The sequence below is a fragment of the Inhella sp. genome (assembly GCF_041912635.1).
Lineage (GTDB): Bacteria > Pseudomonadota > Gammaproteobacteria > Burkholderiales > Burkholderiaceae_C > Inhella.
The window spans coordinates 1-54,980 of sequence record NZ_JAYRMO010000007.1 but is presented as its reverse complement, the minus strand read 5'-3'; the positions used below and the strand labels follow the sequence as shown (position 1 = coordinate 54,980).

Genomic DNA, 54,980 nt, shown 5'->3' with positions numbered 1-54,980 from the left:
GGCGGCCGCAACCGCGTGTGCGGCCGCGACCTCGAAGCATGAGCGACCTCCAGGAATCCACGCTACGCCTGGCCACCTACAACATCCACAAGGGCGTGCGCGGCCTCGGGCCCGCGCGCCGGCTGGAGATCCACTCGCTGCGCGAGGGGGTGCGCGAACTGGCTGCCGATCTGGTGGCCCTGCAGGAGGTGCGGGCCTTCAACCACCACGAGGCGCGCCGCTTCGCCCACCAGGGCTGGCCCGAGGAAGGCCAGGCCCAGTACCTCGCGCCCGAGGGCTTCCACACCGTCTACCGCAGCAATGCCGTCACCAATGGGGGCGAGCACGGCAATGCGCTGCTGTCGCGCTGGCCCATCCTGCATGTGGGCCACCACGATGTCTCCGACCACCGGCTGGAGCAGCGCGGCCTGCTGCATGTGCAGGTGGACTGGCCGGGCTGCCCGCTGCATGTGGTGGTGCTGCACCTGGGCCTGTTTGCCGGCAGCCGGCTGCGCCAGGTGCACCGACTGGGCGCCTATCTGGAGCGCGAGGTGCCGCCGGATGCCGCGCTGCTCGTTACCGGCGACTTCAACGACTGGCGCGAGCGCCTGGACCCGGCCCTGGCCGACCTGCAACTGCACCGCGCCGAGGTGGACGGCCACCGGCCCCAGACCTTCCCCTCGCGGGCACCGATCTTTGCGCTCGATCGCGTCTACCTGCGCGGCCTGCGCTGCCGCCGCATCGAAGTGCCGCGCGGCCTGCCCTGGGCGCGCGTGAGTGACCACCTGCCGCTGGTGGCGGAGCTGGAGCCCGCGCGGTGATGCGCGCGCGCGCCGCCCCCTGCGGCGGCCACGAGATCCGCCTGCTCGAAGGCGGCGACCAGCTCTTCCCGGCGCTGTGCGAGGCCATCCGTGGCGCCCACCACGAGGTCTGGTTCGCCAGCTACATCGTGCACACCGATGCCCCCTCCGAGGCTGTGCTGCAGGCCCTGCGCGGCGCCGCCCGGCGCGGCGTGCGCGTGCGCATCGTGGTGGACGGTTTCGGCGCCCGCCATGCCTTGCCCTGGTGGCAGGAGCGGCTGGAGGGCAGCGGCGTGGCGCTGGCGGTGTTCCGCCCCATCGACCGCTGGTGGCACTGGCTGCAGCCGGGCCAGCTGCGCCGCCTGCACCAGAAGCTCTGCGTGGTGGATGGCGAGCATGCCTTCGTGGGCGGCATCAACCTCATTGACGACCGCCGCGACCTGAACCACGGCGAGCTGGAGGCGCCGCGCCTCGATTACGCCGTGCACCTGCGTGGCGCGCTGGCGCACGACGTGGCGCGTGCCGCCCGCAAGGTCTGGACGCGTGCCTGGTTGGGCCGCGACTTCGGCGAAGAGCTGCGCGACTGGCTGCTCGCCCCCGAGCTGGTGGACCGCTCGCGCGAGCTGCTGGGCCGCTGGTGGCAGCGCACGCGCGGCCTGCTGGGCGTGCGCAAGGCCTTGCGCGCCCAGCAGCGCGCCGCCCAGTCCGACCGCCGTCCGGTGCGTGCCGCCTTCGTGTTGCGCGACAACCTGCGCCACCGCCACGACATCGAGCGCGAGTACCTGCACGCGCTGCGCAGCGCGCAGACCCGCTTCGACCTCATCTGCCCCTACTTCTACCCCAGCGCCCGCCTGCTACGCGCGCTGCTGGGCGCGGCCCGGCGTGGCGTGCAGGTGCGCCTGCTGCTGCAGGGTCGCTTCGACTACCGCCTCGCCGCCCTGGCCGCCCGGGCGCTCTACGCCGAGCTGCTGGCGCGCGGCGTGCGCATCTATGAATACCGCGCCGCCTTCCTGCACGCCAAGGTGGCGCTGGCCGATGCCGAATGGGCCACCGTGGGCAGCAGCAACCTCGACCCGACCTCGCTGCTGCTGAACCTGGAAGCCAATGTGGTCGTCTACGACGCCGGCTTCAACCAGGAAATTGGCCAGGCCTTCGAGCGCGCGCTCGAAGGTGCCGAGGCCATCCACCCGGCCGGCGCACCGCAAGGCCTGGGCGCCTGGCTGAAGCGCCTGCTGGTGGCGTGGATTGCGCAGACCTATCTGCGTGTGGCGGGGGGGCCGGAGCGGTACTGAGCCTGGCCGCAGGCCAGGCGCTAGTTCGGCGCGGCCCCCTGCAAGGGCAGCTCCGGCAACGCGGCATCGAAGCGCGCCACCCAGGCGGGCTCCACCTTGAGGCTGCACAGCAAGTGCCGGCTGGGCGGCTCCGGCATGCCGGGCGGCTGCAGGGCGGTGAACTCGCCCGGTCCATAGCCCTGACGCTGCAACATCAAGGCCAGCTCGCTGCGGGTGCTGATCATGAAGTCGGCCCGGCCGCGCGCCAGCATCGGCAGCGCGCGGGCCGTGCCGGCGCTGACCAGCTGGGCCGGGCGGGCACGGCCCGCAATCCAGCGGTCCAGCTCGGGGCCGTAGGACACGCCCTCGAAGCTGAGCAGTTCAAAGCGCGAGTCCTGCAGCGCGGCCTGCGCGTCGGGCCGCTCCGCCAGCTGCGCCATCACGGCGGGCGGGCCGATCAGCACCTGCTGCTCCTCTCGTACCAGGGCCTTGGAGTAGCGGCCGAAGCCGGCCCGCTCGGGGGTGTAGAACGCGCCGAGCAGGCAGAAGGCCGTGCGGTTGGCCTGTAGCTCATGCAGGCTGCGGCGCAGCGGCATGAACTCCAGGCGCACGCTCAGGCCGGCGGCGTCAAAGGCCTGCCGGGCGCGCTGCAGCAGCAGCGGCCCGTTGAGCACGGCCCCTTGGCCATCCGGGGCACGCATCGACTCCAGCACATGCACGGGCACGGGCGCTTCGGCCCAGGCGGGCGCCCGCATCGCAAGCAGCAGGGCGAGCAGCGCGCCGAGGCGCGGCAGGGGGGTGTGCATGGCGGACCTAGGGCGGTGGCTGTGGCTGCCAGGGCACCGCCGGCAGCGCCGCATCAAAGCGCGCCACCCAGGCGGGGTCGACCTTGCGGCTGCACAGCAGATGCCGGGTGGGTGGTGCCGGCATGCCGGGCAGCAGCACGGCCTCAAAGCGGCCCATCGGGTAGCCCTCGCGGCGGCGCATGGCTTCGAGCTCGCTGCGCGCGCCGATCATCAGATCGGCATGGCCGCGCTCCAGCATGGGCAGGGCACGGGCGGTGCCGGAGCTGGCGCGCACAGGCGCCTGCGGGCGCAGGGCGATCCAGCGGTCCAGCTCCACGCCATAGGAAACGCCTTCGTACACGAGCAGCTGCAAGCGGGAGTCATGCAGCGCCAGCTGGGCCGTAGCGAGCTGGCGCAGCTGCGCGGCCACCCGCGCCGGGGCGATCAGCACCTGCTGCTCTTCCAGCGCCACGGGGCGCGAGTAGCGGCCGAAGGCCTCGCGCTCCGGTGTGCGGAACACGCCCAGCACGCAGAGGGCTTCGTCATTGCGGCTCAGGGCCTGCAAGCTGCGGCGCAAGGGCACGGGCTCGAAGCGCACGGCGAGCCCAGCGGCGTCAAAGACCTTCTGCATGCGCTCCTGAAGCCCGGTGACCGGATGCGTCTGCGGCTGACCGTCCGCACCGCGCGGAGCTTCCAGCACGTGCACGGGCATGGGCTCCGCGGCGGAAGCGGTGGCGGGGCCGACCAGGATGAGAAGGCTGAACAGGGTGCTGCGCATGGGGGCGAGGCGCAAGGCGCCACGGCCGATTGTGCGGGCGCCTCGATTCAGCCAAACGACGCTGCACCGTCGCTCCCGCCCGAGTGGGGGACGGACGCCTCAGAGCCAGACGGCATCGGGAGATGCCGCCAGGCCCGCGAGCTTGGTCAGCGCGTATTCCAGCCGTTCACGCGAGCCGTCCATCAAGGCCAGGCGCACATGGCGCCGGCCCTCGCCATCGCGGTTCATGGAAAAGCTGTCGCCCGCCGCCACGATCAGCTGGTGGCCGCGCGCGAGCGCCGCGAACTGGTCGCCGCTGCTCCAGGCCTGGGGCAGCTCCAGCCACAGATGGAAGGCCGTGGGGTGGGCCCGCAGGTTCAGGCCACCCAGGTAGGCGCGCGCCAGGGTCTGGCGGGCTTGCGCCTCCTCGCGTTGGCGATGCGCCATATCACGCGCCTTGCCGCTGCGGATCAGCTGCGTGGCCAGCTCGGCCAGCAGCGGCGACACCATCCAGACACTGCTGCGCACGGCGGCGGCCAGCGCCGTCAGCCACTGCGGCGGGGCGTGCACGTAGCCCAGGCGCACGGTGGAGGCCACCGACTTGGACAGGCTGGTGAGGTAGAGCGTGCGCTCCGGCGCGAAGCTGGCCAGCGGGGGCAGGGGCTCGCTGGCGAGAAAGCCGTACAGGTCGTCATCCACCAGCTTGAAGTCGAACTCGCGGGCCAGGGCGGCGATCTGGCGCCGGCGCTCCAGGGGCAGGGTGGTGCCGGTGGGGTTTTGCAGATTGGGAATGCAGATCAGCAGCGCTGGTCGCTCCTGTTCGCACAGCGCACGCAAGGCCTCGGGCTGCAGGCCTTGCGCGTCCATGGGCACGCCGCGCAGGCGGCGACCCAGGAGCTGCACCACCGAGGCCACCCCGGGGTAGCAGAGCGATTCGCACAGCACCAGATCGCCCGGCCGTGTGAGCGCAGCCACCGCCAGCCACAAGCCGTGCTGACCGCCACAGGTCAGCAGCACCTGCTCGGGTTGCGCGGCCAGGCCGGCTTCCTGCAGCCACTGCGCGCCGGCCTGCAGATGCTGGCTGTTGGCGCCGTCGGGGGTGTAGTCCAGCATGTCGGGCAGGCGTGCGGACTGCGCCAGCTCGGCCAGCGCCGCGCGCACGAAGGACTCCTGCAGGGCGGCATTGGGTTTGACGATCGACATGTCCAGCCCCAGCACCGCAGGCGCCGCGGGCGCACCCGGCGGCGGCAAGGCGCGTTCGCACACGAAGGTGCCGCGCCCGACCTCGCCGCTGACCAGGCCCTCGCGGTGCACCGCTTGGTAGGCGCGCCCGACGGTGCCCGGCGTGATGCCCAGCGCGGCGGCCAGTTCCTTCAGGGTCGGCAGGCGTTCCCCGGCCTCCAGCACCCCTTGCTGGATGTCGCGCCGCAGCGTGTCGGCCAGGCGCAGGTAGATCGGGCCATCACCCTCGACCAGTTGGGGAATCCACATGGTGTATTTGGCGCATTGAGTTGATTCAACTGACGCAATTCTCCATCGCAATCAGGCAATCGACCCTGCGTCGGTTGGAAATCCCAAGAGCTGGGGGGTGCTTTCCTGCTCAAAGTCGCTACATTGAGGCGATGCAATGTTGCTTAATGAATGGATGTAAGTGACTTAATATGTACAAACACGTAACCGACCCCCTGGCGGACGCCGATCCCGACATCTGGGCCGTCGTGCAGGACGAGGCTCGGCGGCAGGAGGATCACATTGAGCTGATCGCTTCCGAGAACTACACCTCGCCGGGCGTGCTGCAGGCCCTGGGTTCGCAGCTGACCAACAAGTACGCCGAGGGCTATCCGGGCCGGCGCTACTACGGCGGCTGCGAGGTCGTGGACCGGGCGGAAACCTTGGCCATCCAGCGCGCCTGCGCCCTGTTCGGCGCCGAGGCGGCCAATGTCCAGCCGCATTCCGGCTCCCAGGCCAACCAGGCGGTGTTCTTCGCCTTGCTGCAGCCGGGTGACCGCATCCTGGGCATGGACCTGACGCAGGGCGGCCATCTGACCCATGGCATGCCGCTGAACATCAGCGGCAAATGGTTCCAGGTCAGCAGCTACGGGCTTGATGCGCGCTGCGAGATTGACTACGAGGCCATGGAGCGCCTGGCGCATGAGGTGCGGCCGCGGCTCATCATTGCCGGCGCCTCGGCGTACTCGCTGCGCATCGACTTCGAGCGCTTTGCGCGCGTGGCTCGCGCGGTGGGCGCCTATCTGATGGTGGACATGGCCCATTACGCCGGCTTGGTGGCGGCCGAGCAGTACCCGAGCCCGATCCCGCATGCCGACGTGGTGACCACCACCACGCACAAGGGCCTGCGCGGCCCGCGCGGCGGCCTGATCCTGATGAAGGAGCAGCATGCGCGGGCCATCAATGCGGCCATCTTCCCTGGCCTGCAGGGCGGCCCGCTGATGAACGTGATCGCCGCCAAGGCGGTGGCGCTGCACGAGGCAGCCACGCCCGCTTTCGTCCAGCACCAGCGCCAGGTCCTGCGCAATGCCCAGGTGATGGCCGAGACCCTGCAGGCGCGTGGCCTGTCCATCGTTAGCGGGCGCACCGAGAGCCATCTGATGCTGGTGGACCTGCGGGATTCGCGCCTGACCGGGCTGGACGCGCAGCAACTGCTCGAAGGTCTGGGCCTGACCTGCAACAAGAACGCGGTGCCGGGCGATCCGCGCAAGGCGGCCTTGACCAGCGGCATTCGCCTGGGCAGCCCTGCCATGACGACGCGCGGCTTCGGCGCCGACGAAGCGCGTCAGGTCGCCGTCTGGGTGGCCGATGCCCTGCAAGCCCCCGACGACGAGGCGCTGCTGGCCCAGATCCGCCACCAGGTGCGCGCGCTGTGTGCGCGCTTCCCCGTCTACCGCTGAAGGATTCCGCATGCGCATCACCTGGCAAGAATTCCGTGCCGACCAATCCCTGTCCGCCTGGGTCGCCGGCCTGCTGGCGGTGCTGATCTCTTATGCGGGGCCGCTGGTCATCGTGTTCGAGGCTGCGCGCCAGGCCCAGCTTTCGACGGCCATGACCTCGTCGTGGATCTGGGCCATCTCGATCGGCAGCGGCCTGACCGGCCTGATCCTCAGCTGGCGGCTGAAGACGCCCATCATCACCGCCTGGTCCACGCCCGGTGCCGCGCTGCTGGTGGCCACGCTGCCGAGCTTGAGTCTGCCGCAGGCGGTCGGCGCCTATCTGGTGGCCTCGGCGGCCATCACCCTGATCGGCGTCTCGGGCCTGTTCGACCGCCTCATCGCCCAGATCCCGAAGGGCCTGGCCGCCGCCATGCTGGCCGGCATCCTGCTGCGCTTCGGCACCGGCGTGTTCGCCTCGGTCTCGGCCAGCCCGCTGCTGGTGCTGCTGATGATCGCGACCTTTATGGTGTTCAAGCGCCTGCAGCCGCGTTACGCCATTGCGGCCGTGATGGCGGTGGGCATCGCCACGGCCATGGCCCTGGGCCAGACCCGCTTCGCAGGTGTCGAGTTCGAGCTGGTGCGCCCCACGCTTGTGATGCCCGAATGGTCCACGCATGCCGTGCTCAGCCTGGGCCTGCCGCTGGCGCTGGTCACCTTGACCGGCCAGTACGTGCCCGGCATGGCGGTGCTGCGCAGCTCGGGCTACTCGGTGCCGGCGGCCGGCATCGTCGGCCTCACCGGCCTGGTGTCCCTGCTGCTGGCGCCGTTCGGCTCGCATGGGGTCAATCTGGCGGCCATCACCGCGGCCATCTGCACCGGCAAGGAGGCGCACGAGCAGCCTGGCAAGCGCTATGTGGCCGGCATCGCCTGCGGGCTGATCTATCTGCTCATCGGTGCCTTTGGCGGCGCGCTGGCCCTGGTGTTCGCTTCGCTGCCGCCCGAGCTGATCGGAGCCCTGGCTGGACTCGCCCTGCTCGGTGCCATCGCGACCGGGCTGATCGGCGTGGTGCAGGACGAGGCCCATCGCGATGCCAGCCTGATCACGCTGCTGGCCACGGCTTCCGGCATGAGCTGGCTCGGTCTGGGCTCGGCCTTCTGGGGCTTGCTGCTGGGGGGAATTGCCTACTTGGTGATGCACCGGCCCTGGACGCGCGTCGATGTTGCCCGGCCTGGCGCCAGAACGACTTGAGGCCCCGGGCCTGTGCGGCGTCCCTGTGGTTTTGCTGAAGCGGCAGTCAGCGTGCCGCCACCAGGCGAGTTGCGTAGCTCATTCTGTGTGGGCGTGTCGCAGCCAGCTGCGCGCCAGCATGTCGGCCAGGGCATCAGTCGGTGAGCTGCCGCGGCCATAGCCCAGGTAGACCTGCAGCCCGCGAAGACCGCTCAGGTCGGCGTCGCGCACCAGGTCGAACTCCTGTGCACTCAGGCGCCCGCATTGCCAGGCACGCGCTTGGCTGGGCCGATGCAATTGCCAGCCGTCTGCGCTCAGGGTGTAGAGCGAACCATCGGCCAGCTGGGCGGCGGCAAACATGCAACCCGGTTGCCCAGCGTCCGCTTGATTGGGTGCCACGCTGGCCACCAGGGTGCGCTTTGTCGGAGCGCCCCAGGCCAGCACTTCAGCGTCCAGGCCGGTGGGCGAGTAGACGTTGAAGCCGATCGGGGTGGGCGTCGGCACATGCTCGGTGCCGCCATTGCCCAGCATGCCCCGCACATTTCCGCCCCAGGCCCAGACGGCGCCATCGAACTTGATTGCGAAGCCGTTGTTGTTGCCGCCGCCGACAGTGGTCTTCCAGAAGCCTTCGCCGACTTTCACCGGGCGGTGCACGTTGTTAGCTGTGCCATCGGGTTTGGTGTTGACGCCATCGCCCACGGCGTACCAGGCGCCCATGCCCCAGCCCCAGAGGCTGCCGTCATCGCGAATGGCATGGCCATGGAAGCTGCCGTTGGTGACGGCCACGAAAAGGGCCGCGGTCGATCAGCCGGGGCTGCAGCACCGAGTCGCAGGCGCTGGCCGGGTCGGCGCCGGCAAAGCTGGTGCAGGGGCCGAGGCCCAGAGACGAGTAGCCATTGAAGCCCCAGCCCCACAGGCTGCCATCGGTCTTGAGCGCGAGCGAGAAATCCTCCCCCGCGCTGATGACCTTGAAGCCCTCGCCGATGCGTGTCGGGGTGGTCGTTGGCGTGTCACCCACCGCACCGCCTTCGGCAAAGCCGCCCCAGGCCCAGAGCGAGCCATCCGGCTTCAGGGCCAGGTGGTGAGTCATGCTGGTGTGCACCTGGGCGTAGCCGGCACCGACCGCGGTGGGTTGCAGAACTCTCGACGGGCTGAGCGATCCCAGCCCCAGGCTGCCCCAGGAGAATTGGCACCCCAAGTCCACAACCGGCCGTCGCGTGTCAGGCCCGCCGCGCTATGCCAATTGCCAACCACCTGCTGGAAGTTCTGACCAATGAGCACGGGCAGATGGCGGTCGGTCTGTGTGCCATCACCCAGCTGGCCCGAGGCATTGCCACCCCAGGCCCAGAGCGAGCCGTCCGCCTTCAGCGCCAGGGTGTGGCCATCGGAACTGGCGATCTGTGGCATGGCGGCCTGGCCGGCGAGCGGCAGCAGGGCCAGGGCAAATAGGGCAAGGGCGTGGCGCATGGATTGATCGCGTCTCGCGACGGCGCATCTTCCACCGCGATCCCGGAACCAGGGTCTCCTGCTCCGGGATGAGAGCGGAGACCCAGGCCTGCGCCGGGCTGCCGCTCTCGGCGTCCGTCAGCCGAAGACGCGTAGCGCGCCCTGCTGCCCTGCGATGCCGGCCAGCGCGCCCGCCTGGACCATCGCAAACGCCGCCTCGATATCCGGCGCCAGGTAGTGGTCCGTATTCATTGCCGGTGCCTTGCTGCGCAGCAGCTCGTACGCACCTTCCAGCGCCGCCGAACTCTTCAACGGGCGCAGGAACTCGAAGCCCTGGCAAGCGGCCAGCCACTCGATGGCGACGATGTGGCCGCTGTTGTCCAGCATCGGGCCAAGCCGGCGGGCGCCGAAGGTGGCCATCGAGACATGGTCTTCCTGGTTGGCGCTGGTCGGCAGGCTGTCCACGCTGGCCGGATGGGCCAGGCTCTTGTTCTCGCTGGCCAGGGCGGCCGCGGTCACGTGGGCGATCATGAAGCCGCTGTTCAGGCCGGCGTTCTCGGTCAGGAAGGCGGGCAGGCGCGACACACCGGTGTCGATCAGCATGGCGATGCGGCGCTCGGCGATGGCGCCGACTTCGGCAATCGCCACCGCCAGCGCGTCGGCGGCCAGGGCCACCGGCTCGGCGTGGAAGTTGCCGCCGCTGATCATCGTGGCGCTGCCGTCCTTCTCGGCGAAGACGAGCGGGTTGTCCGTCACCGCATTGGCCTCGCGCAGCAGCACGTCGCGCACATAGCGGGCCTGGTCCAGGCAGGCGCCCATCACCTGGGGCTGGCAGCGCAGGCAGTAGGGATCCTGCACGCGGTCGTCGTTTTCGGCGTGGCTGGCGCGGATGGCGCTGCCCTTGAGCAGCTCGCGGTACACGCCGGCCACCTCGATCTGGCCCGGCTGGCCGCGCACGGCGTGGATGCGGGCGTCAAACGGGCCGTCGCTGCCGCGTGCGGCGTCCAGGCTCAGTGCGCCGCTGACCACAGCGCTGGCGTACAGCACCTCGAAGCGCATCAGCGCGTCCAGTGCCAGCGCGGTGCTGGTCTGGGTGCCGTTGATCAGGGCCAGGCCTTCTTTGGCCGCGAGCTTCAGCGGCTTCAGGCCCGCCGCTTCCAGTACCTGGCCGGCGGGGCGGCGCTGGCCGTCCACCAACATCTCGCCTTCGCCCATCAGCGCCAGCGTCATGTGCGAGAGCGGCGCCAGATCACCCGAGGCGCCCACCGAGCCCTGGCAGGGCACGTAGGGCGTCAGGCCGGCGTTGAACACGTCGAGCAGGGCCTGCACCACTTCGGGCCGCACGCCCGAGATGCCGCGCGCCAGGCTGGCGAGCTTGGTGGCCAGCATCAGGCGCAGCACGCGCTCGTTCATGGGCGCGCCCACCCCCACGCAATGCGAGCGGATCAGGTTGCGCTGCAGGGTATCCAGCTCGTCCTTGGCAATGCGCTTGCTGGCCAGCTTGCCGAAGCCGGTGTTGACGCCGTAGACGGCGGCGTCGCCCGCCGCCGCCTTCTGCACCACGGCGGCACCGCGGTTGATGTCTTCCCAAGCCTCGGGCACGAGTTCCAGACGCACGCCGCCTTGCTGGATGGCGCGCAGTTGGTCAAGGGTCAGTGCGCCGGGGGTGAGTTTCAGAGTGGTCGTCATGTTCAGAGGCTCGGCAGGTTCAGACCGCGTTCGCGGGCGCAGGTTTGGGCAATCTCGTAGCCCGCATCGGCATGGCGCATCACGCCGGTGCCGGGGTCGTTCCAGAGCACGCGCTTGAGGCGCTCGGCGGCCTCGGGCGTGCCGTCGGCCACGATCACCACGCCGCTGTGCTGGCTGTAGCCCATGCCCACGCCGCCGCCATGGTGCAGGCTGACCCAGGTGGCGCCGCCGGCGGTGTTCAGCATGGCGTTCAGCAGCGGCCAGTCGCTGACGGCATCGCTGCCGTCCATCATGCTTTCGGTCTCGCGGTTCGGGCTGGCCACCGAACCGCAGTCCAGGTGGTCGCGGCCGATCACGATCGGGGCCTTCAGCTCGCCCTTGGCGACCATCTCGTTGAAGGCCAGACCGGCCAGATGGCGCTGACCCAGGCCCAGCCAGCAGATGCGCGCCGGCAGGCCCTGGAAGGCGATGCGCTCGCGCGCCATGTCCAGCCAGCGGTGCACGCGGGTCTCTTCGGGGAAGAGCTCCTTGATCTTGGCGTCGGTCTTGTAGATGTCCTCGGGGTCGCCGCTCAGTGCCACCCAGCGGAACGGGCCGCGGCCTTCGCAGAACTGGGGCCGCACATAGGCGGGCACGAAGCCGGGGAAGTCGAAGGCGTTCTTGACGCCCTGGTCCAGCGCGACCTGGCGGATGTTGTTGCCGTAGTCCACGGTGGGGATGCCCATGGCCTGGAAGTCCAGCATGGCCTGCACGTGCACGGCGCAGCCGCGGGCAGCGGCGGCCTTGAGGTCGGCATGCTGGGCCGGGTCGGCCGCAGCGGCCTGCCATTGCTCCACCGTCCAGCCGATCGGCAGGTAGCCGTTGATCAGGTCGTGCGCCGAGGTCTGGTCGGTCACGATGTCCGGCTTGATGGCGGTGCCGGCCTTGGCGCGCTTCACCAGTTCAGGAAGGATTTCGGCCGCGTTGCCGAGCAGGGCGATCGAGACCGCCTTCTTCTCGGCCGTGTACTTGGCGATGCGCGCCAGCGCGTCGTCCAGGTCCTTGGCCTGCTCGTCGACATAACGGGTCTTGAGGCGGAAATCGATGCGGCTTTGCTGGCACTCGATGTTCAGCGAGCAGGCGCCGGCAAAGGTGGCGGCCAAGGGCTGGGCGCCGCCCATGCCGCCCAGGCCCGCGGTCAGCACCCAGCGCCCGGCCAGGCTGCCACCGTAATGCTGGCGGCCGGCCTCGGCGAAGGTTTCATACGTGCCCTGCACGATGCCTTGCGTGCCGATGTAGATCCAGCTGCCGGCCGTCATCTGGCCGTACATCATCAAGCCCTTGCGGTCCAGCTCATTGAAGTGCTCCCAGGTGGCCCAGGCCGGCACCAGATTGCTGTTGGCCAGCAGCACGCGCGGGGCGTTCGGGTGGGTGGGGAACACACCGACCGGCTTGCCGCTCTGGATCAGCAGGGTCTGGTCGTTTTCAAGAGTCTTCAAGCTCGCGAGGATGCGATCAAAGGCCTCCCAGTTGCGCGCGGCCTTGCCGATGCCGCCGTAGACCACCAGGTCCTCGGGGCGCTCGGCCACTTCGGGGTCCAGGTTGTTCTGGATCATGCGGAAGGCGGCTTCAGTGAGCCAGTTCTTGCACGACAGCTCGGTGCCACGGGGGGCGCGGACGACGCGGGGATAGGACATGGAGGGGCTCCAGCGGGACGGGATGGGGTCATCCTAAGTTGTCTAGACAAGTGAAGTCAAGAGGCTGCACAATCAAGCCATGGCAGACATCGAACCCCGGTATCAGCTGGTGCAGAGCCATCTGCGCGACGGCATCAAGAGCGGCCAATGGACGGTCGGCGACCGCCTGCCCAGCGAGGCCGAGCTGGTGGCGCAATTCGGCGTCAGCCGCATGACGGTGAACCGCGCCTTGCGCGAGCTGGAGCAGGAAGGCCTGATCCGCCGCCAGCAGGGCGCGGGCAGCTTTGTGGCGCCGCTGGAGCGCGTGGCCGGCACGCTGGTGATCCGCGACATCCACGACGAGATCGCTGCGCGCGGCCACCGCCACGAGGCCGAGATCCTGCAGATGGGCGAACGCCGCGCACGCCGCGGCGAGGCCCAGCTGCTGGGCCTGGAAACCGGCGCGCGCCTGTTCCACAGCCGCATCCTGCACCGCGAGAACGGCCTGCCGCTGCAGCTGGAAGAGCGCCTGGTGAACCCGGCCTGCGCGCCCGACTACCTGGCACAGGACTTCAAGACCCTGACCCCCACCGCCTACCTGCTGCAGGTGGCGCCGCTGACGGGTGCGCACTACCAGATCGAGGCCGCCGCCGCCAATGCCGAGCAGGCCGCCGCCCTGGGCCTGCAGCCGGGCGACCCCTGCCTGGTGATCGAGCGCGTGAGCCGCAGCCCCAGCGGCACGGTGACCTGGGTGCGCCTGGTGCACCCCGGCGCCCGCCATGTCCTGACCGGGAGTTTTGACGCATGAATGAACTGACGCTGTGGCGCGATGCGCGCCTGGCCACCTTGGCGGGCAGCGAGCCCTGGGGCGCGATCGAGAACGGCGCGCTGCTGACGCAGGGTGAGCAGATCACCTGGGTCGGCCCGCTGGCTGAGCTGCCGCGCGACGCCGCGGTGGCGCGCGAGCATTCGCTGCAGGGCGCCTGGGTCACACCGGGGCTGATCGACGCCCACACCCACCTCGTCTACGGCGGCCACCGCGGCCATGAATTCGAGCTGCGCCTGCAAGGGGCCAGCTACGAGGAAATCGCCCGCGCCGGCGGCGGCATCCGCTCCACCGTGGCGCACACGCGCGCGGCCAGCGAGCCCGAGTTGTTGGCCTCGGCATCCAAGCGCCTGGCGGCCTTGAAGGCCGAGGGCCTGACGACCATCGAGATCAAGAGCGGCTACGGCCTGAGCCGTGAGCACGAGGCCAAGATGCTGCGCGTGGCGCGTGCCCTGGCCGCGCAGGGCGTGCAGGTGCGCACCACCTATCTGGGGATGCATGCGCTGCCGCCGGAGTTCGAGGGCCGGGCCGACGACTACGTCAGCGCCTGTCTCGATGATCTGCCGCTGTTGCAGGCGGAGGGCCTGGTGGATGCGGTGGACGCCTTTTGCGAAACCATCGGCTTCAGCGCGGCGCAGGTCGAGCGCCTGTTCGAGCGGGCGCGCGAACTCGGATTGCCCGTCAAGCTGCACGCCGAGCAGCTCAGCGACCAGGCTGGCAGTCAGCTGACTGCGCGCTTTGGCGGCCTGAGCGCCGACCACCTCGAATGGCTCAGCCCCGAAGGCGTGCAGGCCATGGCGCAGGCGGGCACGGTTGCCATGCTGCTACCCGGCGCCTACCACTGCCTGCGTGAAACCAAGCTGCCGCCCATCGCCGCTCTGCGCGAGGCCGGCGTGCCCATGGCCCTGGCCACCGACCACAACCCCGGCACCGCGCCCGTGCTCTCGCTGCTGGCCACGCTGCAGCTGGCCTGCATCCACTTCCGCCTCACGCCCGAAGAAGCCCTGCGCGGCCTGACGGTGAACGCCGCCCGCGCCTTGGGCCTGCAGGACCGTGGCGTGCTGGCGGCCGGCACGCGTGCCGACTTCTGCGTCTGGGGCGTGGACCACCCGCGCGAGCTCAGCTACTGGCTGGGCGGGCGGCCCTTGTTGAACCGGATCTTTGGCGGCGTGGCCGACCAGGAGTTGCCCGCATGAGCTTTACCCTGACCCGCGGCTCCGTGCCGCTCCTCATCAGCCTGCCCCATGTGGGCTTCGAGATCCCCTCCGAGCTCTGCCCCCACTACGTGGACAAGGCCCGCACCAGCGCCGACACCGACTGGCACCTGGAACGCTTGTACCGCCCGATCGCCGAGCGCCTGGGCGCCAGCCTGCTGGTGCCGCGCTACTCGCGCTATGTGATCGACCTGAATCGCCCCGACAACGACGCGCCCATGTACCCCGGCGCCAGCAACACCGAGCTGTGCCCGACGCGCGACTTCGAGGGCCAGCCGCTGTATCACCCCGGCCGCGAGCCCGACGCCGCCGAGCGCCAGCGCCGGCTGCAGCTGTACTGGCGGCCTTACCACCAGGCGCTTGCCGGCGAGCTGGAGCGCTTGAAGGCCGCGCATGGAGTGGCGCTGCTGTGGGACGGTCACTCGATCGAATCCGAGCTGCCCTGGCTGTTCGAAGGCCGGCTGCCGGACCTGAACCTGGGCAGCGCCAGCGGTGCGGCCTGCGCGGCGCCCATCCTGGCCAAGGTGGCGGCTGTGCTGGCTGCGCAGACGCGTTACTCGCAGGTGGTGGATGGGCGCTTCAAGGGTGGGCACATCACGCGGCACTATGGCAAGCCCGAGCATGGGGTGCATGCGCTGCAGATGGAGATGGTGCAGGCGATCTACATGCTCGAAGACAAGCGCGAGCCGGCGCCGCGGCCGTACCTGGTGGAGCGTGCTGCGGAGCTGTCTCCCTTGCTGGAGAGCTTGTTGAAGGCTTATCTGGGTGCGGCTTCTTGATGATTTTTGCTGCTCGTGGGAGCCCTCGGGGGCTTCACCCCCGAACCCCGACCCGCATTTCTTTGCTGCGCCAAAGAAACGCGGGGCAAAGAAAGGCGCCAATGCGCACAGTCGCCCTAGGGGCGAACTGTGATGGCGGTGCTTGGGCTCACACTGACACGAGCCCTCATCTGACTCCGACGGTCAGGACGACGAAGGCGCCCGGGGTACCGGTCGTCCCTGGCACCGCAAACCATCACCCTGGGCGCTCCGAAGAACAGACCCCCAATCAGCTTCGGCCCACGCCAAACCGCTCGTTGGGGCTCCATTCATCGCAGAAAGCCCGTGATGGTTAGCGGTGGTCTAGTCGGCCGGTACTCCGGCCAGCTTAGCGGGCAGGTTTTCGCAGTCCCAGGAGGGGTGTGGGAGCCATGTGAACCAGCCGTGCAGTCGCGGCCGACCCTAGGTCGGCTGCGTGCATTCAGCGCCTTTCTTTGGTCACTTTCTTTGGCGCAGCAAAGAAAGTGACCCGCCTGTCGGGGCGGAATCCCGGCGGGCTGTTTCGAGCCGAACTGAACGAGGCAGGAAGACATGCAGAACGAGACAAAACTCTGGACCCCCGCCGCCTGGCTCCAAGGCCGCTGGCAAGAAGACGTCCTGCTCGAAATTGACAGCGCCGGCCGCTGGCAGTCGATCACCCCCAACGTCCCCCAGCCGCAAGACGCAAGAGCGCTGAAGGGCCCGGTCATCCCCCCGCTGGTCGATGCCCACAGCCACGCCTTCCAACGTGCCATGGCCGGCGGCGCCGAGACGCGCGACAGCGAGAGCGACGACTTCTGGAGCTGGCGCGAGGCCATGTATGCCGTGGCGCTCAGCATCAGCCCCGAACAGCTGAAGCAGGTGGCCACGCGTCTGTACCGCGAGCTGCTGCGCGGCGGCTACACCCAGGTCTGCGAGTTCCACTACCTGCAGCACCGCCCCGACGGCCAACCCTACGACGACGAGCTGACCATGGCCTGGGCCTTGATCGAGGCGGCAAAGGAGGCCGGCATCGGCATCACCATGCTGCCAGTGCTTTACGCCCACCAGGGCTTCGGCGTGAAGGGCCTGAAGGACACGCAGCGCCGCTTCAAGACCGATGCCGACTGGGTGTTCAACGCGCAGCGTCGCATCAACAGCCAGCGCAGCGCCACGGTGAATGCCGGCGTGGCCCTGCATTCGCTGCGTGCCGCCCATGCCGAGGACATCGCCCAGCTGATGCAGCAGATCGGCGAGCAGGACCTGCCCATCCACATCCACGTCGCCGAGCAGACCGGCGAGGTGCGCGACTGCCTGGCTCACACCGGCCAGCGCCCCATCGAATGGCTGTGCCAGCAGCAGGGCCTGGACGCGCGCTGGCAGCTGGTGCACGCCACGCACGCAGAGCCTTTCGAGGTGGAGCTGCTGGCCCGCCAGGGCGCCGGCGTGGTGATCTGCCCGACCACCGAGGCCAACCTGGGCGATGGCCTGGCGCCGCTGACCGGGTACTTGGACGCCGGCGTGCCGCTGACCGTGGGCAGCGACTCCGAGGTCGGGCGCGAGTGGCGCGAGGAGCTGCGCTGGCTGGAATACGGCCAGCGCCTCGTCAAGCGCCAGCGCAATGTGGCCAGCCAACCCGGCCGCCAGCCCAGCAGCGCCGCGCGCCTGTTTGACGCCATGCTGGCTGGCAGCGGTCGCGCCGCCGGCTTCGCGCATTGGGGCTTGCAGCAGGGCGCGCGCGCCGACTGGCTGGTGCTGGACCTGGCCGCCGAGGGCCTGGAAGGTGTGCCCATGGCGCGCTGGCTGGATGCGCTGGTGTTCGCCAGTGCCGGGCCGCTGTGGGCCGAGGTGGGGGTGGCCGGGCGGGTGCTCGGCCGGCCTTGACGACACGCAAGGCCGCCCGGCGGCCTTGCGGCGATGCTTGCAGGATGGGAGATGCCGCCGCACCCACCGCAGACACCGTGTTCCTGGCCAGCCAGCTGAGCAAGACCTATGGCGAGGGCGAGGCCGCCGTGCACGCGCTGCGCGGCGTGGACCTGGAAGTGCAGCGCGGCGAGTTCATCGTGCTGCTCGGGGCCTCCGGCAGCGGCAAGTCCACGCTGCTGAACATCCTGGGCGGGCTGGACATTCCCAGCAGCGGCGAGCTGCGCTTTTGCGAGCACCGCCTCAGCGGCGCCAGCGAGGCCGAGCTGACGCGCTACCGGCGCGAGCACGTCGGCTTCGTGTTCCAGTTCTACAACCTGATCCCCAGCCTGACCGTGCGCGAAAACGTCGCCCTGGTCACCGACATCAGCGAGCACCCCATGCCGGTGGACGAAGCGATCACGCGCGTCGGCCTGGCGCCGCGCGCCCACCACTTTCCGGCCCAGCTCTCGGGCGGCGAGCAGCAGCGGGTGGCCATCGCCCGCGCCATCGTCAAGCGACCCGACCTGCTGCTGTGCGACGAGCCCACCGGCGCGCTTGACTACCAGACCGGCAAGCTGGTGCTGGAGGTGATCGCCCGCATCAACCAGGAGCTCGGCACCACGGTCATCGTCATCACGCACAACGCTGCCATCGCGGGCATGGCCGATCGCATCATCCACCTGAGCGACGGGCGCATCCAGCGCATCGAGCGCAACCCCCACAAGCTCACGCCGGCCGAGCTGAGCTGGTGAGCGCGCTGCCGCCATGAAAGCCCTGGACCGCAAGCTGCTGCGCGACCTGCGGCTGATGTGGAGCCAGGCCCTCACCATCGCCCTGGTGGTGGCCTGCGGCATGGGCGGCTTTCTGACCACGCTGTCGTCCGTGGACTCGCTCGCCGCTGCGCGCGAGGCCTTCTACGCCCAGGGCCGCTTTGCCGATGTGTTCGCAGGCCTCAAGCGCGCCCCGCAGGGTCTGGAGGCGCGGCTGCGCGAGCTGCCCGGCGTGGCCGAGGTGCAGACCCGCATCGAGCAGGTGGTGCGGCTGGAGCTGCCGGGCGTGGACGACCCGGTGCTGGGCCAGCTGATCGGCCTGGACCTGCGCAGCCCGCCGCGGCTGAACCAGCTTTTCGTTTCGCGCGGGCGTGGCCTGCAGGCCGGTGCCACTGCGGGCAGCGGCGCCATCGAGGTGCTGGTCTCGGCCGCCTTTGCCGAGGCGCGCGGCCTGCTGCCGGGGGCGCGCTTCAAGGCCCTGATCAACGGGCGCGAGCGCGAGCTGCAGGTGGTTGGCTGGGCCCTCAGCCCCGAGTTCATCTTTGCCGGTCTGGGTGGCATGCCCGACCTGCGCGGCTTTGGCGTGCTGTGGCTGGACCGCGAGCAGCTGGCCGGGGCCTACGACATGCGCGGCGCCTTCAACCAGGTGGCGCTCAAGCTGGCCCCGGGCGCCGATGCCGTGGCGCTGACGAGCCGGCTGGACGAGCTGCTGCGGCCCTACGGCGGGCGCGCCTCCATCGGCCGCACGGAGCAGACCTCGCACGCGATGCTGGAGAACGAGATCAATGAGCAGCGCGTGCTCGGCACCCTGCTGCCCGTCATCTCGCTGGCCGTGGCGGCCTTTCTGCTCAACGTGGTGGTGGCCCGCCTGGTGTTGACGCAGCGCGAGCAGATCGCCGCGCTCAAGGCCCTGGGCTATGCGAACGCGCACATTGCGCTGCACTACCTGAAGCTGGTGCTGGTGATCGTGGCCCTGGGCCTGCTGCTGGGCCTGGTGCTGGGCAAGGCCCTGGGTTTGATGATGACCCGGCTGTACGCGGAGTTCTTCCGCTTCCTCAGCTTCGAGCATGTTCTGGAGCCCGGCCTGGTGCTGGGCAGCGCCGCGCTGTCGGTGGCGATGGCCGTGGCCGGCACGCTCAACGCCATTGCCGCCACCGTGCGCCTGGCGCCGGCCGAGGCCATGCGGCCCGCGGCCCCGGGGCGCTACCGCCCCTCGGTGCTGGAGCGCTTGCCCCTGGTGCGCGCTAGCGTGCCGCTGCGCATGATCCTGCGCCAGATGGAGCGGCGCCCCTGGCGCAGCGCCCTGGCGGTGGCCGGCGTGGCCGCTGCGGTGGCCATCGTGGTGCTGGGCAACTTCTTTCGGGATGCGATCGACACCATCGTCGACGCGCAGTTCAACCAGGTGATGCGCGCCGATCTGATCGTCTGGCGCGCCGAGGCGGGCGGCGCCCAGGCGCGCCTGGAGCTGGCGCGCCTGCCTGGCGTGCTGCAGGTGGAGCCCGGGCGCGACCTGCCGGTGAACCTCCGCAACGGCCTGCGCCAGCAGCGCGGCAGCCTGCAGGGCTATGCCGCCCAGCCCGAAGCGCGCCGCATCGTCGACGTGGACGGGCGCGCCAGCCTGCCGAGCCCCACCGGTCTGCTGATGACCGACCGTCTGGCCGACAAGCTCGGCCTGCGCGCGGGCGACACGGTGCAGTTGGAACTGCAGGACGGCAGCGGGCGCCTGCTCAGCCTGCCGCTGGAGGCCACGGTGCGCGAAATGATGGGCCTGAACGCCTACATCGAACGGCGCGCACTCAACCGCCTGCTGGGCGAGGGCGATGTGGCCTCGCAATTCGCGCTCATCGTCGAGCGCGGGCGCGAGGCCGAGGTGCTGCAGGCGCTGCGCGAGCGCCCGCTGGTGGTGGGCAGCTTCAGCAAGGCCACGCTGCTGCGCAATATGGAAGAGATCAGCGCGCGCAATGTGCGCATCATGAGCACCGTCCTGACCCTGTTCGCCAGCGTCATCGCGGTGGGCGTGGTCTACAACAACGCGCGCATTGCGCTGGCCGAGCGCAGCTGGGAGCTGGCCTCGCTTCGGGTGCTGGGCTTCACGCGCGCCGAGGTGTCCACCCTGCTGCTGGGCGAGATGGCGATCGTGATCGCCGTGGGCCTGCCGCTGGGCATGCTGCTGGGTTCGGGCCTGACGCACGCCCTGGTCGGTTTGTTGAAGACGGACCAGTTCCTCTTCCCGGTGGTCATCCAGGCACGCACCTATGCCTGGGCGGCGCTGGCGGTGTTGGCGGCCGGCGTGGCCAGCGCGCTGGTGGTGCGCCGGCGCATCGACCGGCTGGACATGGTGGCCGCGCTGAAGACGCGCGAATAGGAAGGCAGATAGGCATGCAGATGGGAACGAAATGGCTGTTGGCCGGTGCCGGTGTGGCGCTGCTGGCCCTGCTGGGCTGGGCCTTTGCGCCCCGGCCCGTCAAGGTCGATCTGGCCGAGGTGCGCACCGGCCTGTTCGAGGCTGGCATCGAGGAAGACGGCAAGACGCAGGTGGTGCAGCGCTACCAAGTGGCCGCGCCGCTGGCCGGGCGCTGGCTGCGGCCCACGCTGGAGGCGGGCGACGCCGTGCAGGCCGGCCAGGTGATGGGCCAGATCGAAGCCAGCCTGGCGCCACTGCGCGACGCCCGCAGCCGCGCCGAGCTGGCCGCGCAGGCCGAGGCCGCCGAGGCCGAGCTGGGCCGCGCCCAGGCCCGGCTGGCGGCCGCCACCGCGGCACTGGCCCTGGCTCAGAAGAAGGAGCAGCGCAGCGCCACCCTGGGCGCGCAGGGCTTCGTGGCCGGGGCGCAGCACGAGGATGCGGCCCTGGCCCTGAAGGCCGCCGCGGCCGAGCAGCGCAGCGCGCAGGCCGAGCGCCACATGGCACAGCACGCGCTGGAGCAGGCGCAGGCGGCGCTGGGCGCCTTCCAGGCCGGCGCCGCACGCGGCCGCGTGGATGCCTTCGAGCTGCGCGCACCGGTGGCCGGCCAGGTGCTGCGCGTGCACCAGCCCAGCGAAACCCTGGTGGCTTTGGGGACGCCGCTGATCGAGCTGGGCGACCTGGCGCAGCTGGAGGTGGTGGCCGAGCTGCTGAGCACGGACGCGCTGCAGATCCAGCCCGGGCAGCCGGTGCGCATCGAGCGCTGGGGCGGGCCGGCGGTGCTGCAGGGTCGGGTGCTGCGGGTCGAACCGGGCGCCTTCACCAAGGTCTCGGCCCTGGGCGTGGAGGAACAGCGGGTGCGCGTGCAGATCGGGCTGGTGAGCCCGCCCGAGCAGCGCCGCGGCCTGGGCGATGGCTACCGCGTGGGCGTGCGCGTGCTCACCCAGCAGCGGGCCGATGTGCCCCTGGTGCCGGTGAGCGCCGTGTTCCCCCTGCCGGGCGCCGCGGCCGGCCGCCATGCGGTGTTCCGCGTCGAGGGTGGGCGCGCGCAATTGCGCGAGGTGAAGCTGGGGGCCCGCAACGAGCGCGAGGCCTGGATTGGCGAGGGCTTGAAGCCCGGAGACCGGGTGATCGTCTACCCGCCGCAGGGTTTGCTGGACGGCGCGCGCGTGAAGCCGCGCTAAGCCAGACGCAGGCGGTTGCGCCCGGCGTGCTTGGCCTGGTAGAGCGCGATGTCGGCCGCCTGCACCAGCTCGCGCGGCTCCTCGGCCGGGGCGCCGTTGCCCATGCCGCGCAGCGCCAGGCCGATGCTGATGGTCAGCCGCAGGCCGGCATGCACGCGCTCCCAGGGGTGCTCCATCACGGCGCTGCGCAGGCGCTCCAGCACCGCCTCGGCATCGCGCGCGGGCGGGCCCACCAGGCCGATGAGGAACTCCTCGCCGCCCCAACGGGCCAGCAGGTCGGCACTGCGCAGGCGCTGGCGCAGCAGCTGGGCCAGCTCGCGCAGCACGGCGTCGCCCACGGCGTGGCCGAACTGGTCGTTCACACGCTTGAAGTGGTCGATGTCCAGCATCGCCACGGCGAAGGGCGTGTCGGGGCTGGGGGTCTGCTCCCACATCAACGGCAGCGCCTGCTCGGCGTGGCGGCGGTTGGCCAGCCGGGTCAGCACGTCCTCGCGGGCGGCGCGGTCGCTGCGCGCCAGTTGCTCGCGCAGGGCCTCGTGCTCGCGCTCCAGCGCCAGCACGCGCTCACGCTCGCGGTCGGCATCGGCGCGCGCGTGCTCGGCGCGCGCCATCGCCTGGTCGACTTCCTGGCGGATCAGCAGCACCTCGGTCTGGGCCAACTGCACGGTGCGTGTGGCCAGGCGCTCGGCGCGCATCAGGGCCTCCAGGTCGGTCAGCGCGGCCTCGTGCGCGCCGGCGGCCTTGTGGCATTCGTAGAGCAGGCGCAAGGCGCGGCGCTGCAGGCGCGGCAGGATGGCGTCGCCGCGCAGCTGCAGCAGGCTCTCGGCCGCGGCAATGGCCTCGGCATGCTGGCCGCGGCCGCGCGCCAGCACGGCGCGGTGCAGCCGCGTGCTGATGGACAGGCCGGCGAACTCGTGCTCCTGCGCGGTCTGGTCCAGGTACTCGATGAGCGGCGCGGCGCGGTCCCAGTCCTGCCCCTGCAGCAGGGCCTCGACGAGGTTGGAAAGCGCCAGCGCAATGCGGTACGGATTGCCCTGCGCCTGCGCGCAGGCCACCGCCTGTTCGGACAGCAGCTGCGCCATCGCCTGCACCACCACGGCCTGCTCGGTCTCGCCGTCGATCAGCAGCTCCTCGTACTCGTAGAGCGTGAAGAAGGCCTGGTTGTTCAGGCAGGCGAAGTCGAGCTCGGGCAGGCCATGCTGCAGCGCAATTTCGCGCGCGAGCTGAGTGGTCTCACGGGCCTGCGCGGGGTTGTCCAGCGCGGCATAGGCATTGCCCAGCCGTGCCAGGGCCCAGCCTTCGAGTTCCGCACGCCCCCAGGTCCGGCCTGCGCCCGGTCCCCCCCCCGAGGGGGACAAGGAAACTTGGGGCGGCCCGGCGTTTCCTTCGGGATCTTGCAGCCGGCGCGCCAGGTTCAGCGCGGAGAGCGCCTGCTCCAGCGCCTCGCGCCCCAGCGAGAGCAGCGAGTAGGCAAGCGACAGATTGCAGCGCGCCTCGCACAGCGGGCCCAGCGCCTCCTGGCGCTCCAGCAGGTGCACGGCCTCGCTGGCCACGCGCACGCAGTCTTGCGGCCGGCCCAGGCGGGCGTAGGCGCGCGCCAGGTCGTTCAGTACGCGGGCCCGCTCGGGGCCGCCCTGGGCCTGCGGCAGCAGGGCTTCGAGCCGCAGGGCCGCAGCGCTGTGATTGCCCTGCTGGAGCAGGGCTTCGGCGCTTCGGCACTCGCTTTCTTGCATGTCAGGCTTGGATGAATTCCCGCAGTTCGGCAGCCAGACGGCGGCGGCTTTCGGCATGGATGTACATCATGTGCCCGGCCGGGAACTGCGCCATGCGGATTTGCCCCTTCAGGTGCGGGCGCAGCGCCATGTGCGCCAGGCTGTGCAGGGCGGCGTCGGGCGGGGTGGCCAGGTCGAACTGGCCGCAGGCCACGTACACGCGCAGGCTGGGCTGGTGGTGCAGGGCCTGGCGCAGCAGCTCGCCGGTGTGCAGGTACTTGTTCTCGAAGCCTTTGTAGCTCCAGCTCTTGTAGAGCGGGGCGAGCAGGTGGTAGGGCGCGTCGCCCATCCAGCCCAGGCGTTCGTGCAGGGTGCGCTCCAGCCCGACGCGGTAGGCACCGGCCAGGTTGGTGTAACTCGGGTCGTCCTCGGCCTTCTCGCCCACGTCGTCGCGGTCGTGGCCGGTGAAGCGGCTGTCCAGCCGGCCCACCACCAGGCCGCGGCCGCGCAGCAGCTGCTTGAAGAAGCGCTCGTCATCCACGCGCAGATGGCAGCGCAGCAGGTAGTCGGCGTCCAGGCCGGTCAGCTCGGCGGCCTGCGCAGCCACTTCGCGGGCCTGGGCTTGGCCCAAGCGGTCGCCCAGCAGCAGGGCGCTGGCGTAGGGGCCGAGGGCAAAGGCCTGGGCGCGTTCGATGAGCGCCTCCACGGTGAGCGCCTGCAACTCCGGCGCCAGCGCCTGGTGGTACCAGGCGGTGGCGGCGTAGGTGGGCAGGAAGCAGAGGTAGGGCAAGTCGTTGCCGCGGTCGAAGCTGAAGGTCTGGAAGTCCATCGCCGGCGAGACCAGCACCACGCCGTTGAGCATCAGCTCGCACTTTTCCTGCAGCTGGCGCGCCAGCGCCGCGGCGCGCGTGCTGCCGTAGCTCTCGCCCAGCAGGTACTTGGGGCTGCCCCAGCGGCCCTCGCGCGTCAGGTAGCGGCGCATGAAGTCGGCAATGGCGTCGAGGTCGCGCTGCACCTCGTGGTACTCGGTGGCCTTCTGGCCTTCGACCATGCGCGAGAAACCCGTACCCACCGGGTCGATGAAGACCAGGTCGGCGTGCGTCAGCAGGCTGTCCTCGTTGTCCACCAGCGCATAGGGCGGCTGGCCGCAGTCGCCCAGGGCATCGCTGTGCACGCGCTGCGGGCCCAGCAGGCCCAGGTGCAGCCACACGCTGCTGCTGCCCGGCCCGCCGTTCAGCGAGAACAGGATGGGCCGGTTGGGCGGCGCATCCAGCAGCGTGTAGGCGGTGTAGAAGACCTGCGCCTTGACCGGCTCACCCTGCAGCGTGCCGTCCTTCAGCTCGGGCTCGCGCAGCAGCAGGGTGCCGGCGCTGGCGCGGTAGCGCAGGGTCTGCGCGCCGATCTGCAGGCTGTGCTCGCGCTCGACGCGGGACTCGGTGGGGGCGGGCGCGGGGGCATCGGCCATGGCGATGAGGGGGCTCTGTGAAGGTGGGCCCAAGTGTGCCCGAGCAGGTGCGCGGGCTGGCCGCCCGCCCCTGCGGACTTGTGCTCAGAACTTGTAGGCCAACCGCACCCCACCCCAGTGCCGCCCGCGCACCTGGATGGGCGCGGCGCATTCCTTCAGCACCACGTACTGGCCGCCACCCAGGTCGCGACGGTAGGTCTGCAGCAGGAAGGGCTTGGTGTTGCGCGCGCTGGCCAGGCCGGTGCGGTCATTGAAGATGCGGCGCCAGCGGCTGTTGGCGGTGTTCCACAGCGGGTCGCCCGGGCGCTGCGGCTGGCTGAGCTTGCGGTTGTGCATGGGCACGTAGCCGTTGCGGTCCACGGCGATGCAGAACACCACCTTGTCGCTGAGCTGGAGCAGGCGCTCCTGCACGGCCGGAAAGAGCTGCTCGGCCAGGGCCGAGAAGGGCGCGAGGTGCTGCTGCGGGTCGCTGCCGGGCAGCGGCTGGTAGCGCTCGCTGAACAGGTCCTCGGGGCTGATCTGGCCCTGCTGCAGCGCCCCTTCCAGCAGCGCGGCGATTTCGGCCGCGGCGCCTTGCGCGGCCTCGATGTAGGGGCTGTCATCGGTGCGCACGCCGCTTTCGGCAATGGTCTCGATCAGCTGCTCGCTCATCGTCAGGAAGCTGTCGGCATGGCGCAGAGCGCGCTGCAGGCCCTGCTGCGTCTGGCCCAGCTGGCCCTGCAGCTCGCGTGCCTGGCCGTCCAGCCGGTGGGCCACGACCTCGGATTCCTGGGCTGCAGTGGCCATGGCCGCGCCGTCGCGGTCAATGCCGGCCATGGCGGCATGGATGCCTTTGGCCTGGCCGGACTCCTGCGGCGTCAGCTCCTCGCGCAGGCGCTCGATGCGGGCGTCGAGCTGCTGCACCGAGCCGACGATGCGCTTGCTGGTGGCTTCCACGCGCCCGGCCAGGTCCTTGACCGCGTCGGCCACCACGGCAAAGCCGCGGCCGGCTTCGCCAGCGCGCTTGGCCTCCACCGTGGCGTTGAAGGCCACCAGCCGGGTGTTGAGAGCGACCTGGGTGATTTCCTGTGCCGATTCGCTCACCAGGCGCAGCGCGGCGGCAATCGCCTGCACCTCACCGGCCAACTGTTGCAGGGCCTGGGCGGCGGCGTCGGTGGTGTGCCGGCTCTGCGCGCTGCCGGACACGATGCGCTGCTGCGCCTCGCACACGGCGGCCAGGCCCTGGCCGAGCTGCTGCAGGGCTTCGTGCTGGCGCTGCACGGCCAGCAGGGTGTCGTCCACCACGCCGCGCACCTCGGCCGCACCCTGGCCCAGGGACGAAGCATGGCGCCCCAGAGTGGCGAGGGTGGCGTCCAGCCGCGGCGCGCTGCTGGGTGCGGGGCTTGGCGAAGGCTCGACGGCCGGACGGGGGCTGCGAAAACTCAGTGCCACGATGCGGTCTCCTCAGCGCTGCGGATCGATCCGCAGTCTGCTGCGGGTTTACCGCGTTGGCATCCTTCCCGCCCTCGAATGCGTCAAGCTTTTCGCATCAAGGTGCTTTTGCCGAACAGCGATTCGATCAGGTCGACGGCCAGCAGCGCGGTGCGGTTCTTCTCGTCCAGCGCGGGGTTCAGCTCCATCACGTCCAGGCTGGCCAGGCGGCCGGTGTCGGCAATCATTTCCATGCACAGCTGGGCCTCGCGGTAGCTCGGACCGCCCGGCACGGTGGTGCCCACGCCCGGGGCAATGGCGGGGTCGAGGAAATCGACGTCGAAGCTGACGTGCAGGTGCGTGTTGGCGTCCATCGTCGCCAGCGCCAGTTCCATGGCCTGGCGCATGCCCATCTCGTCGATGTAGCGCATGTCGAAGACTTCGAGCTCCTGCTCGTGCACGAAGCGCTTCTCGCCTTCGTCGACGCTGCGGATGCCGATCTGGCGCACCCACTTCGGGCTGATGGCGGGCTGGGCGGCGCTGAAGCCGCCGATGCCCACCAGCTCGGGCGCACCGAAGCCGCACAGCGTGGCCACCGGCATGCCGTGGATGTTGCCGCTGGGCGTGAGCGCCGAGGTATTGAAGTCGGCATGCGCATCCAGCCAGAGGATGCGCAGCTTCTTGCCGGCGGCGCGGCAGTGGCGCGCCACGGCGCTGATCGAGCCGATGCCCAGGCAGTGGTCGCCGCCCAGCAGGATGGGCATGCGGCCGCCCTGCAACTCGGCGTACACCGCATCGTGCACGGCCTGGTTCCAGGCCACCACTTCGGCGAGGTGGCGGTAGCCATCCACCGGCGGCAGCCAGGGGTTGTGCGGGCCGCTCAGGTTGGCGCAGTCCTTCACATCCACGCCGCGGGCCTGCAGGGCCGGGCCGATGCCGGCCACGCGCAGGGCCTCGGGGCCCATGGAGGCGCCACGCGCGCCGGCGCCGATGTCGGTGGGGGCCCCGATCAGGGACACGGAACGGATCTGGGTCATGGTGCTCTCGGGGGTCAAAGCGCGCATTGCGCGGTGGTCTTGAGGTCGTATTCGTGTTCCAGCACCGCCCAGGCTTCCTCGGCGGTTTCGACGAAGCGGAACATGCGCTCGTCGCCGGGGCTGATCATTCCGGTCTCCACCAGGTAGTCGAAGTTGACCAGGCGGCTCCAGAACTCACGCCCGAACATCAGGATGGGGCGGGCGCGGCATTTGCCGGTCTGGATCAGGGTCAGGGCCTCGAACAGCTCATCGAGCGTGCCAAAGCCGCCCGGGAAGCACACCAGCGCCACCGAGCGCATCAGGAAGTGCATCTTGCGCAGCGCGAAGTAGTGGAAGCGGAAGCAGAGCTCGGGCGTGATGTAGGGGTTGGGGTGCTGCTCGTGCGGCAGCACGATGTTCAGGCCGATGCTTTTGCCCTTGGCGTCGTAGGCGCCGCGGTTGCCGGCTTCCATGATGCCGGGGCCGCCGCCAGTGACGACGTAGATCGGCTGGCCGCAACGCTGGGTCTCGCGCGTGACGATCTCGGCCAGGCGGCGCGCCTCTTCGTAGTACACGCTCATCGCCACCGCCTGCTCGGCGCGGCGCTCGAGGGTGGGGTTGCCGGACTTCTGGGCCTCCAGCAGCGCGGCATGGGCCTTGGCCGGATCCTGGATGCGGGCGCTGCCGAACATCACCAGGGTCGATTCGATGCCTTCCTCCTGCTGCACCAGCTCGGGCTTCAGCAGCTCCAGCTGCATGCGCACGGGGCGCAGTTCCTCGCGCAGCAGGAATTCTTCGTCGGCAAAGGCCAGCCGGTAGGCAGGCGTGGCGGCCAGGCGGTCGCCCGGGGGCGGTGCGGCACGGCGCAGCTCTTCTTCGGCGCTAGGAAAGTTTCGTTCTTTGAGGTCGCGACGCGGGGACATGGTCTCCTCCTGCTGGTTTCGCGTAGAAAGCGCACAGCATATTCGCTGTGCGGAGAAAGATTATTTCGTCCGATGCGACCCGCAGACCGGGCAGGCCGGGTCGCGCGCCAGCACGATCTGCTCGGTGCGGGTATGGCGGGCATTGAAGAGCCAGAGATGGCGCGCCAGGCCGGAGCCCAGGCCAGCGAGCAGCTTCAGCGCTTCCCCCGCCTGCAAGGTGCCGGCCAGGCCCACCAGCGGGGCAAACACGCCCTGGGTGGCGCAGTTGGCGTCCTGCACCGGGGCATCGGGCGGGAACAGGCAGGCGTAGCAGGGGCAGCCGGGGTCGGCCGGATCCCACACCGAGGCCTGCGCATCCCAGCCCACGCCGGCTGCCCACACCAGCGGCTTGCTGGCGGCCACGCAGGCGGCATTGATGGCCTGGCGCGTCTTGAAGTTGTCGGTGCAGTCCAGCACCACATCGGCGGCCTGCACCCAGGCCGGCAGGCTGGCAGCGTCGGCGCGCGCCTGCATGGCGTCGAATTGCAGCTCGGGATTCAGACCCAGCGCCGCTGCGCGGGCCGAAGCCACCTTGGCCTGACCGACGCGCGCGTCGCTGTGCGCGATCTGGCGCTGCAGATTGCTGAGCTCGACCGCGTCCGGGTCCACCACCGTGAGCCGGCCCACGCCGGCGCTGGCCAGGTAGAGCAGGGCGGGCGAACCCAGGCCGCCCGCGCCGATGACCAGCGCATGGGCCTGCAGCAGGCGCTGCTGGCCCTCGATACCCAGTTCCTCCAGCAGCAGGTGGCGCGCGTAGCGCAGCAGCTGGCGGTCGCTGAGGTCGGCGGTGGCGGGCAACTTACTTCTTCGCGGCCTCGGCTTCGGCCTTGCGTTCCAGCGGGGCCTTGGAGAGCACCACCGGCTTGCCCTTGAGCTGGTTCAGGGCCTGCTGCAGCGGCCAGTCGGCATCGCCACCGAACTCGGGCAGGGGCTTGAGCGGTTCGTTGCGCTTGGCCAGCTCTTCCTCGACGCGGCGGCGCTCGGCCTCGCGCGCCTTCTGGTCTTCGGCCTCGGAGCTGCCGCTCGGGTTGGCCAGATGCTTTTCCAGATCGGCCTCGCGCATGCGCAGCGCACCGATCACATTGCCTTCGGCGGTTTCGTCGATGGACAGATCGGGCAGGATGCCCTTGGCCTGGATGGAGCGGCCGCTCGGTGTGTAGTAGCGCGCGGTGGTGATCTTCAGCGCGGTGTCGGGGCTGAGCTGGCGCACCGTCTGCACCGAGCCCTTGCCGAAGGTCTGGGCGCCCAGGATCAGGGCGCGCTTGTGGTCCTGCAGCGCACCGGCCACGATCTCGCTGGCCGAGGCCGATCCTTCATTCACCAGCACCACCATGGGCAGGGTCTTGAAGACGGCGGGCAGCTTCTTGATCAGATCCGGCTGGCCACGGCGCAGGTAATGCTCGGGCTGGGCGCGGTAGCTGAACTTCGATTCGGCCAACTGGCCGTTGGTGGAGGTGACTTCCACGCCGGCCGGCAGGAAGGCGGCGCTGACGGCGATGGCGCCTTCCAGCACGCCGCCCGGGTCATTGCGCAGGTCCAGCACCAGGCCCTTGAGCTTCGGGTCCTGCTGGTAGAGCTCGTTCAGCTTCTTGGCGAAGTCCTCGACCGTGCGCTCCTGGAAGGCCGCGATGCGCAGCCAGGCGTAGCCGGGCTCGACCATCTTGGCGCGCACCGACTGCATGCGGATCTCTTCGCGCACGATGGTGACCGGGAAGCTCTTGTTCTCGGCCTTGCGGTAGATGTTCAGGTGCACCTTGGTCTGGGGCTCGCCGCGCATGCGCTTGACGGCCTGGTCCAGGCTCAGGCCCTTGACCGGCTGGTCGTCGATGCGGGTGATCAGGTCGCCGCTCTTCAGGCCGGCGCGGAAGGCCGGTGAGCCTTCGATGGGCGAGACGATGCGCACGAAGCCGTCTTCCATGCCCACCTCGATGCCGACGCCGACGAACTTGCCCGAGGTGCCTTCCTTGAATTCCTGGAAGCTCTTCTTGTCGAAGAACTGAGAGTGCGGATCCAGCCCGGTGACCATGCCGGCGATGGCATCGTTGATGAGCTTTTTCTCATCCACGGGCTCGACGTACTCGGCCTTGACCATGCCGAACACCGCGGCGAGCTGCTGCAGCTCTTCCAGCGGCAGGGCCGCCTGGGCCCCGCGGGCATTGGCACTGAATTGGAGGGTGGTCAACGCACCGGCCACCGCACCGACCGCCATCCAGCCGGCTACTTTCAATTTGGCACCCATCTGCGCCTCACTCGATCTAAAGCGGCCCAAGGCCGCGAACAACTGTCAATCCAGTATAGGCAGCGCCCTGTGGGGCTGACTGCCAACTAGGCCCGTATTCCAGGGTAGTTAATAGGGTCCTGGGCGGTTCAGGCAGTGCCGAAGGTCACCACATGGTCCACCTGGGCCTTGATGCCGATCCACTCGCCCACATGGTGGTCGTGGTGCGAGGGCACGGCGGCCACCAGGCGGGTGCCGTCGGCCAGGCGCAGGGTGTAGAGAAACTCGGCGCCGCGAAACACCTTGTGCTCGATGCAGGCCTTCACCGGCGCGGCGTCGTCATGCACCACGTCGTCGGCGCGCAGCAGCACCTCGCAGCGGCCGCCCGGGTAGGCGCCGGGCAGCGGGCAGTCCTGGGCGTTGTCCAAGAGGCCCAGCGGTGTGCGCACCTGCTGGCCTTCCAGCTGGCCGGGCACGAACACGCCGTGGCCGATGAAGTCGGCGACGAAGCGTGTGGCCGGGCGGTGGTAGACGGCATAGGGCTCGTCCCACTGCTCCAGCAGGCCCTGCTGCATCACGCCCACCCGGTCGCCGATGGCAAAGGCCTCGGCCTGGTCGTGGGTGACGAACAGGGCCGTGGTGCCGCTGGCCTTGAGGATGGCACGCAGGTCCTGTGAGAGCGACTCACGCAGATCCACGTCCAGGCTGGAAAAGGGTTCGTCCAGCAACAGCAGGCGCGGTGCCGGCGCCAGCGCGCGCGCCAGCGCCACGCGCTGCTGCTGGCCGCCGCTGAGCTGGTGCGGCATGCGCTTGGCGGCATGCTCCAGGCCGACGAGATCGAGCATCTCGCGGATGCGTGCCTGCCGCGCCGGGGTGGCCAGCGCGCGCAAGCCGAAGCCGATGTTGGCCTCCACCGTCAGGTGGGGAAAGAGCGCGAAGTCCTGGAACACCAGGCCGATGCGGCGCTGCTCGGCCGGCATCTGCAGGCCGCTGCCGGCATCGGCCAGCAACTCGCCCTCCAAGCGCACGCGGCCGCTGTCCAAAGTTTCGAGGCCCGCGATGGCGCGCAGCAGCGAAGTCTTGCCGCAGCCCGAGGGCCCGATCAGCACCCCGAGCTCGCCGCGACCCAGGCCCAGGCTGACCCCGCGCACGGCCGCCACCTTGGCGCCGCGCTGGCCGTATTGCAGGCCCACTCCATCCAATGCCAGGAACATGGCCGCCATGATAATGAGGTGGTGCAAATGCTCCTTGTTCTCATTCGCGTCCGATGCTGCTGGTGATCGTGGTTCTGGCCGGGCTGCTGCTGGCCCTGCCGGTGCTGACGGTGCTCGGCTCCTGGCTGGGGCTGGATGCCCAAGGCTGGGCGCAGTGGCGGCATCTGCTGGAGACGGTGCTGCCAGGCTATCTGGGTCAATCGGGCCTGCTGTCGCTCGGTGTGGCGCTAGGCAGCCTGATGGTGGGCGGTGGCGCGGCCGCGCTGGTCAGCCTGTGCCGCTTCCCTGGCCGGCGCTTCTGGGACGCCGCACTGCTGCTGCCCATGGCCATGCCGGCCTATGTGGCCGCCTATGCCTACACCGACGCCCTGCAGTTCAGCGGCCCCATCCAGACCGCGCTGCGCGCCGAATTCGGCTGGCGCGGCGCGCTCTGGGGTGACGTGCGCAGCCTGCCTGGGGCGGTGCTGCTGTTCAGCGTCTGCCTCTACCCCTATGTCTACCTGCTGACGCGCACTGCGCTGAGCGAGCGGGCCGGCCCGCTGATGGAGGCCGCGCGCCTGCTCGGCGCCGGCGCCTGGCGGCGCATGCGCGAGGTGGCGCTGCCGCTCGCCCGCCCGGCCTTGGTGGCGGGCGTGGCGCTGGTGCTGATGGAGACGTTGGCCGACTACGGTGTCGGCAGCTACTTCGGCCTCAGCACGCTGACGACCGGCGTCTACAAGGCCTGGCTGGTGCAGGGCGACCGCATCGGCGCCGCCCAGCTGGCCTCGGTGCTGCTGCTGGTCGTCACCGTCTGCCTGCTGCTGGAGCAGCGCGCCCAGGCCCAGCTGCGCTTTGCTGGCAGCCGCGCCCAGGCGCGCGCCGAGGATTCCGAGCAGGGCTATCGCCAGCTGCAGGGCGGTGCCGGCTGGCTGGCGCAGGCCGCCTGTGCGCTGCCCGTGCTGCTGGGCTTCCTTCTGCCGGCCGGCTGGCTGCTGCGCATGGCCTGGCAGCACGCGCAGTATGGTGAGATGCCCGTCTCGGCCGAGCGCTACCAAGCCTGGGCGCTGGCCAGTCTGAAGCTGGCCGGTGCGGCGGCCCTGTTCACCGTGCTGCTGGCGCTCTTCCTGGCGCTGGGCCAGCGCCTGGGGCGCGCCCGCGGCTGGCGGCGCTGGCTGGCCGCCGGGGTGGCGCGCCTGCTGGGCCTGGGCTACGCGGTGCCGGGGGCGGTCATTGCCGTCGGGCTGTTGCTGCCCATCGGCTGGCTGCAGGCGCGCTGGCCGCAGGCCGCGCCGCTCTTCACTGGCACCCTGCTGGCCCTGCTCTGGGCCTTTCTGGTGCGCTTCGGCGGCGTGGCCCTGCAGTCCATCGAGGCCGGCTACGCGCGCATCCCCACCAGCATGGACGAAAGCGCGCGCATGCTGGGCGCCAGCCCCTGGCGCCTGGCCTGGGAGGTGCACGCGCCGCTGCTCAGCCGCGCCACGCTGGCGGCGGCCTTGCTGGTGTTCGTGGACGTGATGAAGGAGCTGCCCGCCACCCTGGTGCTGCGCCCCTTCGACAGTGACACGCTCGCGGTGGTGGCCTATCAGCTGGCGCGCGACGAGCGCCTGGCTGAGGCCGCGCTGCCTGCCTTGGCGATCGTGGCAGTGGGCCTGATTCCGGTGGCGCTGCTGTGGCGCGCGATGAAACTCAAGTAGGGGCTGGCCCCGCCAGTAGGAATCGAACCTACATCTGACCCTTAGGAGGGGCCCGTTCTATCCATTGAACTATGGCGAGGGCGCGGCGCAAGGGGCGGGAGTTTACGGGCAGCGGTTGGCAGGTTGGTTGGCGTCGGCGCGCGCGCCGCTGGCGCCTGGCGCGGTGCGGGCCGTGGCAGCATGCGCGCCCATGTCCAACCCCTCCGCCGACTCTCCCATCACCCGCTGGTTGCATGCCTGGCGCGATGGGGACCGCCACGCCTTTGCCCAGCTGGTGCGGCAGCTCGAAGGCGAGCTTGGGCGCCTGGCCGCTTCACGGCTGCGCGGCGTCGAGACCCCCTCACTCGGGCCTGGCGATCTGCTGCACGAGGCCCTGATCAAGCTGATGGAGCGGCCGCCCGACTGGCAGGACCGCGGCCACTTCTTTGCCACCGTCTGCACCGCCATGCGCAGCGTGATGGTGGACCACGCACGCGCCCGCCAGGCCGACAAGCGCGGCGGCGACTGGCAGCAGGTAACGCTGACCCTGTCGCTGCACGGCGAGGACAGCTGGGTGGCTGACCTGCTCACGCTCGACCAGCTGCTGACCCGCCTGGCGGCGGAAGACCCCCGGGCGCACGAGGTGCTGCAGCTGACCTATTTCGGCGGGCTGCCGCGCGAGGCGATCGCGGAGGTGCTTGCGGTCTCGGTCCCCACCGTCGACCGCGAGCTGCGCTTTGCGCGGGCCTGGCTGGCCGAGCAGCTGGGACGGCCGCTCGAGGCCTGAGGCGATGGCGGAACTCGGCCGCATCAAGGCGCTCTTCCATGCGGTGGCGGATGCCGCCGACCCCGAGCGCGCGCTGCGCGAGCAGACCGACGCCAGTCCCGAGGAGGCCGCACGGGTGCTGCGCCTGCTGGGGCATGCCAAGGAGCCGACGCGCTTCTCCCGCCCCCTGGCGCAGGCGGCGGAGGCGCTGCAGGCGGCCGAGCTGCAGCCGGGCGACCACCTCGGGCCCTGGTTGCTGGGCGAGCCCTTGGGCGAAGGGGGCATGGGCCTGGTCTTCAGCGCCGAACGCGACGACGGCCACTACCGCCAGCGCGCCGCGCTCAAGCTGCTGCGCGGCTGGAGTGCCCTGGGCGCGCAGGAAGGGCAGGCTCGGCTGGCGCGTGAACGGCAGATCCTGGCGTCACTGAACCATCCCCACATCGCCCGCCTGCTGGACGGCGGCAGCACGCCGGCTGGCCGCCCCTACCTCGTGATGGAGTACGTCGATGGCCAGCCCATCGACCGCCATGCTGAAGAGCGGCAACTGGACCTGGCTGCCCGCCTGCGCCTGTTCGACTCCGTCTGCGAGGCCGTGGCGCATGCGCATGCGCGGCTCGTCATCCATTGCGACATCAAGCCGGGCAACGTGCTGGTGAACGGCGAGGGGCAGGTGCGGCTGCTGGACTTCGGCATCGCCCAGCTGGCCGGCCAGGGCGATGCGCAGGACTTCAGCCCGGCCGCCACGCCCGGTTACGCCCCGCCCGAGCAACTGGCCGGTGAGCGGCCCGCCCCGGCCTGGGATGTGTACGCGCTGGGCCGCTTGCTGCAGCGTCTGTGCGGCGCCTGTGCGGGGCGCCGGGCCAGTGAATTGAAGGCGGTGGTGGCCAAGGCCTGTGCCGACGACCCGGCGCAGCGCTACGCCGGGGTGCCGGCGCTGCAGGAGGATCTGCAGCGCCTGCGCCGCCACGAGCCGCTGGTGGCCCTGCGCGGCAGCGGGCCGCTCTACCCGCTGCGCAAGGCGCTGCGGCGCCGTTGGCCCTGGGCCCTCACCGGCCTGCTGGGCCTGGCGGGCAGCTCCGCCTTCACCCACCAGCTGGTGAGCGAACGCGACCGCGCGCAGCAGGAGGCCGCCACCACGCGCGAGGTGAGCGACTTCGTGGTCTCCCTCTTCCGGCAGGCCGACCCCACCCTGGCCCAGCGGCACGACCTGACGGCCCGCGATCTGCTGGACCAAGGCCGCGCCCGCCTGGAAACCCAGCTGAAGGACCAGCCCGCCCAGCGCGCGCGCCTGCTGGAGGTGCTGGCCGATGTGTACGACGGCCTGGGCGCCCGCCCCAAGGCCCTTGAGGCCTTCGAGGAGGCCTTGCGCACCGGCACGCTCACGCCCGAGCGCGAGGCGCGGCTGCAGGTGCGGCGCGCCCTGCTGCTGGCCAACAGTGGTCGCAGTGAAGAGGCCGTGGTGGCCGGTCAGCGGGCCCGCGCCTTGGCGCTCGGCCTGCGCCCGCAGGATGTTTCTTTGCTCGCCACGATCGAGAACCGCCTGGGCGTGGCGCTCACCAACGTGGGGCGCTTCGACGAGGCCGAGCCGCTGCTGCAGGCCTCGCTGGCGCGTTACCTGGGCCTGTACGGCGAGGCCAATGGCAATTCCTCGTCCGTGCTACACAACCTGGCGCGGCTGGCGCTGCGGCGCGACCAGATGGACGCAGCCGAGAGCTTGTTTCGACGCGCCCTGGCGGCCGGCCGTGCCGGGCGCGGTGCGCAGGCCGACGAGACCCTGGACACGCAGACTCAGCTGGCCCGGCTGCTGGCCGATCGGCAGCGGTTTGATGAGGCCCTGCAGCTGCTGCGCGATGCGACCCGCACGCGCGAGGCCGTGTGGGGGCCGGCCAGCGAGCACTTGGCCTCCGCGCTGAATGAGTTGGGCGTGGTGGAGCTTGACGCGGGCATCAGCCAGGATGCGGAGCGCACGCTGCGCCGTGCCTTGGAGATCGAGCTGGGCTTGGCCGCCGGCAAGCCAAGCCGCCAGCTGGCGATCGTGCAACACAACCTGGCCAAGGTGCTCCTGGCCACGGGCAGCCCGGAAGCCGGCCCGTTGCTGCGGGCCTCGGTGGCTGAGCGCCTGCGCGTGTTCGGCAAGAGCGATGCGCCGGGCGTGCAGCCCGCGCGCGTGAACCTGGTGCGCTGGTTGCTGGCGCACGACGAATTGACCGAAGCACAGACGGAGTTCGATGCGCTGTGGGCAGAGCGCGGCCGGCGCGCACCAGAAGACCGCGAGCGCCTGACGGCCGAGTTGCTGGGGCTGGAGCTGGCCTTGCGGCGCGGCCAGAGAGCGCCGGAACGGCCGCTGGCTGACGTGGCCGCGCGCATCGATGCCGTCGTGGCCCGCTCCGCCGACACCCCCTTGCTGAACGGCCCGTTGCAGGCTCACCTGCTGCGCCTGCGCGCCGAATGGGCCGATCGTGAAGGCGACCCCGCGGCGGCCTTGCGCTGGAGCGAAAGCGCTTGGCGTGCCTTGCAAGCGCTGTTGCCGCCAGGGCATCCGGGCCTGTTGATGCCCGGGCTGGTGCATGCGCAGCGTCTCCAGGCGGCCGGTCGCACCGCGGAGCTTGCGGCGGTGCGAGCCGCTCTGCAGGGGGCGGCGCAGGCGCACGGGCCCACCTCTCGCTGGCGCAAGGACTTTTTGCAGCTGCGCTGATAGGCCGCCGGGGCGGAATGCGTTGAGTGATCTGAGGGCTCTTTCGAAGCCCCGGGGAGCTCGACCATGGATTTGCTGCACAAGGCGCTCATTACCGCTGGCGTGGTGGCGGGGTTGCTGTGGCTGCTGCGCCAGTCTGGGCCCCGAGCCGGTGGGCTGGCGGCGGCGCTGCCCCTTACCTCCGCGCCGGTGCTGATCTGGCTGGGTATCGAGCAGGGGCCCGGGCCGGTTGCGGGAGCCGCCAGCGGTGCCTTGCTGACCACGGCGCTCACGCCGCTTCTGGTGGCGGTGTATGGCCGTCTCAGCCCTCGCCATGGCCCGCTGAGCTGCCTGCTGCTCAGCCTGGGGGCGGCGGCTGCGGCGCTGCTGCTGCTGGAACCCTGGCTGGGCCGCGCCGCCCTGGCCGGCTTGGCGCTGGCGCTGGGGTTCAGCGCGCTGGCGCTGCGCCTGTTGCCGCAGCCGGTGCAGGCACTGCCGCGCGCAGGTCAATGGCGCAGGGAGTTGCTGCAGACCGCCGCGGTGGCGGGCGCGCTCACCTGGCTGATCGATGGCGTGACGGGCCATGCCAGTGCCCCGTCGTGCGGCCTGTTGTCGGCCTTTCCGGTGGTGGGCTTGACGACCCTGTGCAGCACGCACCGCCACCAGGGCGCAGCGGTGGCCTGCCAGTTCCTGGCCGCGTATGTCGAGGGCACGGCCGCCAAGGCGGTGTTCCTGGCCTTGTTGGTGGGCGGCTTGAACAGCCTGCCGCTGCCCTGGGCCTGGTGCGGCGCGGCCGCCCGCGGCCGGGTCACCCAGCTGATGCTGCGCCACCCCAGGGCGCGCCTGCTGTGGGCTGTTTCCACACCGTCTTGATGAGGAGCGCGTTCATGTCCCTTCCTGAGCTGCTGCATTCGGCCGAACGGGCCACCTGGCCCATCGTGGCCCAGTCCCTGGATCTGCCGGGTTGCGAGCGCCCGCTGGCCTACGCCCTGCAGTACTGGCCGAGCACCTTGCGCAACCTGCTGCGTCCGCATCGGCTGCGCGCGCAGGTGCAGGCGCCTCGCCTGGTGGCTGCCGTGGCCGTCCCGGCCGCGCTGCGCCAGCGCTGGGAACAGCTTTTCAACGCCGATGCGCGCTGCCCCCTGCTCGTCAACCAGAGCGTCGGCACCTTGCTCTACACGCGCCTGTTCGGCCAGCTGGGGTTGAATTTCCGCCACCTCCTGCACCTGCAGCACCGCACCTTGCATGCCAGCAGCCCGGAGGCCCTTGCCGCGTCCCCGCGCCAGCAGCTGGACTGCCATCTGGAGGGCTGCTGGCGCCTGCCCGACGACAAGGCCCTGGTGGCCCTGCGGACCGAGATCCTGCGCCCCCTGGCCGAGGGCGGCGCACCCCTGGCGACGGTGCAGGATCGCTTCCTGATCCGCCGCGTTCGGCGTTCGGACTGGGAGCAGCTGCCGCCCGTGGAGGGGCGCGGGCCGCTTCGCGAGCTGGTGGGCCTGCGCCGGCGCCGTGCCGAACTGGACCCCGCGCAGGGGCTGGAGCTGGCGCTGGCGCTGCCGCGCGACCTCGGCCGGCGCTATGGCGGCGTCTCAGGCGACCACAACCCGGTGCACACCGCCGCCTGGGCGGCGCGGTTGTTCGGGCTGCGACGCCCCTTCGTGCAGGGCTTGGCGCTGCGCAGTCTCATCGTCGCTGCGCTGCACCGCCTCGACCTGCCCTTGCAATCGCTGCAGCTCACCTTCGCCCAGCCGGCCTATCTGGGGCAGATGCTGCGCCTTGTGCTGCAGGACGAGCGCTTCGAGCTGCTCGATGAGGCGCAGCAGGTGGTGGCCTTCGGGCGCAGCAGCGACTGAACCCGGGCCGCCCGGCTTGGGTGCCCTACTGGTGCGGGCAGCTGTTGACGCCCAGCACCGTGTAGAGCGGGCACCAGCCGATCGCCCCGGTGGCCAACAGCACCACACCGAGATAGGCCCAGGGGCCGAGCACGCCGGTGACGGCCAGTCCGACCAGGGCCAGGCCGCCGACGACACGCAGGCCGCGGTCCAGGCCGCCTGAATTCGGTTTGAGCATGGTGTTTCTCCTTGGTGTTGCGGAACTCAGGGGGCCTCGCGCTCCATCAACAGGTAGGTGTTGTAGGCATTCATGCGGTTGGCGTAACGAAACATCGGCAGGGCCTCGAAGCGCGACCAGTCGGTACGGGCGTAGGCCTCGTCAAACGGTTCAAGTTTGCGCGCCGCTGCGCCCATGGTCTGGCGCAGGTAGAGCAGGTAGTCGCGCGTCAGCTGCAGGTCGGCCTGGGGGGCCTCGGCCACCGGGCCATGGCCGGGCAGCAGGCGCGTGGGCTGCAGGCTCAGCAGGCCATCGAGGGCGCCGATCCAGCTGCGGCTGTCGGCCTGGCCGATGAAGGGGATGCGGCCGCGAAACACCAGATCGCCCGCGAACAGGCTGCCGCTGCGCGGGTGGAAGACCACCAGGTCCTCGGGCGTGTGCGCGGGGCCGACATGGCGGATCAGCAGGCGCTCGCCGCCCAGGTTCAGTTCGGTCTCGTCCGCGCCCAGCCATTCGTCGGCCGGCACCAGCTGGGTCTGCTCGTCGATCCAGGGGGCGAGTTCCTCGCGGCTGGCGGCCAGGCGCTGCCGGGCGGTGTCGGAGTTCAGGTATTCGCGTGCCGCCGGGTGGGCCAGGATGCGTGCGCCCGCCGCCTTCAGCACCTGCAGGCCGTAGATGTGGTCCGCGTGGTAATGGGTGACGACCACGCTGTGCAAGGGCAGGGGCGTGATGCGGCGGATGGCGGCCAGCAGCTCCTCGGCCAGCGCGGGCGAGCCCAGGCCGTCGATGACCACCACCCCGGCCGGGGTGACGATGAAGCCGGCGTTGGAGATGAAGTTGCGATTGGCGCTGGAGCCCAGCGCGGCCTCGCCCTGCACGAACCACACCGCGGGCGCGACCTCGCGCGCCTGCAGCACCTGGGCCTGGGTGTCTGGGCTGCCGAGGAGCGGCAGCGCGAGCCAGAGTGCGTGCAGTGAGCGCATGATTCTTTGTATCAGCATGAGCGAATATTGATGCGTATTCGACTCCCATCGCGGGCCTGCGCCCTTGATCTGGCGCAAGCCGGGTGCGGACGCGCAGGCCTCTACCGTGGCCCCTCAGGGGCGGCTCAGCGGCCGGCCCGCAGCCGGCGCGGTGCCACCAGCAGGCGGTCGGCCGGATCGGTGGCCTCGGTCTCTTCGACTTCGGTGGCCACCTGGGTGCAGACGGCGCGGCACAGCTGTGCCACCTTCTGGCTCTCCAACCGGTAGTAGACGAGCGTGCCTTCGCGCCGCTTGGCCAGCACGCCGGCGCGGTACAGCGCCGAGAGGTGCTGCGACATGTTCGGCTGCGTGGTGTCGATCTGCTCCAGCAGCTCGCTGACATTGCGCTCGCCATGGCAGACCGCGCTGATGATCTTCAGGCGCACCGGCGTGGCCAGCAGCTTGAACAGCTCGGCAGCCGATTCAAAGACCAGGTCGCTTTCGTTCAGGGCGGTCATTGGCGATCAGGGGCGGGTGGGTGAATCCATTGCTATATCCATGCTAATGGATGGAGCGAGGAAGTCGGGCTGGAGCGCTGCCCCTAACGCAACCCACTCAGGTAGGCCGCCACGGCCTTGGTCTCCAGCTCGCTGAGCTTGCTGGCAATGCCGTGCATCACCGCGTTGTCATTCGTGCGTTCGCGTCGGTTGAAGAGCTTGATCTGGTTCTCGACGTACTGCGCATGCTGGCCGGCCAGGCGCGGCAGGGTCTCGCTGCCCTGGGCCTGCGGGCCGTGGCAGCTGGCGCAGGCCGGCACGCCGCTGAAGGGGTTGCCGCGCAGGTAGACGAAGCGGCCCACGGCGGCCAGTTCGGGGTCCTGCACCGGGTGCTCCTGCGGCGGCTGTCGAGAGAACCATTCGCCCAGGGCCTGCATGTCGGCAGGGCTCAGTTCCTCCACCATCGGCTGCATGGTGCTGCTCTTGCGCTTGCCGCTGCGGTAGTCGGCCAGTTGGCGCGCCACGTAGGCGGCGTTCTGGCCGGCCAGGCGCGGGAATACGGGTGAGGAACTTTCGCCATTGGCGCCGTGGCAGATGAAGCAGCGCCCCTGCACGATGCCCTCGGCAGCGGCCAGGTCGGCTGCCTGGGTGCGCGGCAGCCACAGCAAGAGGAACAGGAGAAGCAGGGCGTGGGGTCTCATGGCGTCTGGGGCTGGCCGGGCATGGCCTGGTCGGGGCTGGGTTGGCTGTGTTGGTCGAGCAGGCGGTCGGTGAGTGCGGCCGCCAGCCAGATGCTGATCAAGGTGAGCCAGGCCGTGAGCGAGAACACCGCGGCACCGGAAAGGCCGGCGCCCACCGCACAACCGCCCGCCAGCATGCCGCCAAAACCCATCAGCACCGCGCCGGCCAGGTAGCGGCGCATGCTCGCACCGCCCTGGAAGCCCTCGAGCTTGAGTTCGCCGAAGGCGGCCGCGGCCACAAACGCGCCGAGCACCACGCCGACGATCAGCCCCATGTCGAAGTTCAGCGGCTTGCCGCCGGCGAACAGCACGCGCGTCAGTAACTCGGCCGAGGGGCCGGTGAAGCTCATGGCCTGCACGGGCGTGGGGTCGAAGGCGATGCGGCCGAACTGCCAGGTGAAGGCCCAAGCGGCGGCGATCGTCAGGCCCACGGCGACGGCGCCGCCCCAGCCCCAGGCCGGCACGCGCTGCCTCCTTGCCCACAGCACGGCGGCGGCCAGCCACAGCCCACCAAAGCCGAGGGCGACACCATGGCCCAGCTGCCAGCGCGCCAGCAGGTCGCGCGTGGGGCCGCCTTCCACCGTCACCCAGGCCGTCAGCGCTTCGCGTAGTGGCGCCAGTGCGCCCGTCCAGCTGGCCTGGGCGGTGACGGCGAACACCAGCCCGGAGATGACCGAGCGCAGATTGCACTGGGCGGCCAGCACCAGCAGGCGGCTGGAGCAACCGCGCGCCAGGATCATGCCGGTGCCGAACAGCAGGCCGCCGATCAGCGCCCCGGAGATGCTGCCGCGCGCTGCGAGCTGGCGCGCCTCGCTGGCGTCGAACGCGCCCAGCAGCACCAGGGCCTGCGTGGCCACCACGGCCGAGCCGAAGGCGAACAGCCACACCGTGAGCTTGCCCCCTTGCTGGCCGCGCGCGAATTCGATGACCGCCGAGCGCAGGCAGAAGCGGCTGCGCTGCGCAAAGAAGCCAAACAGCGCCCCCAGCAGCAGGCCCCCGCCGGCCAGCGCGGCGGGCTCGCCCACGCGCTCCAGCAGGGCCTGAAGCATTCAGAGCTCCAGATCGCCCAGCACGGCCGCGATGCCGGCCTTGGCGCAGGCATCGTCGGCCTCACCGCCCGGCGCACCCGAGACGCCGATGGCGCCCAGCACCGCGCCGCCGGCTTCAATCGGAAGGCCGCCGCCGACGGCCATCACGCGTGCACGCTGGCGGATGCCGCTCATGGGCTGGCCGGCCTGGGTTTCGCGGGCCAGGTCGGTGGTGGGGATGCGGAAGCTCGCCGCCGTCCAGGCCTTGTCGCTCGCCACCTCGGGGGTGTGGGCGCCGGCAAAGCGGTCGCGCAGCAGCACCTGCAGCAGGCCGCCGCGGTCCACCACGGCCACCGCGACCTGGTGGCCGTGCTTGCGGCATTGGGCGAGCGCGGCCTGGGCGGCCTTCAGCGCGGTTTCGGGGGTCATCAGCCGCACGTCATGGTGGGCGGCGGGCTGGGCGTGGAGGCTGCCAACCCCAAGCAGGGCGGCGCCGAGCAGGATGCGCTTCATGTCTTCATCACTCCTGGGTTGCCCGCCACGCCGATCAGGCGCGGGGTGTTGAGCCGACGCGGTTTGACCTTTCCGCCCTGGGCACCCAGCCAAGCCTCCACATGCTCCCAAACCGGTTTGACGCCGGGCTGACTGCGCGCCTCCTCGGCCACCGGCGCCCAGCCGGCCACCTTGTAGCGCTTGGCGGCCTCGATGGGCTTGCCACCCAGGCGCATGTCGTGGATGCGTTGGCCGGCGCGGGCGTTGGGGTCGATGGCGTAGCTCAGCCCGCCCACGCGCACCATGTCGCCGCCCTGCTGGTAGTAGGGGTCGGGGTTGAAGAGGTTGTCGGCCACGTCTTCCAGCACGGTCTTGATGAACTCACCGGTCATCTCCGTCACGGTCGCGTAGGGGTAGGTGATGGCGAGCTGGTCCATCATCAACTCGCGCGTGATCACCTCGCCCGGCAGCAGGCTGGTGCCCCAGCGGAAGCCTGGGCTGAAGGCGATCTGCGCGCCCTGGGTGTCCATCAGCGCGTCGCACAGCAGCTGGTCCCAGCTGCCGTTGAAGTTGCCGCGGCGGTACAGCAGGCCTTCGGTGACGGCCAGCGGTTGGGCCAGCTTGGCGGCGTAGGGCGCGCGGATCTTGTCGATCAGGGCCTGCATCTCGGCGTCGGCCGGCAGCAGTTGGCTGAACACCGGCAGCAGGCGGTAGCGGAAGTCGGCCAACTTGCCATCCTTCACATCCAGATCCAGCACGCCGAGGAACTTGCCATTGCTGCCGGCGTTCGTCACCAGGGTGGTGCCGCCGGCGTTCTTGACGGGCACCGCCACCGGCACGCCGTCGTGCGTGTGGCCGCCCAGGATGGCGTCGATGCCGCGCACGCGGCTGGCCAGCTTCAGGTCCACGTCCATGCCGTTGTGGCTGAGCAGCACCACGAGCTGGGCACCCTTGGCGCGGGCCTCGTCCACCTGGCGCTGCAGGTTCTCGTCCTGGATGCCGAACTCCCAGTCGGCCACCAGGTAGCGCGGGTTGGCAATCGGCGTGTAGGGGAAGGCCTGACCGACGATGGCCACCGGCACGCCGTTGATCTCGCGGATCACATACGGCTTGAAGACCGGGTCGCCGAAGTCATTCGTCTTGACGTTCTGGGCGACGAAGTCCACCTTGCCGGCGAAGTCCTTCTCGACGATTTCCTTGACGCGCTCCATGCCATAGGTGAACTCCCAGTGGCCGGTCATCACGTCCACGCCCAGCAGCTTGCAGGCGTCCACCATGTCCTGCGCGTTCGTCCACAGGCTGGTGGCGCTGCCCTGCCAGGTGTCGCCACCGTCCAGCAGCAGCGCGCCGGGGCGGCTGGCGCGCAGGCGCTTGACCAGCGTGGCCAGGTGCGCAAAGCCGCCCACCTGGCCGTAGCGGCGCGAGGCCTTCTCAAAGTCCAGCGCCGTGTAGGCATGTGCCAGCGCGGTGCCGGGCCGCACGCCCACGTGCTTGAGCAGGGCCTCGCCCACCAGATGCGGCAGCTGGCCCTGCATGGCGCCCACGCCGAGGTTCACGCTGGGCTCGCGGAAGCGGATCGGCAGCAGCTGCGCGTGGCAGTCCGTCATGTGCAGCAGCGACACATTGCCGAAGCGCGGCAGCTCGTACAGCGCCTGCTCAGCCTGCGCCGCCGAGGCTTCGGCCCAGGGCCCCAGGGCCATGCCGGCGGCCGTGGCCGTGCCCAGCACCTGCAGGAACTCGCGCTTGGAGAGGTTCATGGTTCAGTCTTCACTGATATTTGTGCTGCGAAAAAGCCCGGTCGCCCGGGCTTGCTTCGTTCACTGGTTGACGGGCGACTTCGGGTCCAGCAGCAGCGCCATCAGGTCCTTGAGCTGGCCTTCGTCCAGCAGCTTGGCGTGGCCGAAACGCGGCATGTTGGAGCAGGCCGAGTAGGCCTTGCTGTTCCACAGCTTGCCCCAGGTGTAGTCGACGATGGGCTTGGACGCCGGGTCATCCGGGTTCAGCACGCCGCGCAGCTTGCCGTAGTTCCACAAGCTGGGGCCGATGGTGCCGAAGGAGATTTCCTTCTTGTCGATCTGGTGGCAGTTGTAGCAATTGCCGCCGTTGGCCTTGGTCTCGATGCTGGCGTCCGTCCAGGTCATGCCGCGGCCGTTCTGGGCCAGCGCTTCGCCGCGCTTCCAGTCGCCCAGGTAACGCCCGTCGCTGGGCGGTTTGATGCTGGCCATGGCCTCTTTTTCCACCTGCTTGCTCACAGCCTCAGGTGGCGGCTTGTCGCTGGAGCAGGCGGATTGGCCGAGGTCCTGCTGGATGCGGTCGACCTTGGCGATGCCCTGGTCGCGAAAGGAGGCCTTCATCATGGCCTGGGCCTGGGCATCCAGCTCGGCAGAGGAGGGCAGGCTGGCGCAGGCGACCAGCACCAGGGCGGTGCCGGCGCAGGCGAGGGTGATAGTGGTCTTCATCGGCGGGCTCCGTTCAACGCTTGATGCTGGGGGCGATGGACTCCGCGCCCTTGGCATTGATGCCCATGAAGCTGGCCAGGGCGATGGTGACCTCGGACGCGTAGCCCGGATAGGGGAAGCGCTGCTGGCGGAAGCAGTCGTTCAGGCGGCGCTGCATGCCCCAGAGCTCGCCGCTGCTCACGCGATAGGCCGGCCAGGCCGCGAAGCCCACGCCGTTGCCGGGGTTCTTGGTGAGGTTGGGCAGGTCTTGCAGGCGAATGCGCTTGCCGTCTTCACCATGGCAGGAGGCGCAGGAGAAGTCGTGCGTGCCGCCGCGGAAGAAGAAGGCGCGCTTGCCCAGCTCGTAGGAGCGCTTCTCTTCCGGGTGGCTGGTCGGCAGGTTCATCTTCATGCCGCGCGACTCGGCCGCAATCCAGGCCACCAGACCTTCCATATTGGCCTGCTCGCCGCGGCCAAAGCGCTCCTCGGTCACGGTCTTGGGGTCCAGCCCCTGCAGGCGCTCCATGCAGGTGAGCAGGCGCGATTCGAGGTCCTGCACCTTGCTCGTGTCGGCAAACCAGCGCGGCAGCTCCACGAAAGCGCCCTTGACGACGCCGGGGCCCTTGCCCAGGTCGCAGGCTTCCAGCGAGGCGTTCTTGGGCCCGCGCTTGCGCTTCCACAGGTCCTCCCCTTTGGCCTCGAACAGCTCGGCGGGGTTGCCGTCTTCGAGCATCTTGCGGTATTCGGCAATGCCGTCGGCGGCGGACTTTTCCTGGGCGGGGACGCTGGCGGCGATCAGGGCGATCGCGCTGGCGGCAAGCACCGGCTTGAGCTTCATCGGGGGTCTCCTGCTGAGGGTCGGTGCGGGGCGTTCAGGACACCACGGCTTCGTCGGTCCGGGTCTCGCCGCGGTTGTCCTTCCAGCTGATGGCGATCTTGTCGCCCGCCTTCGCGCCCTTGACCACGAACTGCAGGAAGGGGTTCTTGGACACCGAGGGGCCCCACTGGGCATTCAGCACGGGCTTGCCGTTGTGGGTGGCACTCACTTCCTGGATGAACCAGGCGGGGATGGGCTTGCCGGCGGCGTCCTTGCGCTGGCCGGTTTCCATTTCATGGGCCATCAGGACGCGGACGGTGGCTTTGTCGCCGGCAACTTGGGCGCGGATGCGCATCGGATCGGGCATGGAGTGCTCCTTGAATTCAGTTGGGGTTGGTGCAGTGCGGTGGTCTCACCCAGCCGGTGCGCGCAAGACGCGCACCGCTCTCAGCCACCACACCCCCCCAGCGTCACCTTGATCTCCTTCTGCGCAAACAGCACCTTGCCATCCGCCATCAGGGCCACGGCCAGCACGTTGGAGGACTGGCCCATCTTCACGCGGGTGTTGAAGCTGGCTTCCACCGCGTCGCTCACCTCGAACACGGCAGCCAGGGTGCTGGGGTTCTTCTCCACCAGCACCGCCAGGCGCTTGACGCCGGGCAGCGCCGTGGCCACGCCCACCGGCACCACGGCACCGTTCTCGGCGATGTCCGGCCCGGTGATGGTGACGTCCTTGCTCTCCGCCGGGGCGCCGCCGCCCAGGGCCTTGATGGCGTCGGCCACGGTCTTGGCCTCAAAGGCGGCCTGCGTCCAGGCGGCCAGGGCCGTCTGCGGCAGCAGGCCGGCGCCGGCCAGCAGGGCCATGACCTTGGCCGAATCGGCCAGCAGCTTGCGTCGGGTATGCATCGGGTTCTCCTTGTTCAGCGCATGCTAATGAATTGATTCAGATCATCACAAGCCGGGGTTATCTCGGGCTGTGGGTTCAGCGCCTGGCGCCCGCGGCAATCCAGGCGGCCAGCAGGGCGGCGTCGGCCTCGGGTAGGGTCTGCGGCGGCATCGGCACCGCGCCCCAGACGCCCTGGCCGCCGCTGCGGATCTTTTGCTGCAAATAGGCCTCCAGATCGCCGCGGCTGGCGTGCTTCTTGGCGATGGCATTGAAGGCCGGGCCGACGATGGGTTTGTCCACCCCGTGGCAGGCGGTGCAGCTGTGCTGGGCGGCCTTGGCCAGGGCGGCGGCGTTGGGGGGAGGCGCGGCAGCGGCCGGTTTGGCCGGCACCGGCAGGCTGGGCGGGGCGCCGGAGGGGCGCGAGGTGTCGGCGCCATGCTGGGCGCCCACCGCGCGGTTCTGCTCGGCCAGATTGCCGTGGGCATTGCGGGCGTGCTCGGGCAGGAAGCTGGCCAGCTGCGGTTCGGGGCCGCAGTCCTTCATGCAGGCCGTGGCCTGCACGTCGGGTTTGCCGCCATTGCCCAGGCTATTTCCCGGCCACAGGCCGTGGTCGGTGCGGATGCCGTTGCGGTTGGGCAGGCGGGCCTGCACCTCGGGCATGTTCTGGTGGCTGAGCACGAAGTCGTCCGGCACCACGCCGCCCAGGTTGAGCAGGTAGGCGGTGACGGCGTAGACCTCGTCCGGCGTCAGGGACTTCGGCTGCGTCCAGGGCATGGCGCGGTGGATGTAGTCCCACAGCGTGGAGAGCGTGGACAGCTTCATCAGCGTGGTGCGGCCGGGGAAGCCGGGGTCGGTGAGGCGGGCCACGCGCCCTGTCGCAATGTCTTCCTTGGTGGTGCCGCCCACCAGGGGCGCGAACACCTCATTGCTTTCACCGAAGACACCGTGGCAGGAGGCGCATTTGGCTTCCCAGACTTCGGTGCCGCGCGCCACCGAGCCCGAGCCGGGGGGCAGACCCTTGAAGTCCGGCCGCACATCGATGTCCCAGGCCTTGATTTCCTTCGGCGTGGCGGAGCGGCCGACGTTGGGGAAGGGCTGGGCCAGCGCGCTGCCGGTGGCCAGCGCCAGCAGGCCGCTGAGGACGAACTTAGCCCGCGAGCTGGACATTCTTGACCTCCCCGCTTTCCTGCACCAGCCAGGTCTGGATGGCGTTGTTGTGATAGATCGAGCGCGTGCCGCGCACCGCGCGCAGCTGCCGGTAGCTGGGCTGCACATAGCCGGTGTCGTCCATGGCGCGGCTCTGAATCAGTGCGGGCTTGCCATCCCACACCCAATCGATGTTGAAGCGCGTCAGGCATTTGCTCAGCACCGGGGTTTCCAGGCGCGCGGTGCGCCAGTTGCGCCCGCCGTCCACCGACACATCGACCCGTTTGATCTTGCCGCGCCCGCTCCAGGCCAGGCCGGTGATGTTGTAGAAGCCTTGGTCCAGCAGCACCTGGCCGCCCGAGGGCGTGGTGACCACCGACTTGCATTCCTGGATGCTGGTGTACTGACGGTGGCGACCATCGGGCATCAGGTCGATGTAGTGCACCACCTCGTCCTTGGCGCCGTAGGGCTGGTCGCCCACCTCGATGCGGCGCAGGTACTTCACCCAGCTCACGCCCTGCACGCCGGGCACCACCAGGCGCAGCGGGTAGCCGTTCTCGGGGCGCAGCATCTCGCCGTTCTGGCCGTAGGCCACCAGCACCTCGCCGGATTCGACCAGCTCCATCGGCAGGGTGCGCGTCATGCTGGAGCCATCGGCGCCCTCGCCCAGCACATAGCGGGCCTTCTTGTAGTCCACGCCGACCATGTCGAACAGCAGCTTCAGCGGCACGCCGGTGAACTCGCTGCAACTGAGCATGCCGTGCGTGTACTGGCAGGTGGGCACCGCCACATTGCCCCACTCCATGCCGGTGTTGGCGCCGCACTCGATGAAATGAAAGCGGCTCACCGAAGGCAGGCGCATCAGCTCGTCCAGGGTGAACACCATCGCCTTCTTGAGCAGGCGCTCGTCGGAGCCGTTGATCATCAGCCGGTGCTTGGAAGGGTCGATGTCCCACCAGCCCTGGTGGTGGCGCTCGAAGTGCAGCCCCGAGGGCGTGACGATGCCGAACAGCGACTGCAGCGGCGCGAAGGACACCGAGGCCTGGGTGGTCTGTGTCAGGCCCGGGCTCTGGCGGCGCTGCACGTTGGCCTCGTGCTTCGAAGGCTTCCCGTAGCCGTCCGTGGCCACCGGCTGGCCCAGGCCCCGGCTGTGCTCGGGCAGTTCCAGGATGTTGGGATCGCCACCTTGCGGGTCCACCGGGTTGGCGGTGGCCAGGGCGCGCGGGGCTGCTGCACTGGCGCCGGCCGCGCCGGCGGCCACGAAGGCCTTGCGCAGGAAGTCGCGCCGGCCCTCCTTGGCCTCGGCAACGACCTGGCGCACGCCTTCGGCGTCGATGAAGTTCTCGGGGGCTTTGATCAGCCGGCCCTGGGGGCTTCGTTCGGGGCTCACGGGTGCTCCTGCTGTGCAGACCCGACCGCGCTTTGGGCTGGGGCTGCTTGAATCTGTATATCAGTGCATACAAATATACGGGTACATGCGGGACCTGTCAGTCAAGGGAAAACCCGCGCCCGGCGGGTCACCTGTCACGCGGGCTTGCTCCGCCTGCGGGTGCCGAGCTCTTGCCGAATCGACCGGCCTTCGTCATACTGTATGCATACACAGCACTGAAGTTATGAACAGCCCGTCAGGCCCGCAAGCCCCGACGCCGGAACCGTCCCCGCAAGCCGGTCTGGAGCCGGCGGAAGGCTTGTCGATGGTCTGGCACAGCCGCTTCGGCGCCATGCGCATCGAGGTCATCCATGGCCAGCCCCATGTCAACGGGGAGCGCATCGAACCCCTGCCGCGTCCCACCGTCCCCCAGGAAGCCCCATGAGTACCCAAGAACTGCTGCGTCAACACTATCGCCCCAGCCGCGACCTCCGGCCCCAATGGCTGCGCCGGCTCTGGGGCTGGCTCTGAGCGTCCGCGCCGACGTGAGGACAGGTCGGTCGGCCGCCCGGTGGCGCCCCGAACCCAGGACGTCGTTCGGTCCCTGAGCCCCCGCTGCAGCTGCCTTCCGGCGCGGGCGAACACATCTGGGTGGAGGTCGAGAAGAACGGTGCCAACACCGCCTTCGTGGCCCAACAGCTGGCCGAAGCTGCCGGCGTGCAGGAGCGGGACGTGGGCTATGCCGGCCTCAAGGACCGCTACGCCATCACCCGGCAGTGGTTCAGCCTCTACCTGCCAAAGGGCGAGACGCCCGACCTGACGACGCTGCAGCACCCGGAGTTCAAGGTGCTGAGCCACAGCCGCCACGTCAAGAAGCTGCGCCCCGGCGATCTGCAGGGCAATCACTTCCGCATCGTGCTGCGCGAGCTGAGCGGCGACCGTGACGCTATCGAGGCCAACCTCCAGGCCGTGGCGTCGCAGGGCGTGCCCAACTACTTCGGCGCGCAGCGCTTCGGCTTCGAGGGCGGCAACGTCGAGCAGGGCCGGGCCATGCTGGCGCGGGAAATCCGCGTGCGCAACCCGAAGAAAAAGGGCATCTACCTCTCGGCGGTGCGCTCCTTCGTCTTCAACGAGGTGCTGGCGCTGCGCATCCAGCGGGGGCTCTGGGGCATGACCCTGCCCGGCGACGTGATGGACGAGGCCGGTCGCCCCACCGGTCCCCTCTGGGGCCGCGGCCGCGTGAGCTCGACCGATGAAGCCCAGGCCCTGGAAAGCGGCGTGGCCGAACGCCATGCCATCTTGTGCAACGGGCTGGAGCATGCCGGCCTGGACCAGGAGCGCCGCGCCCTGGTGGCCAGCCCGGTGGACCTGGCCTGGGAGTGGCCGCAGCCCGATCAATTGGTGCTCACCTTCTCCCTGCCCGCCGGGAACTACGCCACCTCCGTGCTGAACGAATTCCGCCGCACCACGGAGCCGGACCGGCACACGGAAAGCGAGCCTGTGGCGCTCGATTGACAGACCGCTCTGGCGCTGCCGAGGGTCTGTTTCAGAGTGGCCGCTTGATCAAGCGCGGGCGGCCAAGGGGCGGCGCTCACCTTGACTGCCCTCAGGCGCCAGCCCAGCAACCAAGAGGACCTGGCCTTTGGGCGCCGGCAAGCCCAGGCTGCTTGCAGTGGGGGCGCTGAAGCAAGGCGCCTGCCAGGGTGAACCTACATATCCCCACGATGTTCCTGCTGATCCTGGTCGCGTCAGCGGTCATGGCCATCACGCTGGGGGTGATCGCGCACCGCAGACTGCCCGATCTGAGAACCTGGGCCTTGGCCTTGGCCCTGCAGGTGGTCGCCTATTCGCTGCTGAGCCCTTGAGGTCAGATCGGCGACTGGCTGTCCATCGTCGCGGCCAACGGACTCATCACGGCTTCTCTCTCGCTCTTTGCAGCCGGCTTGTACCGGTTCCACGGGCAGCGATTCCCGCAGTGGCTGCTCTGGGCGCCGCTCTTGGCCGTTGTCGCGGGCTTCGCGGTGTGGATGGATTCGTACCGTGAATCGCCCCGTGTTTTCTAGACACCCGCGGGCCGTTGGTAATGACGTCGTTCGAATTCTGCGGGTGACAGGTTTCCGGCCGCAGCGTGGCGGCGCTGCGGGTTGTAGAACATCTCGATGTAGTTGAAGACGTCGGACTGCGCTTCAGCCCGCGTGGCGTAGGTCTGGCGGCGCACTCGTTCGCGCTTGAGGAGTTGGAAGAAGCTCTCGGCCGCGGCGTTGTCGTGGCAGTTGCCGCGCCGGCTCATGCTGCTCACCAACTGGTTGGCTTTGAGGAACCTCTGCCACTCGTCGCTCGTGGACTGGCAGCCTTGGTCCGAGTGCAGCATCACCGGCTCCTTGGGCTGACGCCGCCACAGTGCCATGAGCAGCGCACGCAGCACCAGATCGGTGTCGATGCGCGAGCCAATGACCTGTCGCGAGAACAGGTCGAGCACCACCGCCAGGTACAGCCAGCCCTCGTGCGTGCGGATGTAGTTGGTGTCGGTCACCCAGGCCTGGTTGGGCTGCTCAACTTTGAACTGGCGCCGCAGATGGTTGTCTGCCACCACCGCAGGCTTGCCCCCGCGAGGCGAGGGTCGGCGGCCATAGCCGCGCTGGGCGTGCAGGCCCGCGCGCTTGAGCAACCCGGGCCACGCGATGCTTGCCGCAACGCTCGCCCAGGTCGCGTATGTCCAGAAACAGCTTGCGATAGCCGTACACCCCACCGCACTCCAGCCAGGCTTGCTTGAGCAGGCCGCTGAGCCGCTCGTCGTCCCGAGCGCGGGCGCTCTGAGGCTCACGTAGCCAAGCGTAGTAGCCACTGGGGTGGATCTGCATCCCCTTGCACAGCCGACGCACCGAGTACTGCTGGGCGTGCTCCGTGACGAACGCGTACTTCACCCGGACAGCTTGGCAAAGTACGCGGCGGCCGTTTTTAGGATGTCACGCTCCTCGGTCACGCGCTTGAGTTCGGCCTTGAGGCGGCGTACCTCCTCACTGTTGGCCTGCTGCGCCTGGCGCTGCGACTAAGGCGTGCGGTGCGCCTTGATCCACTGGTACAGGCTGTGTTGACTGACGCCCAGCCGCTGGGCGACTTCGGCCACGCGATGGCCGCGCTCAAGCACCTGCTTGACGGCTTCGCTCTTGAATTCTTGGGGGTAGTTGGGTTTGCTCATGGCACCTCCGATTGGGCCTCAGGTTGAGGCTCGCGAGGTGTCTACGAAAGGCGGGGCGATTCAGACAGCAACTTGTTGGCGTGGTGTGGTGGGCCGACTCTTGACCGAAACTCCGTCAGCCTGTCGGCCGCCGAATGTCCGCGCGCAGCATCATGTCAAGGAGGCGCCCTGGGTGCATGGGCATTGCGGCACAGGAGATGAAGGCGGAGCAGCTGGTCCTGGCCATCACAGAACCCACGAAGCCCCTGATCAGTTTGTCCAGTTGACAGAAGAAGCCGCTGCCATCCTTCGCGAGCTGACCTGAACCCAATGGCAGCTCACTGAGCTCATGACCTCGTATTCGCTTCGCTACATCACTTGTGGCCTGTGCCAACGCCGTCAGCGGGAGTTGGGTGGTGGCGGGGAATGGGGCCGCGGCCAGACCTACTTGGACGGCCACTCGACCCACAGCTCCGGCCTGAGAGCCTTGGGTCTGAACGCATGCGGGTACTGCCCCTATGTGGCTGAGAACCTGGCGCGGCGGCCTCGGGCGCACGAACGCCTGTTCTTTCTGGCGCATGCCGAGATGCCTGCCCTGGAGCGGGCGGCAGCGTGTGCGCTGGAGCAGGGTGATGCGAGCCTGGCCTGGCGGGCCTACCGAGAGGCCGCATGGGAGCATCAGGATCGGCTGCGCTACCTGCGTTTGCTGTCGGGCTGCCAACGCACTGCTGCCGAGAGGGCCCGAGACGCCGCGGAGGAAGCAGTGGCCGAACGTGAGCTGCATCGCCTGCGGGGTCTGGCCCTGAGCACCCTGCGCCCGCTGGTGGACATGCTGTATTTGCCAGAGAGCGACTGCGCCCGTGTGGCCAGTCAGGCCTTGGTGCTGCCCGAGCCTGTGGAGCTGGAGCGCCTGATCCGCCAGGCGTGGCGCGCCGTGGCGCTGACCGAACTGGTGCGCCGCCAGGGCGCTTGGGAGGTGGCGGACGAGTGCGAGCAGCTCCTGCTGGCCGCCCAGCGCGCCGTGGCGGGCGCAGCAGCGCTGGCCGCAGCAGCGCACCCCGCCAGCCTGACCTTGGACGACCGTGACCCTGCCGCGCCGCTGGCGGCGGCCCAGGTACCCGTGGCCGTGCGCCAGCGCGCCGAGGAATGGCTGTGCCTGCGCGACGTGCTGAACCTGCAATTGCGCTTGCTGCGTACGCGCCAGCAAAGCCCTGCCACCGTGCAAGAGGCCGAGCACCAGACCCCCGACCACGCTCGCCGGGAGGCCGCACGGGCCGCGGCCGAGGCGGTTCGACATGCCGAGCATCAGGCGCGCAAGACAGCAGAGCGCCGCGCCGTGGCGCCGCAAACCTGGGCCGATGTGCTGCAGACGTGGTTGGATGGCCATGGGGCGATGCCCGCCAAGCCGGCACGCTGGACGACGCCGCAGAGCCGCTGGACCTCAGAGGCGCCACCAGGCCCCTTGCGGCGTGCCGCGCGCGTCGTGCACGCGCTGCTCAAGCCTGCTGCTATGCCCGCACCGCACCCTGTGGACGCTGCCTTGGCCGCACGCACGCCGGCCGAGGCCGAGGCGGCGTGGCGCCTGTTGCCGCTCTCTGACAGCACGATCGGGGTGCTGCTGGCCTGCGAGCGCTACTACGCCTGGCCGCTGGGCAGCGTGCTGCCGGCCCTGGCTCTGGCATTGAGGCCCGTGCTGCCCCGGCCCGCCGCCACCCTGGCCCGCTTTGCCGAACTGGCCGCGGCGCGTGGGCAGGTGCCCCCGCCGGAGCTGGTGGCTTACCTGACCCGCGCTCTGGCGAACAGCACCCCGCAGGCCTGGTACTACGCCGCGCCCAAGGTGGATCAAGACCCCCGCAACGCACCGCCCACGTTTACGCGCGTGTCGCCGTAGCTGGCGCCTCAGGGTTCCAGGTGGGTGAGCCGTTCCAGCCAGCGCTCACGGGGGGCGCGCGGCCCTGAGGGCGTGGTTTCCCAGAGCAGGGCGTGCGCGGCTTCGGGCGCCTGGCTGATGGCGGGGTTGCCGGTGAGAGCCAGGATGCGCAGGTAGCGCAACAAGGGCTGGCGGCGCAGCAAGATCAAGATGCCCTGGCTGAGCCGGTTGTGGCGCAAGTCCAGCATTTGCAGGCCATCGTGGCACGGGCTGGCCAGCAAGGGCACGCGGTCGGCATCGCTGAGCGCCGAGCCGGTCGCCTACAGCCCGCTGACCCGTCGCAAGTGGGGGCAGGCGGCCAGGGCTTGTCACTTCGCCCCAACGGGGGCGCACTCCAGGCTGAGGTAGTAGGTGCCGTCGGGCATGGGGCTCACCTGCGCGTGAGGGATGGCCGCGCGCAGGGCCGCTTGAATTTGCGTGACCATGGGCGGCGCCGGGGGCTTCGGTGGCCGCGGCGGTGCGGGTGGTCGTGGGGGCCTCTAGACATCATGGTCGCCCTTCGCAACTCGCTCAGGGCGACCATGATGTCTAGCGGGATAGGGGTGAGGAGCCGCAGCAATTGAAGCCAGGCGCTGCATCAGTGCATGCGCCCTCCGCAGGCGCTACGACCAGAGGACGGCAGGCAGTCGTCGCGGCGTAGGCCTCCGCAGCCATGCGTCCCGTGGACCGGCGGTGCCTGTCATCGACAAGCAGGCAAATGAACCTCAGCTGCGCCCCGATTGCCAAGCGGCGGGGAGGCTCTGGGCGATGGGCACAGTTGGTGTGCCCAAGCTGTGCCCACGGCC

51 protein-coding genes, 1 tRNA gene and 1 pseudogene (1 of these 53 running past the window's edge) are annotated in these 54,980 nt (G+C 70.0%); 21 read left to right on the top strand and 32 right to left on the bottom strand.

What is annotated here, in order from left to right; genetic code table 11:
- The 3 genes in view from ACE3QP_RS05765 to clsB are tightly spaced (each overlapping or abutting the next) and all read left to right on the top strand, a layout consistent with a single transcriptional unit that may run on beyond the window.
- A protein-coding gene (locus ACE3QP_RS05765) for a diguanylate cyclase (protein ID WP_374434318.1) crosses the window boundary here: on the top strand, positions 1–42 show its 3' end. Its footprint begins 894 nt before the window's first position; 42 of the gene's 936 nt are visible here — the last part of the coding sequence; its start codon lies off the left edge, out of view; the stop codon is at positions 40–42.
- Positions 39–800, top strand: a complete 762-nt coding sequence (locus ACE3QP_RS05760) for an endonuclease/exonuclease/phosphatase family protein (RefSeq protein WP_374434316.1) — start codon at positions 39–41, stop codon at positions 798–800. The genes ACE3QP_RS05765 and ACE3QP_RS05760 overlap by 4 nt, the downstream gene beginning before the upstream one ends.
- Positions 800–2,071: a cardiolipin synthase ClsB gene (clsB, locus tag ACE3QP_RS05755; RefSeq protein ID WP_374434315.1), complete on the top strand. Its 1,272-nt coding sequence runs from the start codon at positions 800–802 to the stop codon at positions 2,069–2,071. Before ACE3QP_RS05760 ends, clsB begins: the two co-directional genes overlap by 1 nt.
- Before the next feature lie 20 nt (positions 2,072–2,091).
- Here the strand turns inward: clsB and ACE3QP_RS05750 are convergent, their stop codons facing one another.
- The 3 genes from ACE3QP_RS05750 to ACE3QP_RS05740 all read right to left on the bottom strand — a co-directional run bounded on the left by ACE3QP_RS05750 (position 2,092) and on the right by ACE3QP_RS05740 (position 5,083).
- The gene (locus ACE3QP_RS05750; protein WP_374434314.1) at positions 2,092–2,856 is read right to left on the bottom strand and encodes a hypothetical protein; all 765 of its coding nucleotides are present in this window, start codon (positions 2,854–2,856) and stop codon (positions 2,092–2,094) included.
- Between the two features lie 7 nt (positions 2,857–2,863).
- Positions 2,864–3,613 carry a substrate-binding periplasmic protein gene (locus ACE3QP_RS05745; RefSeq protein WP_374434312.1) on the bottom strand — a complete coding sequence of 250 codons (750 nt, stop codon included), beginning with the start codon at positions 3,611–3,613 and terminating at the stop codon, positions 2,864–2,866.
- Between the two features lie 99 nt (positions 3,614–3,712).
- Positions 3,713–5,083, bottom strand: coding sequence for a PLP-dependent aminotransferase family protein (locus tag ACE3QP_RS05740; RefSeq protein ID WP_374434311.1), 1,371 nt, complete (start codon positions 5,081–5,083; stop codon positions 3,713–3,715).
- Positions 5,084–5,253: 170 nt separating this feature from the next.
- Here ACE3QP_RS05740 and glyA point away from each other — a divergent pair, with 170 nt between their 5' ends.
- Together glyA and ACE3QP_RS05730 are read left to right on the top strand one after the other, a co-directional pair.
- Positions 5,254–6,501, top strand: a complete 1,248-nt coding sequence (gene glyA / locus ACE3QP_RS05735) for a serine hydroxymethyltransferase (RefSeq protein WP_374434310.1) — start codon at positions 5,254–5,256, stop codon at positions 6,499–6,501.
- A gap of 10 nt (positions 6,502–6,511) precedes the next feature.
- A complete protein-coding gene (locus tag ACE3QP_RS05730) occupies positions 6,512–7,729 on the top strand; it encodes a benzoate/H(+) symporter BenE family transporter (RefSeq protein WP_374434309.1) in 1,218 nt (405 codons plus the stop codon).
- 78 nt (positions 7,730–7,807) lie between these two features.
- On the opposite strand, the gene ACE3QP_RS05725 is transcribed toward ACE3QP_RS05730, so the two are convergent.
- From ACE3QP_RS05725 to hutU, 5 genes are all read right to left on the bottom strand, one after another.
- Positions 7,808–8,494: a hypothetical protein gene (locus tag ACE3QP_RS05725; protein WP_374434308.1), complete on the bottom strand. Its 687-nt coding sequence runs from the start codon at positions 8,492–8,494 to the stop codon at positions 7,808–7,810.
- Positions 8,448–8,798, bottom strand: a complete 351-nt coding sequence (locus tag ACE3QP_RS05720) for a hypothetical protein (RefSeq protein ID WP_374434307.1) — start codon at positions 8,796–8,798, stop codon at positions 8,448–8,450. Before ACE3QP_RS05720 ends, ACE3QP_RS05725 begins: the two co-directional genes overlap by 47 nt.
- On the bottom strand, positions 8,795–9,175 hold the full coding sequence (locus tag ACE3QP_RS05715) for a hypothetical protein (RefSeq protein WP_374434306.1): 381 nt from the start codon (positions 9,173–9,175) through the stop codon (positions 8,795–8,797). Before ACE3QP_RS05715 ends, ACE3QP_RS05720 begins: the two co-directional genes overlap by 4 nt.
- Positions 9,176–9,292: 117 nt before the next feature.
- Positions 9,293–10,843, bottom strand: coding sequence for a histidine ammonia-lyase (gene hutH, locus ACE3QP_RS05710; RefSeq protein WP_374434305.1), 1,551 nt, complete (start codon positions 10,841–10,843; stop codon positions 9,293–9,295).
- 2 nt (positions 10,844–10,845) lie between these two features.
- The gene (gene hutU / locus ACE3QP_RS05705; protein ID WP_374434303.1) at positions 10,846–12,519 is read right to left on the bottom strand and encodes a urocanate hydratase; all 1,674 of its coding nucleotides are present in this window, start codon (positions 12,517–12,519) and stop codon (positions 10,846–10,848) included.
- Positions 12,520–12,598: 79 nt separating this feature from the next.
- Here hutU and hutC point away from each other — a divergent pair, with 79 nt between their 5' ends.
- The 7 genes from hutC to ACE3QP_RS05670 all read left to right on the top strand — a co-directional run bounded on the left by hutC (position 12,599) and on the right by ACE3QP_RS05670 (position 21,574).
- The gene (hutC, locus tag ACE3QP_RS05700; protein ID WP_374434301.1) at positions 12,599–13,306 is read left to right on the top strand and encodes a histidine utilization repressor; all 708 of its coding nucleotides are present in this window, start codon (positions 12,599–12,601) and stop codon (positions 13,304–13,306) included.
- Entirely contained in the window at positions 13,303–14,520 is a 1,218-nt protein-coding gene (gene hutI, locus ACE3QP_RS05695) for an imidazolonepropionase (protein WP_374434299.1), read from the top strand. Before hutC ends, hutI begins: the two co-directional genes overlap by 4 nt.
- On the top strand, positions 14,517–15,317 hold the full coding sequence (hutG, locus tag ACE3QP_RS05690) for an N-formylglutamate deformylase (protein WP_374434297.1): 801 nt from the start codon (positions 14,517–14,519) through the stop codon (positions 15,315–15,317). The genes hutI and hutG overlap by 4 nt, the downstream gene beginning before the upstream one ends.
- A 570-nt stretch (positions 15,318–15,887) precedes the next feature.
- Positions 15,888–17,198, top strand: coding sequence for a formimidoylglutamate deiminase (hutF, locus tag ACE3QP_RS05685; RefSeq protein WP_374434295.1), 1,311 nt, complete (start codon positions 15,888–15,890; stop codon positions 17,196–17,198).
- A gap of 44 nt (positions 17,199–17,242) precedes the next feature.
- Entirely contained in the window at positions 17,243–17,971 is a 729-nt protein-coding gene (locus tag ACE3QP_RS05680) for an ABC transporter ATP-binding protein (protein ID WP_374434293.1), read from the top strand.
- 13 nt (positions 17,972–17,984) lie between these two features.
- The gene (locus ACE3QP_RS05675; protein ID WP_374434291.1) at positions 17,985–20,354 is read left to right on the top strand and encodes an ABC transporter permease; all 2,370 of its coding nucleotides are present in this window, start codon (positions 17,985–17,987) and stop codon (positions 20,352–20,354) included.
- A 14-nt stretch (positions 20,355–20,368) separates the two neighbouring features.
- Complete coding sequence (locus tag ACE3QP_RS05670; RefSeq protein ID WP_374434290.1) at positions 20,369–21,574, top strand: efflux RND transporter periplasmic adaptor subunit; 1,206 nt, start codon at positions 20,369–20,371, stop codon at positions 21,572–21,574.
- Here ACE3QP_RS05670 and ACE3QP_RS05665 read toward each other — a convergent pair.
- The 8 genes from ACE3QP_RS05665 to ACE3QP_RS05630 all read right to left on the bottom strand — a co-directional run bounded on the left by ACE3QP_RS05665 (position 21,571) and on the right by ACE3QP_RS05630 (position 31,571).
- Complete coding sequence (locus ACE3QP_RS05665) at positions 21,571–23,307, bottom strand: diguanylate cyclase (protein ID WP_374434288.1); 1,737 nt, start codon at positions 23,305–23,307, stop codon at positions 21,571–21,573. The two genes, ACE3QP_RS05670 and ACE3QP_RS05665, sit on opposite strands and share 4 nt — an antisense overlap.
- A gap of 1 nt (position 23,308) precedes the next feature.
- Positions 23,309–24,751: a S10 family peptidase gene (locus ACE3QP_RS05660; protein ID WP_374434286.1), complete on the bottom strand. Its 1,443-nt coding sequence runs from the start codon at positions 24,749–24,751 to the stop codon at positions 23,309–23,311.
- 84 nt (positions 24,752–24,835) lie between these two features.
- Positions 24,836–26,182: a methyl-accepting chemotaxis protein gene (locus ACE3QP_RS05655; protein WP_374434284.1), complete on the bottom strand. Its 1,347-nt coding sequence runs from the start codon at positions 26,180–26,182 to the stop codon at positions 24,836–24,838.
- Positions 26,183–26,265: 83 nt separating this feature from the next.
- A complete protein-coding gene (gene rocF / locus ACE3QP_RS05650) occupies positions 26,266–27,198 on the bottom strand; it encodes an arginase (protein ID WP_198113664.1) in 933 nt (310 codons plus the stop codon).
- A gap of 14 nt (positions 27,199–27,212) precedes the next feature.
- Positions 27,213–28,100: a TIGR00730 family Rossman fold protein gene (locus ACE3QP_RS05645; RefSeq protein WP_374434282.1), complete on the bottom strand. Its 888-nt coding sequence runs from the start codon at positions 28,098–28,100 to the stop codon at positions 27,213–27,215.
- Positions 28,101–28,160: 60 nt separating this feature from the next.
- Positions 28,161–28,937 (bottom strand): ThiF family adenylyltransferase, encoded by a 777-nt coding sequence (locus ACE3QP_RS05640; RefSeq protein WP_374434280.1) that lies wholly within the window; start codon positions 28,935–28,937, stop codon positions 28,161–28,163.
- 1 nt (position 28,938) lies between these two features.
- Complete coding sequence (locus ACE3QP_RS05635) at positions 28,939–30,378, bottom strand: S41 family peptidase (RefSeq protein ID WP_374434278.1); 1,440 nt, start codon at positions 30,376–30,378, stop codon at positions 28,939–28,941.
- 128 nt (positions 30,379–30,506) lie between these two features.
- Entirely contained in the window at positions 30,507–31,571 is a 1,065-nt protein-coding gene (locus ACE3QP_RS05630) for an ABC transporter ATP-binding protein (protein WP_374434471.1), read from the bottom strand.
- Positions 31,572–31,624: 53 nt separating this feature from the next.
- On the opposite strand from ACE3QP_RS05630, the gene ACE3QP_RS05625 reads away from it, so the two are divergent.
- Positions 31,625–33,244 carry an ABC transporter permease gene (locus tag ACE3QP_RS05625; RefSeq protein WP_374434276.1) on the top strand — a complete coding sequence of 540 codons (1,620 nt, stop codon included), beginning with the start codon at positions 31,625–31,627 and terminating at the stop codon, positions 33,242–33,244.
- 4 nt (positions 33,245–33,248) lie between these two features.
- Here the strand turns inward: ACE3QP_RS05625 and ACE3QP_RS05620 are convergent.
- A tRNA-Arg gene (locus tag ACE3QP_RS05620) sits at positions 33,249–33,323 on the bottom strand.
- A gap of 111 nt (positions 33,324–33,434) precedes the next feature.
- Here ACE3QP_RS05620 and ACE3QP_RS05615 point away from each other — a divergent pair.
- From ACE3QP_RS05615 to ACE3QP_RS05600, 4 genes are all read left to right on the top strand, one after another.
- Positions 33,435–34,010, top strand: a complete 576-nt coding sequence (locus tag ACE3QP_RS05615) for an ECF-type sigma factor (protein ID WP_374434274.1) — start codon at positions 33,435–33,437, stop codon at positions 34,008–34,010.
- Positions 34,011–34,014: 4 nt separating this feature from the next.
- The gene (locus ACE3QP_RS05610; protein WP_374434273.1) at positions 34,015–36,684 is read left to right on the top strand and encodes a tetratricopeptide repeat protein; all 2,670 of its coding nucleotides are present in this window, start codon (positions 34,015–34,017) and stop codon (positions 36,682–36,684) included.
- 66 nt (positions 36,685–36,750) lie between these two features.
- Positions 36,751–37,536: a hypothetical protein gene (locus ACE3QP_RS05605; RefSeq protein WP_374434271.1), complete on the top strand. Its 786-nt coding sequence runs from the start codon at positions 36,751–36,753 to the stop codon at positions 37,534–37,536.
- A gap of 14 nt (positions 37,537–37,550) precedes the next feature.
- Positions 37,551–38,516 (top strand): MaoC/PaaZ C-terminal domain-containing protein, encoded by a 966-nt coding sequence (locus ACE3QP_RS05600; RefSeq protein WP_374434268.1) that lies wholly within the window; start codon positions 37,551–37,553, stop codon positions 38,514–38,516.
- A gap of 25 nt (positions 38,517–38,541) precedes the next feature.
- Here ACE3QP_RS05600 and ACE3QP_RS05595 read toward each other — a convergent pair whose 3' ends face one another.
- From ACE3QP_RS05595 to soxC, 13 genes are all read right to left on the bottom strand, one after another.
- Positions 38,542–38,733, bottom strand: coding sequence for a DUF2892 domain-containing protein (locus tag ACE3QP_RS05595; RefSeq protein WP_374434266.1), 192 nt, complete (start codon positions 38,731–38,733; stop codon positions 38,542–38,544).
- 26 nt (positions 38,734–38,759) lie between these two features.
- Entirely contained in the window at positions 38,760–39,695 is a 936-nt protein-coding gene (locus tag ACE3QP_RS05590) for an MBL fold metallo-hydrolase (RefSeq protein ID WP_374434264.1), read from the bottom strand.
- Between the two features lie 125 nt (positions 39,696–39,820).
- Positions 39,821–40,192, bottom strand: coding sequence for an ArsR/SmtB family transcription factor (locus ACE3QP_RS05585; protein ID WP_374434262.1), 372 nt, complete (start codon positions 40,190–40,192; stop codon positions 39,821–39,823).
- An 83-nt stretch (positions 40,193–40,275) separates the two neighbouring features.
- Positions 40,276–40,872, bottom strand: coding sequence for a cytochrome c (locus ACE3QP_RS05580; RefSeq protein WP_374434260.1), 597 nt, complete (start codon positions 40,870–40,872; stop codon positions 40,276–40,278).
- Complete coding sequence (locus tag ACE3QP_RS05575; RefSeq protein WP_374434259.1) at positions 40,869–41,960, bottom strand: YeeE/YedE family protein; 1,092 nt, start codon at positions 41,958–41,960, stop codon at positions 40,869–40,871. The genes ACE3QP_RS05580 and ACE3QP_RS05575 overlap by 4 nt, the downstream gene beginning before the upstream one ends.
- Positions 41,961–42,452 (bottom strand): heme-binding protein, encoded by a 492-nt coding sequence (locus ACE3QP_RS05570; RefSeq protein ID WP_374434257.1) that lies wholly within the window; start codon positions 42,450–42,452, stop codon positions 41,961–41,963.
- The gene (gene soxB, locus ACE3QP_RS05565; protein WP_374434255.1) at positions 42,449–44,188 is read right to left on the bottom strand and encodes a thiosulfohydrolase SoxB; all 1,740 of its coding nucleotides are present in this window, start codon (positions 44,186–44,188) and stop codon (positions 42,449–42,451) included. Before soxB ends, ACE3QP_RS05570 begins: the two co-directional genes overlap by 4 nt.
- A 60-nt stretch (positions 44,189–44,248) precedes the next feature.
- Entirely contained in the window at positions 44,249–44,890 is a 642-nt protein-coding gene (soxX, locus tag ACE3QP_RS05560) for a sulfur oxidation c-type cytochrome SoxX (RefSeq protein WP_374434253.1), read from the bottom strand.
- 13 nt (positions 44,891–44,903) lie between these two features.
- Positions 44,904–45,707: a sulfur oxidation c-type cytochrome SoxA gene (gene soxA / locus ACE3QP_RS05555; RefSeq protein WP_374434251.1), complete on the bottom strand. Its 804-nt coding sequence runs from the start codon at positions 45,705–45,707 to the stop codon at positions 44,904–44,906.
- A 34-nt stretch (positions 45,708–45,741) separates the two neighbouring features.
- On the bottom strand, positions 45,742–46,053 hold the full coding sequence (gene soxZ, locus ACE3QP_RS05550) for a thiosulfate oxidation carrier complex protein SoxZ (RefSeq protein WP_374434249.1): 312 nt from the start codon (positions 46,051–46,053) through the stop codon (positions 45,742–45,744).
- A gap of 80 nt (positions 46,054–46,133) precedes the next feature.
- Complete coding sequence (gene soxY / locus ACE3QP_RS05545; RefSeq protein ID WP_374434247.1) at positions 46,134–46,592, bottom strand: thiosulfate oxidation carrier protein SoxY; 459 nt, start codon at positions 46,590–46,592, stop codon at positions 46,134–46,136.
- Between the two features lie 76 nt (positions 46,593–46,668).
- Positions 46,669–47,739 (bottom strand): c-type cytochrome, encoded by a 1,071-nt coding sequence (locus tag ACE3QP_RS05540; protein ID WP_374434245.1) that lies wholly within the window; start codon positions 47,737–47,739, stop codon positions 46,669–46,671.
- Positions 47,720–49,108, bottom strand: coding sequence for a sulfite dehydrogenase (gene soxC / locus ACE3QP_RS05535; RefSeq protein ID WP_374434243.1), 1,389 nt, complete (start codon positions 49,106–49,108; stop codon positions 47,720–47,722). The genes ACE3QP_RS05540 and soxC overlap by 20 nt, the downstream gene beginning before the upstream one ends.
- Before the next feature lie 223 nt (positions 49,109–49,331).
- Between soxC and ACE3QP_RS05530 the strand changes: the two genes are divergently transcribed.
- The 3 genes from ACE3QP_RS05530 (at position 49,332) to ACE3QP_RS05520 (ending at position 50,952) form a co-directional block, all read left to right on the top strand.
- A complete protein-coding gene (locus ACE3QP_RS05530) occupies positions 49,332–49,532 on the top strand; it encodes a hypothetical protein (protein WP_374434241.1) in 201 nt (66 codons plus the stop codon).
- A 170-nt stretch (positions 49,533–49,702) separates the two neighbouring features.
- Positions 49,703–50,602, top strand: a complete 900-nt coding sequence (gene truD / locus ACE3QP_RS05525; protein WP_374434470.1) for a tRNA pseudouridine(13) synthase TruD — start codon at positions 49,703–49,705, stop codon at positions 50,600–50,602.
- 209 nt (positions 50,603–50,811) lie between these two features.
- Positions 50,812–50,952 (top strand): hypothetical protein, encoded by a 141-nt coding sequence (locus ACE3QP_RS05520; RefSeq protein ID WP_374434239.1) that lies wholly within the window; start codon positions 50,812–50,814, stop codon positions 50,950–50,952.
- A 194-nt stretch (positions 50,953–51,146) separates the two neighbouring features.
- Here the strand turns inward: ACE3QP_RS05520 and ACE3QP_RS05515 are convergent.
- Positions 51,147–52,286, bottom strand: a pseudogene (locus tag ACE3QP_RS05515) (IS3 family transposase).
- Between the two features lie 466 nt (positions 52,287–52,752).
- Here ACE3QP_RS05515 and ACE3QP_RS05510 point away from each other — a divergent pair.
- Complete coding sequence (locus tag ACE3QP_RS05510) at positions 52,753–54,156, top strand: hypothetical protein (RefSeq protein ID WP_374434237.1); 1,404 nt, start codon at positions 52,753–52,755, stop codon at positions 54,154–54,156.
- A gap of 8 nt (positions 54,157–54,164) precedes the next feature.
- Here ACE3QP_RS05510 and ACE3QP_RS05505 read toward each other — a convergent pair whose 3' ends face one another.
- Positions 54,165–54,383 (bottom strand): hypothetical protein, encoded by a 219-nt coding sequence (locus ACE3QP_RS05505; RefSeq protein WP_374434236.1) that lies wholly within the window; start codon positions 54,381–54,383, stop codon positions 54,165–54,167.
- Positions 54,384–54,980: the final 597 nt, after the last annotated feature.

What these genes read in the sequence shown, in the direction of transcription:
- ACE3QP_RS05760 (WP_374434316.1), top strand. Translation starts at nt 39, where the DNA reads ATGAGCGACCTCCAGGAATCCACGCTACGCCTGGCCACCTACAACATC.
- clsB (WP_374434315.1), top strand. Translation starts at nt 800, where the DNA reads ATGCGCGCGCGCGCCGCCCCCTGCGGCGGCCACGAGATCCGCCTGCTC.
- ACE3QP_RS05750 (WP_374434314.1), bottom strand. Translation starts at nt 2,856, where the DNA reads ATGCACACCCCCCTGCCGCGCCTCGGCGCGCTGCTCGCCCTGCTGCTT.
- ACE3QP_RS05745 (WP_374434312.1), bottom strand. Translation starts at nt 3,613, where the DNA reads ATGCGCAGCACCCTGTTCAGCCTTCTCATCCTGGTCGGCCCCGCCACC.
- ACE3QP_RS05740 (WP_374434311.1), bottom strand. Translation starts at nt 5,083, where the DNA reads ATGTGGATTCCCCAACTGGTCGAGGGTGATGGCCCGATCTACCTGCGC.
- glyA (WP_374434310.1), top strand. Translation starts at nt 5,254, where the DNA reads ATGTACAAACACGTAACCGACCCCCTGGCGGACGCCGATCCCGACATC.
- ACE3QP_RS05730 (WP_374434309.1), top strand. Translation starts at nt 6,512, where the DNA reads ATGCGCATCACCTGGCAAGAATTCCGTGCCGACCAATCCCTGTCCGCC.
- ACE3QP_RS05720 (WP_374434307.1), bottom strand. Translation starts at nt 8,798, where the DNA reads ATGACTCACCACCTGGCCCTGAAGCCGGATGGCTCGCTCTGGGCCTGG.
- ACE3QP_RS05715 (WP_374434306.1), bottom strand. Translation starts at nt 9,175, where the DNA reads ATGCGCCACGCCCTTGCCCTATTTGCCCTGGCCCTGCTGCCGCTCGCC.
- hutH (WP_374434305.1), bottom strand. Translation starts at nt 10,843, where the DNA reads ATGACGACCACTCTGAAACTCACCCCCGGCGCACTGACCCTTGACCAA.
- hutU (WP_374434303.1), bottom strand. Translation starts at nt 12,519, where the DNA reads ATGTCCTATCCCCGCGTCGTCCGCGCCCCCCGTGGCACCGAGCTGTCG.
- hutC (WP_374434301.1), top strand. Translation starts at nt 12,599, where the DNA reads ATGGCAGACATCGAACCCCGGTATCAGCTGGTGCAGAGCCATCTGCGC.
- hutI (WP_374434299.1), top strand. Translation starts at nt 13,303, where the DNA reads ATGAATGAACTGACGCTGTGGCGCGATGCGCGCCTGGCCACCTTGGCG.
- hutG (WP_374434297.1), top strand. Translation starts at nt 14,517, where the DNA reads ATGAGCTTTACCCTGACCCGCGGCTCCGTGCCGCTCCTCATCAGCCTG.
- hutF (WP_374434295.1), top strand. Translation starts at nt 15,888, where the DNA reads ATGCAGAACGAGACAAAACTCTGGACCCCCGCCGCCTGGCTCCAAGGC.
- ACE3QP_RS05680 (WP_374434293.1), top strand. Translation starts at nt 17,243, where the DNA reads ATGGGAGATGCCGCCGCACCCACCGCAGACACCGTGTTCCTGGCCAGC.
- ACE3QP_RS05675 (WP_374434291.1), top strand. Translation starts at nt 17,985, where the DNA reads ATGAAAGCCCTGGACCGCAAGCTGCTGCGCGACCTGCGGCTGATGTGG.
- ACE3QP_RS05670 (WP_374434290.1), top strand. Translation starts at nt 20,369, where the DNA reads ATGCAGATGGGAACGAAATGGCTGTTGGCCGGTGCCGGTGTGGCGCTG.
- ACE3QP_RS05665 (WP_374434288.1), bottom strand. Translation starts at nt 23,307, where the DNA reads ATGCAAGAAAGCGAGTGCCGAAGCGCCGAAGCCCTGCTCCAGCAGGGC.
- ACE3QP_RS05660 (WP_374434286.1), bottom strand. Translation starts at nt 24,751, where the DNA reads ATGGCCGATGCCCCCGCGCCCGCCCCCACCGAGTCCCGCGTCGAGCGC.
- rocF (WP_198113664.1), bottom strand. Translation starts at nt 27,198, where the DNA reads ATGACCCAGATCCGTTCCGTGTCCCTGATCGGGGCCCCCACCGACATC.
- ACE3QP_RS05645 (WP_374434282.1), bottom strand. Translation starts at nt 28,100, where the DNA reads ATGTCCCCGCGTCGCGACCTCAAAGAACGAAACTTTCCTAGCGCCGAA.
- ACE3QP_RS05635 (WP_374434278.1), bottom strand. Translation starts at nt 30,378, where the DNA reads ATGGGTGCCAAATTGAAAGTAGCCGGCTGGATGGCGGTCGGTGCGGTG.
- ACE3QP_RS05630 (WP_374434471.1), bottom strand. Translation starts at nt 31,571, where the DNA reads ATGTTCCTGGCATTGGATGGAGTGGGCCTGCAATACGGCCAGCGCGGC.
- ACE3QP_RS05625 (WP_374434276.1), top strand. Translation starts at nt 31,625, where the DNA reads ATGCTGCTGGTGATCGTGGTTCTGGCCGGGCTGCTGCTGGCCCTGCCG.
- ACE3QP_RS05615 (WP_374434274.1), top strand. Translation starts at nt 33,435, where the DNA reads ATGTCCAACCCCTCCGCCGACTCTCCCATCACCCGCTGGTTGCATGCC.
- ACE3QP_RS05610 (WP_374434273.1), top strand. Translation starts at nt 34,015, where the DNA reads ATGGCGGAACTCGGCCGCATCAAGGCGCTCTTCCATGCGGTGGCGGAT.
- ACE3QP_RS05605 (WP_374434271.1), top strand. Translation starts at nt 36,751, where the DNA reads ATGGATTTGCTGCACAAGGCGCTCATTACCGCTGGCGTGGTGGCGGGG.
- ACE3QP_RS05600 (WP_374434268.1), top strand. Translation starts at nt 37,551, where the DNA reads ATGTCCCTTCCTGAGCTGCTGCATTCGGCCGAACGGGCCACCTGGCCC.
- ACE3QP_RS05595 (WP_374434266.1), bottom strand. Translation starts at nt 38,733, where the DNA reads ATGCTCAAACCGAATTCAGGCGGCCTGGACCGCGGCCTGCGTGTCGTC.
- ACE3QP_RS05590 (WP_374434264.1), bottom strand. Translation starts at nt 39,695, where the DNA reads ATGCGCTCACTGCACGCACTCTGGCTCGCGCTGCCGCTCCTCGGCAGC.
- ACE3QP_RS05585 (WP_374434262.1), bottom strand. Translation starts at nt 40,192, where the DNA reads ATGACCGCCCTGAACGAAAGCGACCTGGTCTTTGAATCGGCTGCCGAG.
- ACE3QP_RS05580 (WP_374434260.1), bottom strand. Translation starts at nt 40,872, where the DNA reads ATGAGACCCCACGCCCTGCTTCTCCTGTTCCTCTTGCTGTGGCTGCCG.
- ACE3QP_RS05575 (WP_374434259.1), bottom strand. Translation starts at nt 41,960, where the DNA reads ATGCTTCAGGCCCTGCTGGAGCGCGTGGGCGAGCCCGCCGCGCTGGCC.
- ACE3QP_RS05570 (WP_374434257.1), bottom strand. Translation starts at nt 42,452, where the DNA reads ATGAAGCGCATCCTGCTCGGCGCCGCCCTGCTTGGGGTTGGCAGCCTC.
- soxB (WP_374434255.1), bottom strand. Translation starts at nt 44,188, where the DNA reads ATGAACCTCTCCAAGCGCGAGTTCCTGCAGGTGCTGGGCACGGCCACG.
- soxX (WP_374434253.1), bottom strand. Translation starts at nt 44,890, where the DNA reads ATGAAGACCACTATCACCCTCGCCTGCGCCGGCACCGCCCTGGTGCTG.
- soxA (WP_374434251.1), bottom strand. Translation starts at nt 45,707, where the DNA reads ATGAAGCTCAAGCCGGTGCTTGCCGCCAGCGCGATCGCCCTGATCGCC.
- soxZ (WP_374434249.1), bottom strand. Translation starts at nt 46,053, where the DNA reads ATGCCCGATCCGATGCGCATCCGCGCCCAAGTTGCCGGCGACAAAGCC.
- soxY (WP_374434247.1), bottom strand. Translation starts at nt 46,592, where the DNA reads ATGCATACCCGACGCAAGCTGCTGGCCGATTCGGCCAAGGTCATGGCC.
- ACE3QP_RS05540 (WP_374434245.1), bottom strand. Translation starts at nt 47,739, where the DNA reads ATGTCCAGCTCGCGGGCTAAGTTCGTCCTCAGCGGCCTGCTGGCGCTG.
- ACE3QP_RS05530 (WP_374434241.1), top strand. Translation starts at nt 49,332, where the DNA reads ATGAACAGCCCGTCAGGCCCGCAAGCCCCGACGCCGGAACCGTCCCCG.
- ACE3QP_RS05520 (WP_374434239.1), top strand. Translation starts at nt 50,812, where the DNA reads ATGTTCCTGCTGATCCTGGTCGCGTCAGCGGTCATGGCCATCACGCTG.
- ACE3QP_RS05505 (WP_374434236.1), bottom strand. Translation starts at nt 54,383, where the DNA reads ATGCTGGACTTGCGCCACAACCGGCTCAGCCAGGGCATCTTGATCTTG.